Origin of the sequence: Brevundimonas sp., assembly GCF_036732845.1 — a bacterium.
GTDB lineage: Bacteria > Pseudomonadota > Alphaproteobacteria > Caulobacterales > Caulobacteraceae > Brevundimonas.
Genome location: NZ_DAINBO010000015.1, coordinates 1 through 54,485, shown reverse-complemented (window position 1 = coordinate 54,485; position 54,485 = coordinate 1). Strand labels below are relative to the sequence as shown.

The following is a 54,485-nucleotide window of genomic DNA, read 5'->3' as shown; positions in this document are numbered from 1 at the left end:
CGATGAGCCGACCACCAGCCTCAGCGGCCTGATCAGCAATCTGTTGGGCACCTTGAGCAGCACCTTGCGCATTCAGGCCTGGGATCGGCTGACCAAGGACGCCTCCAAATACACGCGCACGCGTCTGCGCAGCGGCATCGGCGTGAACCTGGGTCCCAACCAGGGCTGCGGGCTGGAGCCGGTCATGCGCCTGACCGACGACTTCACCGGCCTGAAGGCCGCCATCGGCCGCATGAAGGCCACCGGCAACACCAACATTCCCATGGGTCTGATGTGGGGCTGGCACGCCCTGTCGCCGAACGCGCCGTTCCGTGACGGCCAGCCCTATGGGACCGAGCGTCTCCAGAAGATCGTCATCCTGATGACCGACGGCGAGAATGTGAACTCGACCGCCAGCAATCCCGACAACTCGGTCTATTCCGGCGCCGGCCTGATCTGGCAGGAGCGGCTGGGCCTGGGCGTCAGCTCCAGCAGCTCTCAACGCCGCGCCGTCATGGACGACCGGCTGGAGGAGCTGTGCGGCAATCTGCGGACGCGCGAGATCATCGTCTATACGGTCGGCGTCCAGGTCGACAGCCGCACGCAAGAGCTGCTCAGCGGCTGCGCCAGCCAGCCGGCCAACTATTTCAATGTCACAAACGCCGCCGACATCGGCGCGGCCTTCGACCGCATCGCCGGGGCCATCGAAAACCTGCGCATCGCCAAATAAGACCGATCGGCCACCCTCCCGGTCGGGGGAGGGTGGCCGGGCACGGACGCCGTCAGGCCGGGATCAGTTGTCCCAGCCGCAGCGCTTGCCGCGGTTCTGTTGGGTCAGCCAGACGTTCAGCGGCGCGAAATAGTCGGCCACGGCCGAGGCGTCGTTGCCGTTCTCGCCGGTGAAGGCGGCCATGGCCTCTTGCCACGGACGCGACTGGCCCATCTCCATCATGGCGTTGAAGCGGCGGCCGACCTCGGTGTTGCCGTAGATCGAGCAGCGGTGCAGCGGCCCGGTCCAGCCCGACATCTTGCAAGCCGCGCGGTGGAACTGGAACTGGTAGATGTGGGCCAGGAAATAGCGCGTGTACGGCGTGTTTCCGGGGATGTGGTATTTGGCGCCCGGATCGAAGGCGTTGGCCGGGCGCGGTCCCGGCGGCGTCAACCCCTGGTACTTCAGCATATTGGCCGTCCAGGCGTCGTTATAGTGATCCGGCGTGGTCTTGCCGCTGAACACGTCCCAGCGCCAGCGATCGACCATCAGGCCGAACGGCAGGAAGGCGATCTTGTCCAGCGCCATCTTCAGCAGGAAGGGGATGTCCTCCTCGGCGCCCGGCACGGTGTCCAACAGACCGATCTGGTTCAGATAGGTCGGGGTCGTGGCCGACAGGCCGATGAAGTCGCCGATGGCTTCATGGAAGCCGTCGTTGGCGCCGTTGCGGAACAGGAAGGGCTGCTGGTTGTAGGCGCGCTGATAGACGTTGTGACCCAGCTCGTGGTGGACGGTGTAGAAGTCGTCGGCGTTGATCTGGGTGCACATCTTGATGCGCACGTCATTGACGTTGTCCAGGTCCCAGGCCGAGGCGTGGCAGACCACTTCCCGATCACGCGGGCGGGTGATCTGGCTGCGTTCCCAGAAGGTGTCGGGCAAGGGGGCCAGGCCCAGGGAGGTGTAGAAGCCCTCGCCGGTCTTCACCATGCGCGTGGCGTCATAGTTGGCGCGGGTCAGCAACTGGGTCAGGTCATAGCCCTGGCCGGCGGGCACGTTGGCGGGGGCGACGACGTCATAGATGTTGCCCCACTGCTGCGACCACATATTGCCCAAGAGGTCGGCGCGGATCGGGCCGTGATCGGGCTGGACCGCATCGCCGTATTTGGCGTTCAGCCGCCCGCGCACATAGCAGTGCAGGTTTTCGTAGAAGGGTTTGACCTGGTTCCACAGCCGGTCGGTCTCGGCGGCGAAGGCGTCGGGCGCCATGTCGTAACCGGCGCGCCACATGGCCCCGGTGTCGGCATAGCCCAGTTCGCGGCTGCCCTCATTGGCGATGGCGACCATGCGGGCGTAGTCGTCGCGCATGACCGGTGAAATGGTGCGCCAGCCCTCGTACAGGGCCTTGGTCTCGGCTGGATCGCGGCTCTCGGCGATCTTGACGTTGGCGTCATCGAGCGTGATCTGCTCGCCCTTGAACTGGAATTTGCCGGTGGCGTAGGTCGAGTCCAGACGGGTGGTGATGTCGGCCAGTTCGGCGGCGGCGCCCGGACGGTTCGGGGCGGGCAGGACGATGCCCAGACGCATCAGGTTCAGCTTGCGGCGGACGTCGGCGGGAACCCGAACATCATTGAAGCGGGCCGCCTCATTGGCCAGTTGCACCGACATTTCGGTGGCCTGGGCGTTGGCTCGGCTTTCCAGCCACATGGTGTCGAAGGTGATGTTGGTGGCGCGCACCCACTGCACGCGAGCGACATATTCGCCCATCTCCATCAGTCGCTTCTCGGCGTCGGCGACGAAGGCCGTGGCGCCCTCGGTCGTGGCGGGGAAGGCGGTTTCCGAGGCCGAGGCCGGGGCGGCGGGCGCTGGGGCCGCCGCGTCGGGGGGCGTCGAGCCCGAGGTCCAGGACTTGACCGTGACGCAGCCCGTCAGGCCCAGGGCGCAGACGGCGACCGCCGCCATCAGTTGACGCTTCATGGTGTCTCTCTCCCGCATATGCCGTCTCGCGTGGGCGGCCTTTTCGGCGCGCATGGGAGGCAAGCGGAGCCGCCGCGTCAAGCTCGGCTTTTCACCGAAGAACGCAGGCGGCCAGACCTTCGCCGCGCACCGTGCCCATGGCGGCCTGGACGCGGCCGGCGCGCCTGCGGACATAGGGACCGGGGCTGGCCGCCTTATAGCGGCGCGGGCTGGGCAGGATGGCGGCCAGACGGGCGGCCTCGCGCGTGGTCAGGTCGGCGGCGCTCTTGCCGTACCAGCGACGGGCGGCGGCCTCGGCGCCATAGACGCCGGGCGCCCATTCGGCGACGTTCAGATAGACCTCCATGATCCGCCGCTTGCCCCACAGGGTCTCGATCAGGACGGTGTAGCCGGCTTCCAGCCCCTTCCTGATCCAGTCGCGGCCCGGCCATAGAAAGACGTTCTTGGCGGTCTGCTGGCTGATGGTCGATCCGCCGCGCACCTTGCGGCCGCGGGCGTTGGAATCCAGCGCCTTCTCTATGGCCTCGAAATCGAAGCCGCGATGTTCGCAAAAGCGCGCGTCCTCGGCGGCGATGACGGCCTCGACCAGACGTGGCGAGATGTCGTCCAGCCCGCGCCATTGGTAATCCAGCCCGTTCCCCGCCACGGCCTGCTTGATCATCAGCAGGGTGGTCGGCGGCGGCACGAAGCGGTGGATGACCACCGCCCCGACCGGCAGCATGGCCAGGATCAGCAGGGCCGTCAGGATCGGCCGCCCGCGTGTCTTGATTTCGGTCGCCGCGCTCATCGGACCAAGGGTTCCGTCATCACGGTCAAGGTTGCAAGCCTCAGAGGTCAACGATCCCGGCTTGACCGTCCTCGTCGGCCCAGGCCAGACGCGTGGTCTCGGCGTCGAAGGCCAGGGCGACGATGGGCGCGCCCTTGTCGGCCTTGACCCGCTCCAGGCCCTGGGCCGACGGATCGGCGACCCAGACGCGGCCGTCGTTCAGCCCGGCGGCGACACGCCCGTGTTTCGCCTGGGCGGCGACCAGATTGACCAGGCTGGTCTCGTCGAAGCCGATCTCGGTCGCCTCACGCCCCATCGGGCCATTCGACCCCTCGAAAGGCCACAGCACCACGCCCTGCGCGCCCGGCGTGGCCAGAAGGCGCCCCCTGGACAGGAAGGCCATGTTGCGGATCTTGGCCGGATAGCCGCCCATGCGCATGTTGCGCTGATCCTTCAGCCGCCAGCCGTGAAGTTGGTTGTCCTGCATGGTGGTGATCAGAAAGGCGCCGTCGGGCGACCAGCCGACGCCCGTATGCGATCCGGCCCATTTCAGCACCGTCGGCTGCTGCTGGGCGATCCGCGCGTACCACAGGGCCGCGCCGCCATAGGTAGAGGCGGCCACGCGGCGTCCCTTCGGCTCGAAGGCCACGCCCGAGACGGTGCGCTCATGCACGAAATCGCGACGGAAGGCGGCGTCGGCGACATCGATCACCGACAGGGTCTTGCCGAAGGCGAAGGCGATCAGGCCGGTCTCGGACGCGGCGTCGACGGCGTCGATCCATTGACCCTTGGCCGTGGCCAGAAGCACGGATTCGCCCCGGCGGCTCCAGACCAGCTTGCCGTCATCGCCGCCGGTGACAACGCCGTCGCCCGACGGATGGACGCAGGCGCACAGGACCGCGCCGTCATGGGCCTCGGCCCGTTCGCCGCTCTCGAACACCACCGCGCCGTCGCCCAGGGCGAAGACGGCGCCGATCCGGTCGAACAGGGCGGCGGTGACCTGGGCGTCGAAGGTGAAGGTCTTCACGCGGCGCAGCTCTCGAAACCGGCCTTCAGCGCGGCCTCGTCCAGATCGCGGCCGATGAAGACGGCGCGGCTCCAGCGGCGTTCCTTGTCGCCCCACGGCCGTTGCAGGTCGCCCTCCAGGATCATGTGAACGGCCTGGAAGACCAGGCGGCGGTCCTCGCCGGCGACGTCGATGATGCCCTTGGCGCGCAGGATGTCCTGACCCTTCTCGGCCAGCAGCCGGTCCAGCCAGGCGGTGAATTTGGTCCCGTCCAGCGGCCGGTCCAGCGACAGGGAGACGCCCTTGATGTCGTCCTGGTGGGCGTGGCCGCGCGGGCCGTGGCCGTGGCCGTGGTCGTGATGGTGGTCATGCCCGTGATCATGCCCATGGTCATGATCGTGGCCGCAGTCTTCGTCGTGGACATGGCCTTCGGCGCCGTGTGGCGGGTTCACGAAGTCCGGGCGGACCTCCAGGATGCGCTCAAGATCGAAACCGTGACGGCCCAGCACCTTGTCCAGGTCCACACCGGCGCGCTCGGCGCGAAGGATGGGGGCCAGCGGGTTCAGCGCGCGCAGCCGCGCCTCGACGGCGACCAGTTCCTCGGCCGTCGCGAGATCGACCTTGTTCAGGATGATCTGGTCGGCGAAGGCCACCTGTTCGCGGGCCTCCTTGGAATCGTCCAGCCGGGCCATGACGTGTTTGGCGTCGACCAGGGCGGTGACGCTGTCGAGCTGGGTCTTGGCCTTCACGTCCTCATCGACGAAGAAGGTCTGGGCCACCGGGCCGGGGTCGGCCAGGCCGGTGGTCTCCACGATGATGGCGTCAAAGGCGGGCTTGCCCGGCCGCTGGCGCTTCATCAGGCCGCCGACGACGCGGATCAGGTCGCCGCGCACGGTGCAGCAGACGCAGCCGTTGTTCATCTCGAACACATCCTCGTCGGCGCCGACCACCAGGTCGTTGTCGATGCCGATCTCGCCGAACTCATTGACGATGACGGCGTAGCGTTTGCCGTGGTCCTCGGTGAGGATGCGGTTCAGCAGCGTGGTCTTGCCGGCGCCGAGGTAGCCGGTGAGGACGGTGACGGGGGTCTTGTCGGTCATGGGCGTGCAGATGGCGCGTCGAGGGGCAAAAGGGAAGGGAAGGGGAGGGCTTAGGTCTTAGGGCTTAGGAATTAGAAGGGCGCTGATCATTCGCCTAAGCCCTAAGCCCTAAGCCCTAAGCCCTAAGCCCTAAGCCCTAAGCCCTAAGCCCTATCTCCCTCAGCAATCCGGGCAATCCGGCAACGCCCCCGTCTCCAATTGCAAGGTCGTGTGGCCGATGCGGAAGCGCTCGCGCACCAGGCCCTGGGCCTCGGCCAGCAGGGCGGCGGGATCGTCGCGGCCATGGACCAGGTGGGCGGTCAGGGCCGTCTCGGTGGTCGACAGGCCCCAGACGTGCAGGTCGTGCACGGCGCTGACGCCGGGCAGGGCCAGAAGCGCGTCGCGGATGGCGGCCACATCCATGCCGGAGGGCGCGGCGTCCAGCGCCAGGTTCACCGAATCCTTCAACAGGCCCCAGGTCCCGATCAGGATGACGGCGACGATGATCAGGCTGACCAGGGGATCGATGATCGACCAGCCGGTCAACAGAATCAGCCCACCCGCCAACACCACGCCGATCGACACGGCCGCGTCGGCCATCATGTGCAGATAGGCGCCCTTGGCGTTCAGGTCCGAATGCTGGTCGCGCATGAACAACAGCGCCGTGCCCAGGTTGATGACGAAGCCGATCCCGGCCACGGCCATGATGACGCCCGAGGCCACGGGCGCCGGTTCCGCCAGGCGTCGCACGGCCTCCACCGCGATGGCGCCGCAGGCGAAGATCAGCAGCAGGGCGTTGCCCAGCGCCGCCAGCACCGTCGCCTTGCCATAGCCATAGGTGCGTCGCGCTCCGGCGTTGCGCCGCGCCAGCCAGGCCGCGCCCCCGGCCATGGCGAGGCCCAGCACGTCGGACAGATTGTGGCCCGCGTCGGCCATCAGGGCGGTCGAGCTGCTCCACATCCCGGCGCCGAACTCCACGCCGACGAAGGCCAGATTGACGATCAGGCCGACGACATAGCGCCAGTCGCCGGTGTCGACCGGGCCGTGATGATGGCCGTGGCCGTGCGCATGGTCATGACCATGATGGTCGTGCGCGTGGTCGTGCGAATGACTGTGATGGGCGCCCATGGTCTTTGTCTTAGGCGCCTATCGCGCATCGCGCTACGTGGTTGCGGCTAGTGCTGATGCGTCATCACCAGCAGGCCCAGGCCGATCAGGGCCACGCCCAGCACCATGCCCTCATACCGCGCCCAGCGTTCAAGCCGCAGGATCGAGGCGCCCGCGCGGGCCAGGGTCGTCAGCACCGTCATGCCCGCCACCGTCCCCGCCGCGAAGGCCAGGGTCAGCAGGCCCAGCACGACCAGGCCCTCTTCGGCCGTCGACAGATAGATCGGCAACAGCACCTCGCCCGGTGAAACGGCCATCATCGCCACCAGGCCCCAGAAGGCGGCGCTGTCGGTGACGGCGGGTTCGGGCGTCTCCAGCGGCGGCCCGCCGGCCGGAACCGGCCGCTTCAGCGTGGCGCGGGCCAGGTAGAAGGCGCCGAAGATCATCAGCAGGGCCGCCGACAGATGGGGCAACAGGCCCGAGATCCACTGGTTCAACGCCAGGCCCGCCAGAACGATCAGGCCGCCGACGACGGCCGTCGTGGCGATATGGGCCAAGCCCGCCGCCACGACCGCGCCCAGGGTGCGCCTTAGCGTCCACCTTTGCGCCCGCCCGACCAGGACGAAGGGCAGCCAGTGGGTCGGCAGGGCCGCGTGCAGAAAGGCCGCCGCGAATCCCGCGCCCAGAAGAGAGGCGAGAACCGGTTGCTGAAGATCGGGCGGCGACATGACGGCCGCTATAGCGTGTTACTTTGTAACGGTCGAGGGGGTGGACCATCCTTCTCACACAAGGGGAGAAGGAAAGTTCACGCGTACAGACTCTTGCGATCCAGCGGCAGGCCGCTGGGACCGGGGCGGCGCTTCTGCGCCACCGTCTGATAGACCAGCACCGAGCCGCGCTCGAAACCCTTGGCGAACAGGGCGAAATAGATCAACCACAGACGGGTGCGGGCCTCGCCGGCCAGGGCGTAGGCGTCTTCGCGGCGGGCATAGAGACGCCGTGTCCATTCGCGCAGCGTCAGCTCGAAATGCTCGCGCATGTCCTCCACGTCCAGGGTCTCGAACCCCAAGCGGCCCAGGTTGGTCACCGTCATGCCGATGGTGTCCAGCTCGCCGCCGGGAAAGATGAAACGGGTGATGACCTTGGTCGTCGGGGTCGGGCGAATGGCGTCGCGGCCGCCGCGCCGCACCGAGGCCTGATGGAAATACAGACCGCCCGGCTTCAGCAGCCGCTTCATCTCCAGGAAGTGGGTCTCGTGGTTGGCGAAACCGACGTGCTCGAACATCTCGACCTGACTGATGGCGTCATACTGGCCCTCGACCTGGCGATAGTCCTTGAGTTCGAGGGTGACCTTGTCCTGAAGACCCAGCCGCTCGACCTTGGCCCGGCCATAGTCGAGCTGGGCCTGCGACAGGGTCACGCCGTGCACGGTGACGCCGTAATTTCGGGCCGCCCAGCATGACAGGCCGGCCCAGCCGCAGCCGACGTCCAGCAGTTTCTGGCCGGGCTTGAGGCGCAGTTTCTTGCAGATGCGGTCCAACTTCTCGGCCTGCGCCGCTTCCAGCGTCGCCTCGTGCGAGGGGAAGTAGGCGCTGGAATAGACCATCTCCGGGTCCAGGAAGAGGGCGTAGAAGTCGTTGCCGACGTCATAGTGGAACTGGATGAAGTCCTGATCCCGCCGCCCTGCGCGGGCTGCGCCGACGCCGTCGTCGCCGGTGGCGTCCCAGGCCGGGATCTGGGTCGCGCCCTCGTCGCCGCCGTTCAGCAGGAAGGGGACGGCCTCGCGCGCGATCAGCCATTTGTCGACGTTGCGCGCCAGGTGGACGGCGCGGCCGTGGTCCCAGCGGTCGGCGGCCTCCAGCGGATCGCCGCCCTCTATGCGCAGATCACCGGTGGCGAACAGCTCGAACACCGTCATCAGGCCGGGCTTCAGCAACAGGCGGCGCACGGCCGAGGGGCGGGCCACCACGATCTGGATGTCGTCGCGCGCGCCGGGACCCAAGGGCAGGACCTCGCCGGTCCATAGGCGCAAGGACAGGTCGGCGCGCAGGTGTTCGGCGACATGGGCGACGATTCGGCGGGCGGCCTCGACGCGGCGATCAGTCATCAGGCGGTCTCATATGGCTTCGGCGGATTTCGCTTCGCACGGCCGGGACGGCGGGACCAGACATGGAGCCTTTGGGGCGGGGAATTCGCGTCTCGGACGGCGTTTTCAGCCCCGTTCGCGTTGACTCTGACCCCCGGCCCGTCTATGTCGCCCCCTCTTCGCCCGCGGGGTTCCTGCGGGCGCACTCTTTTTTGCGTTATGCCGAGGCTCAATATGTACGCGGTGATCAAGACCGGCGGCAAGCAGTACCGGGTTCAACCGGGCGATGTGATCGTGGTCGAGAAGCTCGACGGCGAGGCGGGCGCGAATGTCAGCTTCGGCGACGTCCTGATGCTGGGCGGCGACAAGGGCGTGACCCTGGGCGCGCCGCTGATCGCGGGCGCTTCGGTCGCCGCGACCCTGGTCGAAACCCGCAAGGGCGAGAAGGTGAAGATCTTCAAGAAGATCCGTCGCCAGGGCTATCGCCGCACCCGCGGTCACCGCCAGATGGAATCGGTCCTGCGCATCACCGGCATCGAAGGCGCCGGCGAAAAGGCCAAGTGGGACGGCGAGACCTCGCTGCTGACCAAGGCCGAGATCAACGCTCGCGCCCGCGGCCTGGCCCCGCGCACGACCGAGACCGAAGCCAAGCCCGCCAAGAAGGCCGCCGCGCCCAAGGCTGAAGCCAAGGCCGCCCCGGCCAAGAAGGCTCCGGCCAAGAAGGCCGCCGCCAAGACGGCCGAAGACTAAAGAATTCACGGGCGCCCAAGCAGGGCGTTTGTCGCTACAATAGGCGCTGACTGAGACCTTCGGGTCCGGCGCAAGAGGACGGAGCAGACTCATGGCTCACAAGAAATCCGGCGGTTCGTCGCGCAACGGTCGCGACTCCGAGTCGAAGCGCCTCGGCGTGAAGAAGTTCGGCGGCGAGCAGGTGCTGGCCGGCAACATCATTATTCGTCAGCGCGGCACCCAGTGGCATCCGGGTGACAACATGGGCATGGGCCGCGACCATACCCTGTTCGCGCTGGTGAACGGCGCCGTGAAATTCACCACCAAGCGTGGCGGCCGTTGTTACGTGTCGATTCTACCGGCCAACGACCAGCAGGCCGTAGCCGCCGAGTAAGCGATCCGAAGAAGCCTTCCCGGATCGCGTTGCTGGAATAAAGCAGCCGATCTGGACCAAGGAATTTTTCCGCGGGGAGTCTGGATCACCAGGCTCCCCGTTTTCGTTTCCCCGCCTCGACGCCGCCCGAGCCTTGAACAAGGAGGCGGCACAGAACGAGACGAGGCGACGCCATGTGCATCATCGAAACCTCACCCGTCATCGAGACGCGGCGCCTGACCCTGCGCGCCCCGGGCCTGCAAGATGTGACCCGTCTGGCCCGCCTGGCCAATGAATCCGAGATCGCCCGCATGACCCTGCGCATGCCGCACCCGTTCGGGGTCGGCGACGCCGAAGCCTTCGTGCTTCAGGTGGCGGCGCAGGACCCGGCGCGGTCGGCGACCTTCGTCATCGAGCACGAGGACCACGGCCTGGTCGGGGTGCTGGGCCTGTTCGAGGACAGCGATCCGGCGCCGGAGACCGGCTATTGGATCGGCCGCGACTACTGGGGCCGGGGCTTCGCCACCGAGGCGCTGGAGGCCGGCATGGTCTGGGCGTCGCGCAAATGGCGGCGGCGCGCCCTGATGGCGGGCCATTTCGCCGACAACCCGGCGTCCGGCCGGGTGCTGGAGAAGGCGGGCTTCCTCTACACCGGCGAGGTGCGCAAGGGATTCTCGAAAGCGCGTGGGGAAGACGTGGCGACGCGGCGGATGGTCTGGCTGGCCTGACGGTTCAGCCGCCCGACAGCAAGGGTCCGAAGGCGGCCACGGCCGCCGCCGCGCCGCCGACCGCAGCCACGGCGATGCCGGCCATGAAGGCCAGAGCCAGGCGCGCCTTGCGCCGTCGCCAGCCGCCCGACTTCAGCGAGCGGATATAGACGTGCGGCCGCTTCTCGAACGCTTCGGAGCCGACGATGTTGTGCTGGGACATGGACGCGCTCCCCCGACTGCCGCCCACGCGCGGGCGAAGTCCGAGAGGCGGGTCAGTCAGGGCCGAAAGATGGCGAACGGCGATAGGGCACGATCTCGTGAGCGGAAGACGGCGTTCGCGCCAGGGCGTGGTCTAGCCGCACCACACCAGATGGCCGGAATAGGCGCGGTAATAGCCGCTGGCCGGGTCGTAGGAGCGGTAGTTCCAGCGGCACCAGTCGATGCGGGCCTGGCTGCGCCCGCCCGAGGCGTGGCCGCCGCGCCCGGCCGGATAGACCAGATCGGGCCGCCCATAGGCGCCGGGATAGACCGAGCCGCCGCCCCCATAGGATGAGCCATAGCCGCGTCCGTGGCCGTACCGTCCCTGGCCGTAACGGTCTGACCCGCGCCGCTGGTCGCGCCAGCGTTCGCCGCAGTCGGTGCGCTCGGCGTCCCAGAAGGCGTCGCAGCGATAGTCGCCGGGCCGGTCGGCCTGGCCGTTGAAGGATCCGTCACGCGAATAGGTCCGACGGCCGCCGTCATAGGGGTTGCTGTAATGGCGGCCGGTTTCATAGCCGTAGGGGCGTTCGCCGCGCTCGCCATGGGAGGTCCAGCTCTGGGCCGAGGCGCTTCCGGCGATGGCCGAGGCGGCGGCGACGGCGGCGATCAGGATCAGGCGCATGGCGGTCTCCTTGTGCTTACATCACGACATTGGTGACGCGCCCGCCGCGTGTCTGGATGGCGCGCATCAGGACGATGCGGTCGCTGTCGGCGCTGACGGGAACGATGACGAACCAGCCGCCGTCGGGCAGACCGGCGAAGCGGAAGCGGCCGTTCTCGCACCGCTCGGAACGGACATAGGCGCGGTAGTCGGCGTTGGGATCGGGCACGTTGCGGGCGCGGACCACGGCCTCGGGCACGGCGGCGCGGTCGGTCGAGCCGTAGAGGGCGGCGAACCGCTGGCGCGTATAGGGTGTGTCGGGCGTCAGGCCCGCCGACCCGGTGCAGGCGTAGGTCTTGCCGTCACGGCGATAGTCGACCCGACCCTCGATCGCGGCCTGGCCGCCGTGCTGGGACCAGGCGAAATCGGCGGCGTTGAAGACGGCCGACGTGGCCGGGCCGTAGCCGCCGGTCGGCATCGGCGCACAGGCGGCCAGGGCGGCGGCCAGGGCCGTCAAGGCGAGAAGGGGACGGACGGACATCGGCGCGCTCCTGGGGTCGGCCAGCGGTCAAGACTTGGAGGTCAAGCCTAAGACAGGGATATGACGCCTAACGCAACGGCCAAGGTCAAGGTTGCGACGATCACGACACGGCGCCACAAGCGGACCCTGACCGGGCGAAAAGACCCGGCCGTTTGGGAGTCGTGATGACCGTCACCTTCGCCGACATCGAGGCCGCCCGCGTCCGCATCGCGGGCCAGGTGGACCGCACGCCGACCCGTTATTCGCGCCGTCTGTCGCAACTGACCGGCGCCGAGGTCTGGGTGAAGTTCGACAATCTGCACTTCACCGGCAGTTTCAAGGAACGCGGCGCTCTGAACCGGCTGCTGCAACTGACCGCGGATGAGCGCAAGCGCGGCGTGGTCGCGGCCTCGGCAGGCAACCACGCCCAGGCCCTGGCCTATCACGGCGGACGGCTGGGCGTGCCCGTGACCATCGTCATGCCCGAGGGCACCCCCTTCGTGAAGATCGACGGCACCCGCGCGCACGGGGCCAATGTGGTGATCCACGGCCTGGACTTCTCCGGCTCGACCGAAGAGGCGCACCGGCTGCGGGACGAAGAGGGTTTCGTCTTCGTCTCGGCCTTCGATGATGCGGGCATCGTGGCGGGCCAGGGGGTCTGCGGCATTGAATTTCTGGAGGACGCGCCGGACCTGGACGCCCTGATCATCCCGATCGGCGGCGGCGGGCTGATCGCCGGATGCGCCATCGCGGCCAAGGCGATGAAGCCTTCGATCCGCATCTTCGGCGTCGAGGCGGCCATGTATCCGTCGTTCAGCGCGCGCCGTGCGGGCCAGCCGCCCAAATGCGGCGGCCAGACCATCGCCGAGGGCATCGCCATCAAGGCGGCGGGCGACGTGCCTTATGCGCTGGGCAATCCTCTGATCGAAGAAGTCCTGGTCTGCCAGGAGGCCGATTTTGAAAAGGGCGTGGCCTTCCTGGCCACCCTGGAGAAGACGGTGGCCGAGGGCGCGGGGGCCGGGGGCCTGGCGGCCCTTTTGGCCTATCCCGACAAATTCAAGGGCATGAAGGTCGGCATCGAGCTGACCGGCGGCAATATCGACGCCCGCATGTTGGCCGTGGTGTTGAACCGCGAACTGGTGCGCGAGCGGCGGTTGACCGTCTATCGCATCCTGTCGGACGACCGGCCGGGAATCCTGTCGGCCATGGCGGCGGTGATCGGCGGGGTCGGCGGCAACATCATCGACGTGGTGCACAACCGCCTGGCGCTGGACGTGCCGGCCAAGGGCGCCGAGTTCGACATCATGGTGGAAACGCGCGACAGCGCACACGCCGACGAGATCGGCCAGGCTTTGAAGGACAAGGGTTATGCGCTTCGCATGGGTTAGCGCCGTCACGGCCGCGCTGCTGCTGTCGGCCTGCGGGCGGGGCGAGGACCCGGCCAAGACGCTGGAGACCTCGGCCAAGGCGGCCGAGTTCTTCATGACCTCGAACGCCCGAAAGGCGGGCGTGCACACCCTGCCGTCGGGGCTGCAGTATGAAGTGGTGCAGTCGGGACCGACCGGCGGCGAAACCCCGGACAGCAACGACTGGGTCAAGGTCGACTATGAGGGCAAGCTGACCGACGGGACCATCTTCGACAGCTCCTTCGGCCGCGGCGCGCCCGTGATCTTCAGCCCCGAGGGCGTCGTGCCCGGCTGGACCGAGGCGTTGCAACGCATGAAGGTCGGCGACGAATGGATCCTTTATGTGCCGCCGGCCCTGGGCTATGGCGCGCAAGGCGGCCCGCCCGTCATTCCGCCGAACGCGGTGCTGGTGTTCCGCCTGCGCCTGTTGGACGTGGCCCCGACGCCGGGCGGCCGTCGCGGCGGCCCGACGGCGATGGGCTGACGATTTCCTTCTCTCCCCGCGGGAGAAGGGAGTTAGATGCGCCATTCCTTCCGCACATCCGCATCCGTCTCATCCCCTTCCCGCGCCATCCGCTCGGTGGCGAAGCCTTCGGGGAACAGGCGTGACAAGGCCCATGCCGCCGCGCCGCGCACCACGGGGGCGGGGTCGTCCAGCAGGGCGACGACCGGCGCGATCAGGGCCGGGTCGTCGCTGTTGCCCGCCGCGTACAGAACGTTGCGGATGAAGCGGTCGCGGCCGATGCGCTTGACCGGGCTTTTGGTGAACAGGGCGCGGAAGGCGGGGTCGTCCAGCGCCAAGAGATCGGCCAGGCGCGGCGAGACCAGGGCGTCGCGGGCCTGAAGCCGGCCCTCATGCGAGGCCTGGGCGAACTTGTTCCAGGGACAGACGGCCAGACAGTCGTCGCAGCCGTAGATGCGCGCACCGGTCGCCGTGCGGAACGCGACCGGCCAAGGCCCGGCGAACTCGATGGTCAGGTAGGACAGGCAGCGCCGGGCGTCGAGCTGGAACGGCGCGGGAAAGGCGTTCGTCGGGCAGGCGTCCAGACAGGCGCGGCATGAACCGCAGTGTTCGGTCTCCGGCTCGTCGGGCGTCAGGTCGGCGGCGCTCAGGATGACGCCCAGGAACAGCCAATTGCCGTGCTCGCGGCTGAGCAGATTGGTGTGCTTGCCCTGCCAGCCCAGGCCCGACCGCTGGGCCAGCGGCTTTTCCATCAGGGGGGCGGTGTCGACGAAGACCTTGACGTCCTGACCCGTGCGAGCGGCGATCTGGCCGGCCAGGGTCTTCAGCCGCCCCTTGATCAGTTCGTGATAGTCGTCGCCGCGCGCATAGACCGACAGATACCCGGCCGATCGGTCGGCCAGTTGCGGCAGGGGGTCCTCGCCCGGCCCGTAGTTCAGGCCCAGCACCACGGCCGAACGGGCGCCGTCCCACATGGCGGTGGGGTGGACGCGGCGCTCGCGGGTCGTCTCCATCCAGCCCATGTCGCCATGACGGCCCGCCTCGACGAAGGCGTGCAGGCGGTCGCCCGCCGCCCACGGCGCGGCCGCCGAGGCGAAGCGGCAGGCGTCGAAGCCCAGGGCCTGGGCCGCCTTGCGGATGTGGTCGCGCACATCCGTCATCCTCGGGCTTGTCCCGAGGACCCATGGTGGGTGTGGCTGGGGGGCGGACGATGGAGCACGAAAGAGGGCCGATGGCTGGGGTCGAGTCCGCACTTACCATGGGTCCTCGGGACAAGCCCGAGGATGACGAGGGAAATGGAACTCAGAAATCCAGTTCGGCGTACCACGCCGCCGGGGCGACGCCGGGGAAGCGATCGGCCAGCAGCGGGCGGAAACAGGGCCGGGACTTCAGCTTCATGTACCAGGTCTTGAGCGCCGGATAGGACCCCCAGGACACCTCGCCGAAATAGTCGAGCACCGACAGATGACCGGCCGCGACCAGATCGGCCTGGGACAGGCGGCGGCCCGCCAGCCAGTCGCGGGCGCCGGCCAGGGTCTCCAGCACGATCAGGTGGCCCTTCAAGGCCTCGCGGCCTTCGCGCAGCATCCGGGCCTCGGGCGGGCCGAGGCGCAGCAGCGGCTTCTCCATCCGTTCATGCAGCAGAACGGCGCCGACGTCGTCGGTGAAGCGGCGGTCGAACCAGGCGTTCAATCGGCGCGCCTCGGCCCGTTCGGCCGGATCGGCGGCCAGCAGCAGAGGCTCCTTGGACTGATCCTCTAGCCACCCCAGGACGGCGGCGGGTTCGCACAGGGTGACCGACTTGCCCTGGATCGAGGTCTGAACCACAGGCGGCATGCCCGACGGGTTCAGGGCGTGCAGCGGACAGTCCGGCTCCCACGGGCGGCAGGGGGTCTCGTCGAACGCGACCTTGGCCTCGCCCAGCGCCAGGCGCACGGCGCGCGAGCCGGGATCGAAGGCGAAATGATACAGGATGGTCGACGCCATTGCGACGTCATGGCCCATAGGGCCTTAAGCGGTCGTTTACTGCGTTGACGCGGGAACCGCCGTCTCCGGCCCGTGCGGGTCGGGATGGATCAGGATGTCCGCGCCGGGGCGGACGGCCAGGATGCGGTGCTCGGCCTCGACGACGATGTCGTGGGCGGCCATCAGGCTGAGCGTCGGGTCGAGATCGACGTGCATCTGGATCATCAGCGTCGTCCCGGCCATGCGCGTGCGCAACTGGTGCACGCCGGTGATGCGCGGATCGGCCATGACGGCGGTGGTGACGGCGATGCGATCCGCGTCTGGCACCTCTTTATCCAGCAGGTGGTCGGCGGATTCGCGCAACAGGCCGACAGCGCCCCAGAACAGCCAGACGGCCACCACCAGGCCGGCGGCGGCGTCCAGCCCCGGCGCGTTCAACCAGGCGCCCGAGACCACGCCGATCAGGACCACGGCGTTGGCGGCCATGTCGGCGGCGTAATGGGTGCGGTCGGCGGCCACGGCCATGGAGCCGGTCGCGGCCACGGCCCGGCTCTGACGCCAGATCAACCAGGCGGTCAGCAGGCTGGAGATCACGATGACGGCGACGCTCCAGCCGCCGCCCGTGACCGGCCGGGGTTCGACCATGCGGGCCACCGCCTCCCAGGCGATGAAGACGGCCGAGGCGAAGATCAGGCCCGACTGGACCAGGGCGGCCATGGCCTCGCCCTTGCCGTGGCCGTGGCGATGGTCGTCGTCGGCGGGCTGGGCGGCCCAGCGCACGGCGTAGAAGGTGGCCAGGGACGCGGCCAGGTCCAGCGCGGAGTCCGCCAGCGAGGCCAGGATGGACACCGAACCCGAGGCCCCCAGGGCGAAGGCCTTCAGCGCGATCAGGATCACGGCCACGATGACGGACAGCCGCGTGACCTCGCGATTGACCGCGTGGGGATCGGCGGATGGCGGGGCGGCGTCGGCGGTCATCGCCGTCCTTCTCGCCGAAAGCCGAAGCCTTGCCAATGGCGCGCTCGGAGATCGGTTAATCCTCGCGTCATGAAACCGCCGCATGGTCGGGCGCTCATGGATCGTCGATCTCGGGGGATCGACGTCACGGCGACGGATGGCGATGGAACGCTGGATCGCACGCGAGGAGGCGTTGACGCGTCTGGGGGTCAAGACCCAGACCCTGTACGCCTATGTCAGCCGCGGCCGCATCGCCGCCCGCCCCGACCCCGTCGATCCCCGTCGCAGCCAATACGACGCCCAGGACGTGGCCCGTCTGACCGGCGGCGAGGCGCCCCGGCCCATGCCCTTCGCCCGTGCGGCCGGGCGAGGCGAGGCCGAGATGCGCTCGGCCGTCAGCGTGGCGGCCGACGGGCGTCTGTTCTATCGCGGGCTGGACGCGGTCCAACTGTCGGACCAGGCGACGCTTGAGACGACGGCCCGGCTGTTGTGGGACGCGCGCGACAACCCCTTCGCCCTGGTCAAGCCGCGCGTGGACGCCGTGGGCGGCGCCCAGCCGCGTCAAAGACTGTTCGCCGTTCTGGCGCGGCGGGCGGTCGAGGGCGGGTCGAGCCGAGGTCTGGACCCGGCGGCCATGCGCGCCGAGGCGGCCTCGGTGCTGAACGAGGCGGTGGACGTCGTGGCCGGACCCGGTCCACGCCTGCATTTCCATCAACGGCTGGCGCGCGGCTGGAAGGTCGCGGAACGGGATCAGGACCTGTTGCGTCGCGCCCTGGTGCTGGCCGCCGATGCGCCGGTCGGCGACGCCGTGGTGGCCGCGCGCGCCGCCGCCGCCGGGGGCGCGCCCCTGGCCGGGGCGGCCCTGGCCGGCCTGACGACCCTGGCCGGATGCCCGACCGCCTCGGCGGTCGAGGCGGCGACCGCCGTGATCGTCGATGCGCGACGCGATTCGGGGCGACGGCTGGAGGCGGAGCGGATCGCGGGGCTGGACTTCACCGACCCGGCCTGGTCCCAAGGCGATCCGCGCGCCGCGGCCCTGTTGGCGCACGCGGCCCTGCCGCCCGATCTGGCGGCGGTGCGCGAGCGGGCCGAGGCCCTGGCGGATCGGCCCTCGGGCCTGGCCTTCGCCCTGGCCCTGGTCGGCCGCAAGCTGGAGCTGCCGCGCGAAGGGGCGCTGGACCTGCTGCTGATCGCGCGGTTGGCGGGCATGCTGGCCCACGCGCTGGATCAGGCGGCGGACGGCTCGCCTATTCGGGCGCGACTGCGCTATGTGGGACCCGAACCCGGCGCCAACTGAGCCGGACCTTTCCACGATAGCGGGGCGTCATGTCGGACTGGTTGGCGGCGATCATCCTGGGCCTGGTCGAGGGCCTGACCGAGTTCATTCCGGTCTCCTCCACGGGCCATCTGTTGCTGACCAAGGCGATTCTCGGCCTGCCCGACGAGCCGTGGAACACCTTCATCGTCATGATCCAGCTCGGCGCCATCCTGGCGGTGGTGGCGCTGTATTTCGGCCGACTGTGGAAGGTTCTGATCGGCCTGCCGGGCAAGGACCCGTCAGCACGGCGGTTCACGGTCTCGGTGCTGCTGGCCTTCCTGCCGTCGGCCATCGTCGGCCTGTTGTTCCATGATTTCATCAAGACGGTGCTGTTCAACCCGACCATCGTCTGCATCAGCCTGATCGTCGGCGGCTTCGCCCTGATCGCGCTGGAGCGCTGGGCGCCGAAACCCAGAAGCCATGACGCCATGGCTTTCGACTGGAAGACCTCGCTGGGCATCGGCCTGTGGCAATGCCTGTCGATCATTCCCGGCGTGTCGCGTTCGGGGGCCACCATCGTCGGCGGCCTGCTTCAGGGCGTGGACAAGAAGGCGGCGGCCGAGTTCAGCTTCTTTCTGGCCATACCCACCATGGTCGGCGCCTTCGCCCTGGACTTCTGGGAGAGCCGCGACCTGATGACGGCCGACTTCCTGCCGGTGCTGGGGATTGGTTTCGTGGTGTCGTTCCTGAGCGGCCTGGTGATCGTGAAGACGCTGATCGACTTCGTCGGCAAGCACGGCTTCGCGCCCTTCGCCTGGTGGCGCATCGTGGTCGGCGTGATCGGCCTGGCCCTGATCTGGACCGGAACGCTCTAGGCTTTTAGAGCGCCGGGCGTTCGGCGAACTGGCCGCCGACACGGTAGCGCCAGAGATAGGACGGGGCGATGGCCTCCAGCCCCGTGCCCTGGACGCCCAGCGCGTCCAGGCCCTGGGCGTCGGGGGCCACGACATTGTCGGTTTCGAGCATCAGCACCTGGTCCCGGGTCAGCAGCGGCGCAAAGCCGACCAGGGCGCTCATTTGCGCGGCCGAGCCGATGATGCGGGCCGCGAAGAAGGGCAGGGGGAACAACAGCCGATCGCGGCTGGTTTCGCGCAGGATCAGCCGCATCAGATCCTTGAAGCTGTAGACGGCCGGGCCGCCCAGTTCATAGGTCTGGCCCGCGACGTCGGGGCGGATCACGGCCTGGGCCACGGCCTCGGCCACGTCGCCGACATAGACGGGCTGGAACCGGGTCTCGCCGCCGCCGATCAGAGGCAGGACGGGCGACCAGGTCGCCATGGAGGCAAAGCGGTTCAGGAAGCCGTCGCCCATGCCGAAGACGATCGACGGACGCAGGATCACCGCGTCGGGGCGAATGCGCCGCGTCAGGACCTCGGCCTCGGCCTTGGAACGGGCATAGGCGGCGGGGCTGTGGCTGTCGGCGCCGATGGAGGAGACCTGGACCAGACGGTCGATCTTGGCCGTCCGGGCGGCCGTGGCGATGGTTTCGGCGGCGTCGACGTGCAGTTTGCGGAAGCTGCGGCCGGGGGCTTCATACAGCGTGCCGACCAGATTGACCGCGGCGTCGGCGCCCTTGAGCGCCAGGGCCACGTCCTCGGGCCGGGTCACGTCGCAGCGCATCAGTTGGATCTGGCCCACGTCGCCCAGAGGCTGAAGCTCATTGGCGGTGACCGGATTGCGCACGGCGACGCGGATGCGCCAGCCCTTCTTGGCCAGGGCGCGCACGGCCTGGGCGCCGATGAAGCCGGAGCCGCCGAACACGGTCACCAGACCCGAACCGAAAACAGCCATCATGCGCTCCAGAATTGCGTGACCGGGGTTTAGGCGATGTGCCGGTGAGCCGCAACGCACCACGATCACCCCCTCCGCCGAGGGGGTGAGGGGTCATTGTTTCCGATACACCACCACGCCGTCGACCACCGTCAGCACCGCGTGGCCTTTCGGAATGTCGGCGAAGGGGGCGGTCATCAGATCGACCGAGAAGGCGGTCAGATCGGCGCGCTTGCCGACCTCTATGGTGCCCAGTTCGGCTTCGCGGAAGCTGGCGTAGGCGGGCCACAGGGTGAACATCTTCAGCGCCGTGGCGCGGTCCACCGCCTCGTTCGGACGCCAGTCGGGACCCTGGAAGCCGTTCAGGTCGCGGCGGGCGACGGCGGCGTAGAATTCGATCAGGGGATCGCCCCGTTCGACCGGCGCGTCCGACCCGCCGACGACCGGCAGACCCAGCGCCGCCAGACTGTGCCAGGCATAGGCGCCGTCCAGCCGCGCGTCACCCAGACGGGCCGGGGCGAAATGCAGATCGCCGATGGCGTGGCTAGGCTGCATCGAGGGGATCACCCCCAGGCCGGTGAACATCACCTCGTCGCGCGGCCGCAGGATCTGAGCGTGCTCGATGCGCCAGCGCGGATCACGGACGCGGCGCTGGTCCGGCGGAACCTCGCCCATGGCCTGGAGGTACCAGTTCAGCACCTCCGAATTGCCCCGGTCGCCGATGGCGTGGGTGGCGACCTGGATGCCCGCGCGCAGAGCCTCGCGATACAGGGGGGCCATTTCCTCGGCCGTCGTCTGCATCAGGCCCGAGGTGTGAAGGGCGTCGGCATAGGGGGCGAACAGGGCCGCGCCCCGCGAACCCAGGGCGCCGTCGGCGTAGAATTTGATCGCGCGGGTGACGACCCGGCCGTCGGCGACGCTGCGCGGACCCTGGGCGATCAGCTCGCGGGCGCCGTCGGGGGTGATGCTGTTGTACAGGCGCAAGGGCGCCTCGCCCGCCTCGGCCATCTGCTCCAACATGGGGATGTCGCCCCAGGGCGCGCTCATGAAATGCAGGCCGGTCCAGCCATAGGCGGTCTCGACCCGGAAACCGGCGCGATAGGCGTTCCGTTTCGCCGCAGCATCCTGCTGCGGCGTCAGGTGGGCGACCAATTGCTCGGCCGCGTCGATCAGCAGGCCGGTGGGCGCGCCGTCGGTCTCGCGGTGGATCTCGCCGCCGAAGGGGGCCTGGGTCTGGGTGGTGATCCCGGCGGCCTGAAGCGCCGGGGTGGAGACGGCCACGGCGTGACCATCGGCCCGGCTCAACAGAACGATCCGGCCGGGCGCCGCGGCGTCCAGGTCGTGGCGGTTCAGGAAGCGGCCTTCGGGCCAGTGGGTCTCGATCCAGCCGCGCCCGACGATGGGACCGTCCGGGTGCGTCTCGGCCCAGGTCTTCAGCCGCTGCATGGCCTCGGCGATCGAGGCGGCGCCTTCCAGGTTCAGCGTCAGCTCGCGCCAGCCGATCCCGTCCAGATGGGCGTGGCCGTCGGTGAAGCCGGGGAACAGCGCCGCCCCCTTCAGATCGACGGTCGGGACGTCGGCCGGAACGGCGGGCTGATCGGCCAGGGCGCCGACCCAGGCGATGCGGCCGTCACGCACCAACACGGCCTCGGCGGGCGCGGCGCCATCGACGCCCGTATAGATCGGCCCGCCCCGGATCAGCAGATCCTGCGCCGCCGCCGGAGCGGCGATCAGCAGGGCGAGGGCGGCCAGGGCGGCGGCGGACCTCACTGCGGCTTGCCCACCACCGCATCGACCGAACCGGTGGTCACCGGGTGATACAGCGGCCGGGCCTCGGCGTAGATCCGGGTGGCGATCGGCCGACCCCAGTCGCCCTCGTTCCACAGGGTGGTGAACAGAGGCAGGACGAATTTGCGCCGCCCCATGGTGGTCAGGAAGCGTTCGGCCGTGGCGACCGAGGGCTGATAGCGGTGGGCCAGGGCGATCTGCAGCCAGGCGAAGGTCAGTTCGCTGTTGCCCTCATTGGCCAGGTTCAGGGTGCGCTCCAGATCGGCCAGTTGACCCTCGGTCAGCCAGTCGGTCCCGGCCGCCAGACCTTGCGGACGCCAGTTCAGGAAACGCTGGCGCTGCTGGGTGTTCCATCCGGCCCAGGGCACGGCCGAGGCCGGACCCTTGTCGGCGTAGAAGGCGCGGGCGGCGGCGTCGACGGCCACGAAGGCGTCGGACACTGGCGGGACCCAGTTGGACGGCATGCCCGGCTGATAGATCCAGGCGTCCATCATCAGTTGCGACTCCAGCGTCGCATCGCCCTTGATCAGGTTCTCGCGGATGTCCTTCAGGAAGCCCTCGGTGGTCATGGGCTGGAAGGCGTGACGGTCGAAATAGCCGCGCAGCCAGGCGTCGAACCGCTGGCGGCCCGCGATGCGTTCGATGGTGCGCAGGAAAGCGGCGCCCTTCTCATAGGCGATGTCGGTCAGGCCGTCGTCGGGATCGCGCCCGGTCAGGTCGATCTTCAGCCGGGTGTCGGCGGCGGGCAGGCTGGCCAGGGTGCGTTGCAGATCGCCCCAGCCCAGCACCTGCTCCTGCATGGCGCGGTCGCGGCCATAGACCGACTCCATGATCCGGTTCTCGAAATAGACGGTGAAGCCCTCGTTCAGCCAGAAGTCTGACCAGGTGGCGTTGGTCACCAGATTGCCCGACCAGCTATGCGCCAGTTCGTGCGCCACCAGGCTGACCAGCGACCGATCCCCGGCGATGATGGTCGGGGTGGCGAAGGTCATGCGGGGATTCTCCATCCCCCCGAACGGGAAGCTGGGCGGCAGGACCAGAAGATCGTAGCGGCCCCAGCGATAGGGTCCGTACAGGGCCTCGGCCTTGTCGACCATGTCGGCGGTGGGAACCAGTTCGTCATGGGCGGCGCGCAGACGCGACGGCTCGGTCCAGACGCCGGTGCGTTCGTCGATGCCCTCGAAGGCGATGTCGCCGACGCCGACCGCGATCAGATAGGGCGGCACCGGATTCGGTTCGCGGAAACGCCAGGCGGTGCGGCCCGCGCCCGCCGCCTCGCCGCGCGGGGTCAGGGCCTCGGCCGACATGACCACCTTCAGGTCCGACGGCGCCGTGATGCGGGCGCTCCAGGTCTGACGGATGCCGGGGCTGTCCTGGGTCGGCACCCAGGTGCGGGTCAGGATGGCCTGGCCCTGGCTGAACAGATAGGGCTTTTGGCCGCCCGCCGTCTGGCTGGGGTTGAGCCATTGCAGGGCGGCGGCATCGGGACGGGTGGCGTAGTCGACAATGAAACGGCGACGCTCACCGGCCGCGAAGGCGGGGAAGTGGACCCGCACCGCCTGGCCCAGGATGGGGTCGTTCTCGCCCATCATGAAATGCAGGGCGCGGCCCTGGCCGTCCTTGATCGAGCGGATGTCCAGGTTGCGGGCGTCCAGGATCAGCTCGGTCGCCCCCGGCTCGGCCGTGACGTCCAGGGTCGCCGCGCCCGACAGCACCTTGGCGTCGAAGTCGGCGCTCAGGTCCAGGTCGACATGGACCACGCGGGCGATCTCGGGCCGGGCGTGGGAGTGGATGTCGCGGACGTATTCAAACGGCGTCGCAGCCGCGGCGACGGGCGGCGGCGGGGTCGCGTCCGCTTGGCCGGGCATCAGACCGCTCAACTGGGCGCAGGCCCCGAGGCTGGTGGACAGCATGAGGGCGGAGGCCAGACCGGCCGTCTTGCGGAACATGGGCGTTTCCTCGTCTTGGTTCGGTGCGGACAACGCCCCGAACCGGACGAAAGATCAAGTCGCGGGCGCGTGAGGCCGCGCGTTGCGCGCCGTGAACAACCGCCCGCCCTCTGCCCAGAACGAAAAGCCGATGGCGACCAGGCCGCACACGGCGACACCCGTCGCCATGGGGGTGGCGCTGTTCGAGAACTGCTGGCCGATGGCGAAGCCCAGCAACGAGCCGAAGGTGGTCGAAATGAAGCCCTGGGCCGAACTGGCCGTGCCGGCGATATGGCCCATCGGCTCCATGGCCATGGATCCCATGTTCCCGGCGATGAAGCCGAAGCAGAACATGGTCAGCCCCTGCAACAGGGCGAAGGTCCAGAGGGTCTCGAAGCCGAGCGCCGAGACCGTCGCATGGATCGCGGCGACCCCGGTGAAGGCGATCAGGGCCGTGTGGGCGATCAGCCGACTGCCCAGACGCTCGACGAAGGTCGCGTTCAGCAGCGTGCCCCCGGCGATGCCTCCGGCGATCCCGGCGAAGACCAGGGGAAAGACGTCGGCCGCGTCGAACACGTGCTCGAAGATCTGCTGCGACGAGTTGATGAAGCCGAACAGCGCCCCGGTGATCGCCGTCATGGCCAGGGTATAGCCGATGGACTGGCGGTTGGTCAGGGCCTGGCGGAAGGCCCCGGCGATGCGCGCGGGCTGGATCGGCAGACGGTCCTCGGGGTGCAGGGTTTCGAGCAGACGCAGCGCCGCCCAGACCATCACCGCCGATCCCGCCAACGCCAGGACGCCGAAGATCCATGGCCAGGGCGCCACGGTCAGCACCGCCGCCCCGATGCTGGGCGCCAGGATCGGCACGCCCAGGAAGACCAGGAAGCTCAGCGACATGACCCGCGCCATGGTGCGTCCCTGATACCGGTCGCGCACGATGGAGACGGCCAGAACCCGCAGCGACGCGGCCCCGACGCCCGTGCCGATGCGCGCCAGGATCAGGGTCTCGAAAGTCGGGGCGAAGGCGGCCAGAGCGCTGAACAGCACATAGAGGCCGACGCCGATCATCAATATCGGCTTGCGGCCATAGCGGTCGGCTAGCGGTCCATAGATCACCTGGCTGACGCCGAAGCCCAGCAGATAGGCGGTGATGATCCATTGCCGGTCGTTCTCGCGCACGACGCCCAGGGCCTCGCCGATCATCGGCAGGGCGGGCAGCATGGCGTCGATCGCCAGGGCGTTCAGCGCCATCAGACAGGCGATCAGACAGACGAATTCGGGAAAGCCCGGCCCCTTGGGCGCAGTGTCGGCGATGGGCGGGGTCATCGAGACCAGATGGGCGCCCCGCCACGGGCCGCAAGACACGGCGCGGCCAAAATTCGGGACGACCGAATGGTGCGGGTGGTCGGACTCGAACCGACACTCCTTGCGGAACCGGATTTTGAGTCCGGCGCGTCTACCAGTTTCACCACACCCGCACAGGTCCGGTTCAAGGCGGCGCAATCTAGCGATGGCGCGCCGTGGCGCAAGCGGTCAATGACCGGCGCGCTGACGTTGATCGCTGAGGCGGGTGGCGCCGGCGCCGGAGCGGCTTGTGTCACGGTTGACTGTGAGATCATGTCGCCTGTTCGACCTACCCGGCGTCTTCGGTAGAGCCGTTGCAGGCTTGAATTTCAATTTTACGGGGCCTCCCTCCGACTGCCGCTCAAAGGCTCAGCCTGTAGGTATAGGGAGAAGCTGATCATGGGGTCCGTTCCGCTCGGTTCGGCCGCTCGGGGCGTCAGTCTGGCGTCGCGCGCGCTACGCAAGACTTCGGCGCCGAAATTGAAGCCGACAGGGTATTCGGTGTCCACGATGCAGTCGCGTAGGGTGCCGTCAGGCATGACGTAGCAACTCAGGGCGACCTGGCCACTTTCGACGCCGCGCTGAAGAGCGGTCTCGGGATACTGGGGGACCGGACGGTGCACCCAGGTGGGCGGTGCGGAGCTAGGTGGAGGACTTTCGGCTTGGTCCGCCATCAGGCGTTGCGCGCGCACGGCGACGTCACGATCACTGGATAAAGCTGCGCCGCAGGCGCTCAACACACGGCCGACAGTCGGCGACATGACCGGGGCGTGCAGCCGATATCGGCGAGACGGCTGACTGTCCCGAACCGTCAAAACGAGTTCGCCGCCTGCCATCAGGGTGCGCATGGTCATGGCGTTCAAGTCCGCGACAGCGCCGTCGCTCACCGCGCGCCACCGCGAAAGCTTGACGTCGCCGTACTCGAGCGACAGCGCCCGCGTTTCGGTTGTGGCTGGGGGCAAGTCGCCGATGACCACCTGTAGGAACCCGGAGGCGCAACGCGCGGTTAAGGTGGGCGCGCCTTCATAGGCGAGCACGGCCTGAGTCAACCCGAGTTGCGAAGCTTGATGCAGGTCCCAGTCATCCCCCGCGTCCTGAGCCAGGGCGGGAAGGGCCAGGGCCGAGACGGCAAGCAGGGTGATGACCGCCCTCATGCCGTCGTCTCCACATGGGCGTCGGTTCCGCCGGACTGGATGCGGCGCGCGCGGATGTACATCTCGACCCGCTGCATCACGATCATCGCCGCCACGAACAGCAGGAAGGCGTCGGCGACCGCCATGGCGCTGAGACCCAGGGAGGCGGCGTGCGGCTCCAGCCAGGCGCTGAGCGCGCGGCGGCCCAGCAACAGGCCGATGATCAGGATCAGGCCGACCGGCGAGGCCTGGGCCTTCAGCACGCCGTCGGCGTGTTTTTCGATGGTCGTCATCTTGCCCCGCCACCAGCCGGCCACGCCGCCCAGCAGCACCCCGGCCGCCAGCACGGTCCAGTCCAGCGGCGTGAAGGGCGCGTGCGAAAGACCCGGCTGCATCCAGGTTCCCCAGATGGCGAGGGCCATCAGGGCGCACATCAGGACCGGCATGATCCACATCCGCTGAGGATGCAGGACGCGCGGCCGCCGGTTGCGCAACAACATCAGCGGCAGCATGACCGCGATCACGATCAGCGGGATGTAGTGCTGCGGGTCCATCAGGCCCTCCCAGAGCTTAGGGAGCCGAGCCTATGCGGTTCCGGCGGCGCGGAAAAGCGGGACCGGTCAGCCGACCGGCCGCACCGTCTGGTCGATGGCGCCGAAGATGGAGTGATGGCGGTCGTCCAGCATTTCGATGCGCACGGTGTCGCCGTGTTTCAGGAACGGGGTCTCGGGCTTGCCGCGCAGGATGGTCTCGACCATCCGCACCTCGGCGATGCAGCTATAGCCCAGGCCGCCCTCGGCCACCGGACGGCCGGGACCGCCGTCGGCGTCGCGGTTGGACACGGTGCCCGAACCGATCACCGAACCGGCGCCCAGCGACCGCGTCTTGGCCAGGTGGGCGATCAGGGTTCCGAAATCGAAGGTCATGTCGACCCCGGCGTCGGCGCGGCCGAAATCCTGGCCGTTGACCTGGACCGACAAGGCGCCGCTGAGCTTGCCGTCCTTCCAGCGGTCTCCGAGCGCGTCTGGCGTCACGAAGACAGGCGAGAGGGCGCTGGCCGGCTTGGACTGGACGAAGCCGAAACCCTTGGCCAGTTCGCCGGGGATCAGGTTGCGCAAGCTGACGTCGTTGACCAGGCCGACCAGGCGGATGTGATCCAGCGCCTGTTCGCGGGTCACGCCCTGGGGCGTGTCGCCGACGACGACGACGATTTCGGCCTCCAGGTCGCAGCCCCAGGCTTCGTCGACCAGGGGAATGTCGTCGCGCGGACCCAGCATGGAATCCGAGCCGCCCTGATACATCAAGGGGTCGGTCCAGAAGCTGTCGGGCATTTCGGCGCCGCGCGCTTTGCGCACCAGTTCGACGTGATTCACATAGGCCGAGCCGTCGGCCCACTGATAGGCGCGCGGCAGGGGGGCGGCGGCCTCACGTTCATGGAAGCGGCCGCGCGGCACGGCCTCGTGCTCCAGGCTCGCGGCCAGAGCGCGCAGGCGGGGTTCGCAGCGGTCCCAGTCATCCAGCGCCGCCTGCAAGGTCGGGGCGATCAGGAAGGCGTCGGTGAACCAGTTCAGGTCGTCCGAAACGACCACCAGGCGACCGTCGCGGCCATGCTTCAGAGAGGCGAGCTTCATGAGACCGGCTTAGGCGGTTTCCGCGCGGAGGGGAACCAGGGTCCGTGCATGATGAGAAAAACAGGGTCTATCGAGTCTATGGCGTCTATCGCGCCTACCGCGTGCGGACCCTAGTCCGCCGACAGTTCGTCATGGGCGGCGCGCAGTTCGCCGATGCGGTCGGCCTTGTGCCGCCAATGCTCGTTCAGGTCGGCGACGGCCAGCCGCAGGGCGTGGTCGCGCTCACGCGGGGTCAGGGGCGAAGGCTTGTGCGGCTTGTGGTCGTCGCCATGACCCTTGTCGCCGTGGGTCGGCGCGCCGTTGATGATGGTGACCTGGGTCACCGGTCCCGCCTCATGCCGGGTTTCGGCGACGTGGTCGTCGTGATGGGCGTCGTCGTGGCCGTGGCCGTGATCGTCATGGCCGCCGTGGTGATCGTCGTGGCCGTGCGAATCGTGCGCTTCCCCCTGAAGCGCCGCCTTCAAGGCCGCAACGGGACCGGCCAGGCCGCCCGCCAGTTTCAAGGTCGCGCCCAGCCGTTTGTCGATGACCTTCTTCAGATCTTCGGCCTTGCCGATCAGGGCGGCGCCGTCGGCCTTCATGGCCGCTTTCAAGGCGTCGTCGACGGCTTTCCAGATCGTGTCGGCGTCGTCGCGGCGGCGCGGCGACTGGGCCTCCTTCAGGAACCAGCCCAGGGCGAACAGGGCCAGGCCCAGCAACACCAGCAGGGCCAACATCATCGGCGGCAGGCTGAACAGGACGTGGGCGTTCACCGGCTCGAAGGCCCGATCCGCGCCGAAATCCGCTCCGTTCACTGGCACGCCCATGCGGATGCTCCCTCTACTGGAGCCATCTTGCCTGCCGAATGGCGACCCGCAAGGAAAAGGTTAACGGGCCAGGGTGCGGCGGGCTTCGGCGCCGGTGCGGCCGGCCAGGTCGCGCACCTCGACCTCGACCACGACGGGACCCTGAGGGGTTTCGGCCCAGAGGTAGCGCCGCTCCACCTCGACCTCGCGGCCGGAGGGGGCGAAGCCGACGAAACTGTCGCCCCACGGCGTGATCTTCAGGATTTCGGCGAAAGGCAGGGCGCAGGCGGCGGCCAGTTCCTCTTCAGCCATGATGGACAGTTCGTCGGCGGACGCCGTCATGATCCGCTCTCGAAGGTCGTGAGGGCGCGCTGGGTGGCGGCCTGCAAGGCGGCCTCGGCCCGCCGATCCAGGCTTCCGTCGTCACTGATGCGCATGGCCGTCAGCTTGCGTTGCGCCTCGATGTCATAGGCCGCGATCAGGCCGGCCAGCTCGGCGCGGCTGAACGTCTGGGCGTATCTGACCGCCGACAGTTGCAATATGCGATCGGTCAGCGTCGCCAGTTCAGCGTTGATGATGGTCGTCAGGCGGGCGCGATCTTCCGCGGGCAGGGTGTTGACCTCGATGTGCTTGTTGATCTCCCGGGCGATCAGGATGCGGTGGTTCTTGCGCACGAAGCTGATGGCCGTCTCGGCCGTGCCGTCGGCCTCCAACAGGCTGCGGGCAAGGGCGATGCGCTGGATCAGGGCCGTGTCCGCATCGGACGGATTGGCGGCGGCGGGGGTCGGCGCCGCCCCCGCGTTATAGGTGTTGATGGAGGCGACCACGGCGTCGACCATATAGTTTTGGATCTCGGCCCCTTCCGTGTCGGCGCCCTCGAATCTGGCGGCGTTGTAGCGCACGGCCGCCGGGCTTTGGTTGACGGTGATCAGTTCCGATATCTCGGCTTCGGTGAAGCCTGTGGACTGGGTGCGGGCGATGTCGTTCAGCACATTTTCCAGCTCGGCGCTGAACACCGAGGCCGTGACGGCGTCCAGCCGGGTTTGTTCGGCCGAGGTCAGGGGCGACCCCTTACGTTCGACGGCGCTCTGGGCGACGGCCGCGCGCATGGCGGCGACGGCTTGTCTGGCGTTGTGCGCGACGCCGTTGGCCTCCATCAGGTCGCGATAGAGCGCCACCTGGCGATCGGACGGCGCTTGGGCCGCGGCGGTCGCGGGCAGGGCCGCGGCTATGGTCAGGGCGAAGCAGCCTATGGCGGCGGCGGCGAACAGGGCGCGGATCGATTTCATCATGGCCTCCCCCCAGTGTCGCCGGATCATCACCGGAAACGGTTCAAGAGATCAATGTTCGTCAGAGCGGGCGACGGCCGAACCGCCGTTCACAGCCATCGACGGACGCGGGCCTTATAGTCGCGATACGGCTGGCCGAAGCGCGATTCCAGATACCGCTCCTCGCGCAGGATGACCCAGCGGTCGATCACCACCAGACAGGGGATCAGCAGGGCCAGCGCCCACAGGCTGTCCATCGCCACGGCCAGGCCCGCATAGGTCACGGCGAAGCCGACGTAGATGGGGTTGCGGCTGAACCGATAGGGACCGCTTTCGACCAGGGCCGTCGACGGCTTCCACGGCTCGGGCGCCGTGCCGAAGCGCCGGAAGGTCCCGGCCGCCATGCCGTCCAGCATCAGGCCGCCGATGATCAGGACCACGGCTACGCCGCGCCGCCACTCCAGCGCCAGGCCTAGCGTGTGGTCGCCGACCCACTGCCCCAGGCCCCAGCCCAGGAACAGGAAACCGAAATAGATCAGCGGCGGCGGCGCGATGACGCCGGGATGGTTCTGATTGCTCACCGCGGGGCCTCGTCGCCGTAGATGGCGACCGTCGCCGGGCGGTCCTGGCCGACAGCGCCGCGATACATGCCCGAGGTGTTCATGGCGAAGCCGAAGGTCCCGTCGCGGCCCATGACGATGACCCCGCCGTCGCCGCCGATCGAGCCGACGTCGGCGATCTCGGCTTCGGCCGCCTGCTGCGGCGTCGCGCCTTCCCGGGTGCGGACGCAGATGTCGCGGGCGACGGTGGAGCGGATGAAATATTCGCCCGCGCCGGTGGCCGAGACGGCGCAGCCGTCGGTGTTTGAAGCATAGGTGCCCGCGCCGATCACCGGGGCGTCGCCGATGCGGCCCCAGCGCTTGCCGGTGGTGCCGCCGGTCGAGGTGGCGGCGGCCAGTCGACCTTGGACGTCCAAGGCCACGGCGCCGACCGTGCCGTATTTGCGCTCGTTCAACGGCGGCTGGGCGGCTTCGGCCATGGCGCCGCCGGGCGCGGGCGCTCCGGCCGGACGCGGCGGGATCGGATCGCCGCGCTGGCGCAGGATTTGCGCCAGGCTCTGCCAGCGGCGCTCGGTGAAGAACCAGGCCGGGTCGACCTGTTCCAGCCCGACCGAGGCGGCGAAGGCGTCAGCGCCCTCTCCGGCCAGCATGACGTGGGGCGAGCGCTCCATCACGGCCCTGGCGGCGGCGATCGGATGCCGGGTGCGGGTCAGGCCCGCGACCGAACCGGCGCGCAGGTCGGTTCCGTCCATGACGGCGGCGTCCAACTCATTGCGCCCGGCGGCGGTGAAGACCGCGCCGCGCCCGGCGTTGAACAGGGGATCGTCCTCCATCACCTCGACGGCGGCCTGGACGGCGTCCATGGCCGCGCCCCCGTCACGCAGCACGGCGGCCCCGGCCTCCAGCGCGCGGTTCAGGGCGACGCGATAGGCGGCGTCCTGTTCCGGGGTCATGCCGGCGCGCTCGATCACGCCCGCACCGCCGTGGATGGCCAGCGACCAGCGGGGCGGCTCCTGGGCGATCGCGGGCAGGGCGGACAGCAGAAGCACGGCGGCGGCGATAGCGGCGTTCATTGTATGTTCGCGCATTTTCGACTATCCTTCGCCTATGTCCGAGGTCACTGACATCGTCGTGCCCATGCTTCAGAAAATCCAGGCTCAGTTGACGCGCCTGGAAACCGAGATGGGCAACCTCAAGGAAGACACGCACCACATCAAGGTGCGTCTGACTTCGCTCGAAGCGAATGTGAACAGCCTGAACCGTCGGATGGATAATTTCGACCAGCGCCTCGAACGGGTCGAACGCCGGATGGAATTGGTCGAGGCCTGATCCCGCCTATCGCCTGTGGTGCAGGCGCTTCCAGATTCGATAGGCGATGATCGGCGTGAAGCCGCAGACCAGGCCGGCGCCCAGCACCGTCCAGAAGCCGCCGCCCAGCCAGACTTCGCCAGCCAGGGCGCCGGCCGCGGCGGCCGCGACCGGTCCCAGCCAGGGCAGCCACATCGGCGGCCGCAGCTTCATTCAGGCGTCGACCTTGATGACGCCGCGGCGGATCTGGTCCAGCTCGATGGAATCGAACAGGGCCTGGAAATTGCCCTCGCCGAACGCCTGATTGCCCTTGCGCTGGATGATCTCGAAGAAGATCGGGCCGAAGGTGTCCTGGGTGAAGATCTGCAACAGCAGGCCGTCTTCATCCGAACCGTCGATCAGGATGCGGTTCTCGCGCATCCGCGCCACGTCCTCGCCATGGCCCGGCAGGCGTTTGTCGATCAGGTCGAAATAGGTCTCGATCGTGTCCTGGAAGGCGATGCCGCGCCGCTTCATCTCCTCGACGGTCTCGAAGATGTCGTCGGTGTGCAGGGCGATGTGCTGGATGCCCTCGCCGTTGTAGCGACGCAGGAATTCCTCGATCTGGCTCTGCTCGTCCTGGCTCTCGTTCAGGGGGATGCGGATCATGCCGTCCGGCGCGACCATGGCCTGGGAGAACAGGCCCGTGGCCTTGCCCTTGATGTCGAAATACTTCTGCTCGGAGAAGCCGAAGACATCGCCGTAGAAGCCCGACCAGGTCCGCATCTGGCCCTTGCGGACGTTGTGGGTCAGGTGGTCCAGCAGGGTCAGGCCGACGTTGTTGCCGGTCTCAGCCTCGCGCCAGCCCGGGGTCTCGGTCCAGCCGTCATACAGGGTTTCGGCGCCCCATTGATCGACCAGATACAGCAGCGACCCGCCGATGCCTTGCAGCACATAGGGATAGTCGCCCAGCGCATTCTTCGGCGCCTCGGCCGGCTTGGCTCCGTTCTGGATGGCGCGGTCGTAGGCTTCGGCGGCGTTCTTGACGCGGAAGGCCATGCCGGCCGCCGACGGCCCGTGGGCGTCGCGGAAAGCCACGGCGCTGGCGCCGTCCGACGTGTTGATCAGAAAGTTGATGTCGCCCTGTTTCATCCGCACCACGCCGCCGTCGGGGCGGGTGTGCGAGGCGACGAAGCCCATTTTCTCGAAATGGGCGCGCATGGCGGCGGGGTCGGGGCTGACGAATTCGACGAACTCGAAGCCGTCCAGGCCCATCGGATCGGTCGGGTTGGCGGTCATGTCGGCCTCCTGAGTTTTTCGGTCGGCGGGAACCTAGGGATTTGAGATCGGAAAGCCAAGACGAGGCGTCTCACAACCTATCCGGCGGCCGTCGAGCCTGACGCCCGCCTGGGTTATCTCATGATCGCCGCCCCTGTGCGACGCCCCCAGGCCCGCCCCGTCGGGATCGCCGCCGCAGTTCGGCGTGCGCGGGGATGCAAGCGACGCCGGGGCCTGCTAGAGCCGCCGTGCAAACGGGATCGACGGATGCTTCGCAAACTCTACGACTGGGTCATGAGCCTGGCCCGCCACAAACACGCGACCAAGGCCCTGGCCGCCGTGTCGTTCGCCGAGAGCAGCTTCTTTCCCATTCCGCCGGACGTGATGCTGGCCCCCATGGTCGTGACACGGCCCGACCGGGCCTATTTCTACGCCATGGTGTGCACCATCGCCTCGGTTCTGGGGGGGCTGTTGGGCTACGCCATCGGCCATTTCCTGGAGCCGGCGGGCATGTGGCTGCTGGCCGTCATGGGCAAGGCGGACACCTTCGAGGCGTCCAAGGCCCTGTTCCAGCAGCACGGCGCCTGGGTGATCCTGATCAAGGGGCTGACGCCCATCCCCTATAAGCTCATCACCATCGCGGCGGGGATATTCGCCTTCAACCTGCCGCTGTTCATCCTGTTGTCGGTGATCACGCGGGCGGCGCGTTTCTTCCTGGTGGCCTTCGTGGTCAAGACCTTCGGCCCGGCCATGCTGGAGGTGGTCGAGAAGCGGTTGGCGCTGTGGACCTTCATCTTCGTGGCGGTCCTGGTCGGGACCATCGTCGCGGTGCGCTTCATCTGATCGACGTGAGGCCAAGCGTCGGCTAGGAAGGCGTCATGATCGGCCTGTACCGCCTTGTGACCCGCTGGTGGACCGCCTTCGCCCTGGCGGCGTCGTTGGCCATGCTGGGCGCCGCCCATGCGTTTGAACGGTTCGCGGGCCTGGCGCCCTGCAACCTGTGCCTCAAGCAGCGCGAGGTCTTCTGGGGGGCGGCGGCCATTTCGTTGATCGCCACCCTGTGGGCCTTGGTCAGCCGCGCCAGCCGGGGCACGCCGCGAATCGCCGCCTTCCTGTTGGCCGCCGTCTTCGCCACGGGCGCGATCACGGCGGGCTTCCACGCCGGGGGCGAGTTGAAGTGGTGGGACCTGCCGGCCGCCTGCGCCGCAGGTGGCGACATCAGCCTGGAAGGCTTGACCTCTCTGGCGCTGGGCGTCGGGACCGCGCCCAAGGTCGCCATGTGCGACGCCGTGTCCTGGAGTTGGCTGGGCGTTTCGATGGCAGGATGGAATTTCCTGATCTCAGTGGCCCTGGCCGTGTTCAGCCTGTTGGCCGCCAAACGGCCCAAGGACGCCAGGGCGCCGCGCAATGTCGACTGAAACCACACGCCGCATCCCGTTGGCCCGTCCCGGCCGGGGCGAGAGCCGTCGCCGCATGGCCGAGATCCTGCGCGTCGATCATGCGGGGGAATACGCCGCCGTCCAGATCTATCGCGCCCAGCGCGCCGTCTTCCAGGGCCGATCCGGCCGCGAAACGATCAGCGCCGACATGGCCGAGATGGAGGCCCAGGAGCAGGTCCATCTGGATCGTTTCAACGCCCTGTTGAATGAGCGCGGCGTGCGGCCCACGGCGATGACGCCGATCTGGCGGCTGGCGGCCGCGGGTCTGGGCGCGGGCACGGCCCTGATGGGCGAGAAGGCCGCCCACGCCTGCACCGAGGCGGTCGAGGCCGTGATCGAGGAACACTATGCCGACCAGGTCGCCGAACTGGCTGAGCGCGACCCGGACCTGGCCGCCGAACTGGCGCGGTTCCGCGAGGAAGAGCTGGCCCACCACGATCACGCCGTCGAACACGGAAGCCGTGACGCGCCGGGCCATCGACTGTTGAGCGCGGTCATCAAGGTCGGATGCCGCGCGGCGATCAAGATCAGCGAGAAGGTCTAAATCCTCCCCCTGCCGGGGGAGGATTTAGCGACTGTGGTCGAACGCCAGCAGCAGGGTCCGTTGCGGCGGATTGCCGTTGTCGTCGCTGAGCAGATACAGGCGCACGCCGTCGCCGCGCCGTTCGGCCGCGATCCCCTCGAAATTGTCGGTCGTGCCCGGCAGCTTCAGCTCGATCAGCACCGGACCCAGTTCGCCGTTCGCCCGCATCCAGCGCACCCGGGCGCGGGCGTCGATGGGCGGGGTGAAGGACCGCTGGACTACGTACCAGCCGTCGCCGAACGGATTCTCGTCCATGCCGGTGATGCGGAAGTCGCGGTCGGTCAGGGGCGTAGCGGGCGGCGCGGTTAGGGCGATGCAGCCGGAGCCGTCGCAGGTCCAGACCCCGCCGTTCTCTCCGGCGGCGACCCAGCCCCTGTCCGAGGCGGCGATCCCTTCCATGCCGTCGTTCAGGGGGAAGGCGAAGTCGGGGATGGCGACGGGCGTCGGCCGCGCGGCGGGCGCCTCGGCCCGGCCGTAGTTCCAGATGCGATGGTCGCGCTCGAAGCTGATCAGCAGGTCGCCCGCATGGGTGAAGGCCAGGCCCTCGGCGTCGCCGTCGGCCTTTTCGACGATGGGGGCGCCGTCGCGCAGGGTCAGGCGGCGATAACGCAGGGCGTCGACCCCGGTCAGCCGTCCGGCCGCGTCCAGCCGCAGGGACCCGCGCACCAGATCGCCCGCGTCGGTGACGCTGATGAAGCCGCGCTCGCCGGTCAATTTCAGGTCCGACAGGCTGTGCAGCGGCGAATCCGGCGCCAGAGCGATCTCGACCCCGCCCGCGAAGACGACGCCGTCGGCCAGAACCGCGCCCCCGGCCAGGCCCAGGCCGACCGGTCGGCTCTCGGCGGCGGCGGCGGTCCAACCGGGCTGGGCGCCGGTCCACGGCAGGATGCCGGTGGTCGGCCCGCCCGCGCAGGCGGCCAGCGACAGAGCCAGGGCGACCCCGGCCAGGCGGCGAAGCGACATCATGCGGCGCGTTTCCTCTGCGGGCGGCGACGGGTCGGGGCGGCGGCCTCGGCGTCGAACAGTTCGGCCAGTTTCTCGATCATGGCCCCGGCCAGTTGCTCGACATCGACCAGGGTGACGGCCCGGCGGTACCAGCGGGTCACGTCATGGCCGATGCCGATGGCCAGAAGCTCGACCGGCGACCGGTCCTCGATCTCGGCGATGACCTGGCGCAGGTGTTTGTCCAGATACAGGGCGGCGTTGGCCGACTGGGTCGAATCGTCAACGGGAGAGCCGTCGGAGATGACCATCAGGATGCGCCGCGCCTCGGGCCGGGCCATCAGCCGGTCGTGCGCCCACAACAGGGCCTCGCCGTCGATGTTCTCCTTCAGCAGCCCCTCGCGCATCATCAGGCCCAGGTTCTTCTTGGCGCGGCGCCAGGGGGCGTCGGCGGCCTTGTAGATGATGTGGCGCAGGTCGTTCAGGCGGCCGGGACCGGCGGGCTTGCCGGCGGTGATCCAGGCCTCGCGGCTCTGGCCGCCCTTCCAGGCGCGGGTGGTGAAGCCCAGGATCTCGACCTTGACCCCGCACCGCTCCAGCGTCCGCGCCAGGATGTCGGCGCAGACCGCCGCCACCATGATCGGCCGTCCGCGCATCGAGCCGGAGTTGTCCAGCAACAGGGTCACCACCGTGTCGCGGAACGGGCTTTCGCTCTCGGCCTTGAAACTGAGCGGACTGGTCGGGTCGGTGATGATCCGGGTCAGGCGCGCGGTGTCCAGAACGCCCTCTTCCAGGTCGAACATCCAACTGCGGTTCTGCTGGGCCATCAGGCGGCGTTGCAGCTTGTTGGCCAGGCGCGCCACGACCGAGGACAGCACGGCCAACTGCTGGTCCAACAGGGCGCGCAGGCGGTCCAGCTCCATCGGGTCGCACAGGTCGGCGGCCTCGATCACCTCGTCATAGGCGGTGGTGAAGACGCGATAGGCGTCGACCGTGCGGCCGTCGTCGGCCGTCTGGGTGCGGTTGGGCAGGGCGCCCTCGTTCAGGTCCGGGCCGTCGTCGGTCGCGTCGCCGTCGGGTTCCGCCGGTGCGCCGTCGGGGCGGCTGTCGCGTTCCTGTTCGGCGCTCTGATCGTCGGCCGAGCCGTCCATGGACTGGCCGCCTTCGCCGCCGTCTTCCTCTTCGTCCTGATCGTCGGCCGCGTCCGGCTCTTGCGGATCGGGCTGGTCGTCGCCCTGATCGTCGGAGGCGTCCTCGCCGCGCCCGTCGCCGGGGTCCAGCTCCAGATCGCGCAGCACGTCCTTCAGGCGGTGGGCGAACTCGCCCTGGTCGGCGGCGGCCTGAGCCAGGGCGTCCAGGGCCTTGCCGGCCTTGCGTTCGATCTCGGGCCGAACCAGATCGACCATGGCGCCCGCGCCGCCGGGAGCCTTCCTGCCCGTCACCCGCTCGCGCAGCATCAGGGCCACCGCCTCGGACAGGGGCACCCGCTCGGCGTCAGCGCGCAGGGCGCCGGTCTTCTCCAACCGGGTCAGCAGTGCGGCGTCCATATTGGCCCGCACCCCGGCCAAGGATTGCGAGCCGACCGCCTCGATCCGCGCCTGTTCGACCGCCTCGAACACCTCGGCCGCGCGGGTGTCGACGGGCCGCAGGCGGGCGTGCAGGGTCTCGTCGTGATTGGCCAGCCGCAGGGCCAGCCGGTCGGCCTGGCCGCGCAAGGCCGCGCTCTCGGGACCCGAGGGATCGCGCGGCGGATGCGGCAGGGTCAGGACGCCGTTGGCCAGGCGCGGCCCGTCCGAACCGAAGGCCACCTCCAGCTCCGACTGCTCGGCCAGCGCGCGCGCGGCATGGGCCAGGGCGCGCTTGAAGGTCTCTGCGGGCGTGTCGGCGGACATGGAGGCAGGCATAGCGGCATCCCTCTCCCATTGGGAGAGGGAGAGCTTACGCCGCTTCGCCGCGCAGCTTGGCTTCGGCGGCGCGCATGCCGGCGGCGATCAGTTCGGCGGCTTCGCCGGCGTCGGCCCAGCGGTTGACGTCGACGCGCTTGCCCTTCTCCAGATCCTTGTAGCGGGTGAAGAAATGCTCGATCTGCTCGATCAGGATGGCCGGAAGCTGGCGATAGCTGGCGACGCCCGAATAGAAGGGGTTCAGCTTGTCGACCGGCACGGCCAGGATCTTCTCGTCGCGGCCCGCCTCGTCTTCCATCAGCAGGGCGCCGATCGGCCGGGCGCGGATGACGCAGCCGGGCACCACCGGGGTCGGGTTGATCACCAGCACGTCGCAGGGGTCGCCGTCGTCCGACAGGGTGTGCGGCACGAAGCCGTAGTTGCCCGGATAGTACATGGCCGTGTGCAGGAAACGGTCGACGAACAGGGCGCCGGAGGCCTTGTCCATCTCGTACTTCACCGGCAGGCCGCCGGCCGGGATCTCGATGACGACGTTGACGTCCCACGGGGCGTTCGGGCCGACCGGAATGGCGTCGAGGTTCATGGCGGACTCTATTGTGCAACTGCGAAAAGGGGAGGCGGCCGTGATAAGCTTCCCCGTCGAGACAGGCAAGCGTGGCGCTTGCCCTGGGCCGTGATCTGACGGCAGGAGAAGGACATGACCACGCTGGACTGGACCGCCCTGATCCTCTTTTTCTTCTGCTGGCTCGGCTATGGGCCGGTGCTGGCCCTGGTCGCGCGCTGGGCCGGGTCGTTGAACGCCGACATGGTGCATGTGCGGCGGGCCTGGATGACGGCCATGACCCACCGCGAAATCCGGCTGCTGGACAGCCAGTTGATGGGCCACACCATCAATTCGGCCTCCTTCTTCGCCTCGACCAACCTGCTGCTGATCGCGGCGGTGGCGGGCATATTGTTCGGCGGCGAGAGCGCTCTGCGCGGCCTGGCGGCGGTCGGGGCCGAGGGGGTGCCGGTCAAGCTGCTGGAAGGCAAGCTGGCCCTGGTCATGGCCTGTCTGGCGCGGGGGTTGCTGGATTTCATCTGGTCGATCCGCCAGATGAACTACACCATCGCCCTGATCGGCTCGGCGCCCGAGGTGGCCGAGGGGGCGGATCGCACGGCCTATGGCGAGGCGGTCAGCCGGGTCCTGAACCCCGCCCTGTCGGCCTTCAGCCAGGGGGTGCGGGCCTATTATTTCTCGCTGGCGGCGGCGGCCTGGCTGTTCGGGCCGATCTGGCTGGCGGTCGGGGTCGTGGCGGCCTTTTCCCTGATGCTGTGGCGCCAGGAGGGATCGCCCGCCGCCCGTGCCATCCGCGACGCCCGCCGCCTGCTGAGCCATCCATAGATTTCGCAACTGCGATATCGACAGTTCGCGCCAAATTCGACCGATGAAATCGGTTACATGACGGCTTCATGGCCGAGTTTGGTTACATTAGGTGACTTGGGCGGCGGAAATCGCGCTTGACGGATTGTGCGCTGCAACCTAGCCTGAGGGTGACGCTTTTGAGCGTCATGCCCTTCCTGGGCGTTTCCTCCCTATAGACTTTTCAAAGCCGCGCCCTCGGGCGCGGCTCTTTTTTCATCCAGGACCGACCGGCAAGGCCGCGATGACCTGGTTCAGGGCCGCCGCGCACCGTCCCCAACCCGCCGACGGCCCGCCCGTGCGCGGGTCCAGATACAGGGCGCGGCTGATCTCGATCTGAATCGCCTCATAGCCTTCGTCGGGGCGACCCCACGCCTGGGTCGACCAGCCGCCGGCATAGGGGTGGTTCAGCGCCACGCTGAACCCCTGTTTCTCGAACAGCGTCTTCAGCCGCCGGGTCAGCAAGGCGCGGCAACTGGTCCCGTGCCGGTCGCCCAGCACCACCTCGATCCCGCCCGTCTTGCCCGGCATCGAATGCCAGTCCACCAGCACCGCCCGCCCATGCGCCGCCTTGGCCGCCCGCATCAGATCGGCCAGGGCCGCGTGATAGGGCGCATGCGCGCGGACCAGTCGTCCATCCGCCTCCGCCGCCGTCAGCCGCCGCGCATAGAGCGGCGCGCCCGTGCCCGCCAGGCGCGGAATGACGCCGTAACCGGCCGCCGTCTTGGGACCGCCCGCCGCGTCCACGCCGTCGATCAGCAGGGGGTCCAGATCCTCGGGTGCGCGGTTCAGATCGACATAGGCCCGAGCGATCCGCGCCGCGATCACGGGCGCGCCGTGCGTCGGCCCAGCGGCGATCAATCGGTCCATCAGGGCGTCGCCGGCGCTGTTGATCTCGACACTGGTCAGGGCCGGATCGGCGCCCATGTCGTCGGGGATGACCACGCCCGAATGCGGAGAGGCGAAGACGAACGGGCCGGGCGCGCCGTCGGGGCGCGTCACGGTGAAGACCGGCTGATCCGAAGCTGCGGCCGCGCCGTCCCCCTGGCTCATGGTCTCTCATACCCGCTTTCCACAGACCGGTAAGTCGCCGAGGCGTTGTTTTTCATGGCTGGTTTACCGTTCCGGCCTTAGCTTCGGTTCAGACTTTCGGGGGACCATCGCATGGCGCGCATTCTGTTGGCCGAGGACGACGCCTCGCTGCGCGGCTTTCTGACCCGGGCGCTGGAGCGCGCGGGCCATGAGGTCGTCGACTGCGAGAACGGCGACGACGCCATCGACGCCCTGGACGCCGGTCCCTACGACCTCTTGCTGACCGACATCGTCATGCCCGGCGCCGACGGCATAGAGGTGGCGCGCGTGGCCGCCGCGCGCCAGCCGGGCTTGCGCATCATGTTCATCACCGGTTTCGCCGCCGTGGCCCTGTCGGCGGCCCAGGCCAGCCCCCAGGCCAAGGTCTTGTCCAAGCCCGTCCATCTGCGCGACCTGGTCACCGAGGTCGAGAAGATGGTGGCGGCGGCCTGAATAAGGACCCTTCGTCCATGACGATTTGTCCTTATTGATGCTTGCGGTCGGCGAAGCCGCTGGGTTATAGACCGCGCCTTCCCGCCCTGGGGGCATCCTCAGGGCCGTTTCGGCGGACGCGTAGCTCAGCGGGAGAGCACTACGTTGACATCGTAGGGGTCACAGGTTCAATCCCTGTCGCGTCCACCATCTCTCCGACATCGCCAGCCGACCGCCGCCGTCTGTTTCAGCGACGACACATGCGCGTGCGACGGGCGCCGTCCTGCCTCATCCTCGCCCTATGACGAACCCTGATGCGGCTCAACTCTTCGACATCCGTCGGGCGGCGTCGGTTGGCGTGCGCCGCGGGCGGTCTATATGAACAAGAGCGGCGGCCCGCCCGGCCCGCCAGATCAGGGATCGAAGGACGAGTATGCTGAAGCGCAAGGAGTTCATCCTGGGGGCGGCCGTGGGCCTGACCTTCGCCGCCGCCGCCACGGCCGGGGGCGTCATCACCTGGCCCGGCGCCCATGCCGAGAGCGTTCAGGCGGGGCGGATCGTGCCTTCGGCCGGAGCCGCCGGACTGGCCTTCGCGCCGCCGCAGGGCGCACCTCTGTCCTTCGCCCAGATCTTCGATCAGGTCGCCCCAGCCGTGGTCCAGATCAACACCGAGACCCGCATCGAGCGCCCGCGCGGCCAGGGCGGCGCGATGCAGATCCCCGGCCTTCCCTTCGCCGTGCCGATCCCGCGCGGCGCCGAGCCGCAATCAGGCGGCCAGGACGGTGAAGAAGAGGACAATTCGATCGAAGGCCGCGGCGCCGGATCGGGCTTCTTCATCAGCCGCGACGGCTATATCGTCACCAACAACCACGTGATCGAGAACGCCGAGAAGATCACCGTCGTCCTGTCGGACCAGCGAGAGCTGCAGGCCCGCGTCGTCGGCCGTGACGAGGCGACCGACCTGGCCGTCCTGAAAGTGGACGGGAACGACTTCGCCTTCGTCGGTTTCGAGGAAGAGAACGACCCGCGCGTCGGCGACTGGGTCATCGCCGTGGGCAATCCCTTCGGCCTGGGCGGCACGGCCACGGCGGGCATCGTCTCGGCCAAGGGCCGCAATGTGCCCGAAGCCAGTCAGAGCAACTACGTCGACTACATCCAGATCGACGCGGCCATCAACACCGGCAATTCGGGCGGGCCGACCTTCGACATCTATGGTCGGGTGATCGGGGTGAACACGGCCATCTATTCACCGACCGGCAACTCGGTCGGCATCGGCTTCGCCATCCCGGTCTCGGTCGCCAAGCCCATCGTCAACCGGCTGATGCGCGGCGAGCAGATCGAGCGCGGCTATATCGGCGTCACGGTGGCCGACTTCGGTCGTGAGGAGGCGTTGGGCGCCGGTTTGACGGCTGAGGATCGCGGCGCACTGGTCATGGACGTCAATGCGGACGGCCCGGCGGCGCGGGGCGGCCTGCGCGACGGCGATATCGTCATGTCGGTCAACGGGCGGCGCGTGCGCAGCAATACCGAGCTGACCCGCGAGGTCGCGCAGATCGCTCCCGGCCAGACGGTGCGTCTGGACGTTCTGCGTGAAGGGCGGCGTCAGAGCGTCGACATCCGCGCCGCCGCCCGTCCGCCGGAAAGCGTGCTGAACAACCGCGCGGCGGGAGCAGACGAAGGATCGGCCGAGCCGACCAAGCCGTCGGCGCCTTCTGGCGAGGTCGTGGCCGGACTGAACCTGGCCAATCTGACCCCGGCCCTACGCCAACGATACAATCTGTCGGCCGATGTGAGCGGCGTGGTGGTGACCGGCGTGGCGCGCGGCGGCGACCGCCGCTTCACCGCTGGCATCGTCATCTTCCAAGCGGGGCAGGCACGAGTGAACTCGGTCGAGGACATGAAGGCGCAGGTCGCCGCCGCGCGCCGCGCCGGACGCGGCACTCTGTTCCTTCTGGTGCGCACCGACCAGGGCAACCGCTCGGTGGTTCTGGAGCTGCCCGCCGCCGCCGATTGAGGCGCGATAAGGGCTGACAAAGCCGTAACTGACGGGATCGTCGCCGATGCGCTAACATCGGCGGCGATTCTGCAATTGGGGCTGCAAACCATGCGTATTCTGGTGGTCGAGGACGACTCCGAGGCGGCCGCCGCCATGATGCGCGGTCTCAGCGAGGCGGGGCACGAGGCCGTGCACGCCGTCGACGGTGCCTTCGGCCTGCTGGAGGCCCAGAAGGGCGGCTATGACGTCTATGTCGTCGACCGGATGATGCCGCGACTGGACGGGGTGGGCATGGTTGAGACCCTGCGCCGCGACGGCGACCAGACGCCGGTGCTGTTCCTGTCGGCCCTGGGCGAGGTCGAGGACCGGGTCACGGGCCTGAAGGCCGGGGCCGACGACTATCTGGTCAAGCCCTACGCCTTTGCCGAGCTGATCGCCCGGGTCGAGGCCCTGTCGCGTCGGCGCGAGACCGGATCGGTCGCCACCATGCTGAAGGTCGGCGATCTGGAGATGAACCTGATCGCCCGCACGGTCCACCGCGAGGGCAGGGAGATCGACCTGCAGCCGCGCGAGTTCCAACTGCTGGAGTTCCTGATGCGCCACGCGGGCCAGTCGGTGACCCGCACCATGCTGTTGGAGAAGGTGTGGGAGTATCATTTCGACCCCCAGACCAACGTCATCGACGTCCACATCAGCCGCCTGCGGTCCAAGATCGACAAGGGCTTCGACAAGGCCATGCTGCAGACCGTGCGCGGCGCGGGGTACCGGCTGGAGGCCTAAGCCTCCCGATGAAATTCCCCTCCCTCTTTCGCCGCACGCCCTTCCGGCTGACGTTGCTGTTCCTGGCGCTGTTCGTGGCGGCGGCGGGTTCGGTGCTGGCCTGGGTCTATGTGGCCTCGGCCACCGAGGCGCGGGCGCGAGCCGAGGCGGACGTGCGCAGCGAGGTGGGGGTGCTGGCGTCGCTGTATCGCGCGCGCGGCGTCGACGCCCTGAACCAGGCGCTGGTGGAGCGGTCGATCCGGGGCGGGCCGAACCTCTATCTGCTGATGGACGCCCAGCGGAAGGTCATCACCGGCAATGTCTCGGAATCGCCCTTCGAGGGCACCGACAGTGCGGGGGCGGGGCGCTGGAGCACCTTCCGCCTGACCGCCACCGACGATGAAGGCCGCGTCGAGAACCGTCAGTCGATCGGCGTCGAGATGCAGATGTCGGGCGGCGAGGTCCTGTTCGTGGGTCAGGACATCGGCGACACCGAGGCCTACCTCGGTCGGCTGACCCAGGCGCTGTGGGCGGCCATGCTGTTGGTGCTGTTGCTGGGCGCGGGCGGCGGGCTGATCGTCAGCCGCAACGTCGAACGGTCGATGGGGCGGCTCAATCGCGTCGTTCAGGCGGTTCAGAACGGCGATCTGAAGGCACGCGCGGACGTGCGGCGCTCGGGCGACGAACTGGACGAACTGGGCGCCGGGCTGAACACCATGCTGGATCGGCTGGAGGTGTCCATGGCCTCGATCCGCCATGCCGGGGACGCCATCGCCCACGACCTGCGCTCGCCCCTGACGCGGATGCGGGCCAAGATGGAGGTGGCGCTGATCGACGCCGAATCCGGCAAGACCGACGGGGTCGAGGCCCTGCATATCGCACTGGACGAGGCGGATGCGCTGCTGAAGACCTTCAACACCGTCCTGGCCATCGCCCGGTTGCAGGCGGCGGCGGGCCGGACGCCGGACCCGGCGGTGTTCGACGCCGCCGATCTGGCCGCCGACATGGCCGAACTGTACGAACCGGCCGCCGAGGAGAAGCAGATGGAGTTCTCGGCCGAGATCGAGCGCGGCCTGTTGATCGAGGCCAACCAGCCCTTCCTGGCCCAGGCCCTGGCCAATCTGATCGACAACGCCGTCAAATACACCCCGGCCGGCGGGGCGGTGAAGCTGAGGGCGCGGCGGCGCTCGTCGGGCGAGGTCGAGTTCTCGGTCACCGACACCGGGCCGGGCGTCCCGGCCGAGGACCGCGAGCGCGTGACCCAGCGATTCGTGCGTCTGGACAACAGCCGCACCGAGGCGGGTTCTGGGCTGGGCCTGTCGCTGGTCACGGCGGTGATCGAGGCGCATGGCGGGCGGCTGATGCTGGACGAGGGACCGGGCGTCCATGACGGCTTCGGGCCGGGTCTGCGCGTGGCCATGGTGCTGCCGCCAGCTCCGGCGCCGACGGCGGCGTCGTGACGATCCTCGCGATTCGACTTCAGCCGTGCGGGCCGGTCGTCGATGCGGCGGCGGCGGAACGGGTGCGCGAACGTCTGGCCGAGGCGGCGAACGAGGGCGGCTGGACGCCCGTGCTGGAGCGGTCTTGGGCGGCCCTGGCGCCGGTGTTTTCGGCCTCACCCTATCTGGCCGGGCTGGCGCGTCGCTGGCCCGCCATGCTGCGCGAGGTGCTGGAGACCGAGCCGGACGCTCGTCTGGACGATCTGCTGGAGCGCACCCGCGCCCTGATCGGACGCCCCGACGACATCCGCGCCCCATTGCGGCGGCTGAAGGCGGAGCTGCATCTGATGACGGCGCTGGCCGACCTGGGCGGGGTCTGGGATCTGGACGCCGTCACCGGGGCGCTCAGCCGGTTCGCGGACGCCGCGGTGCGGGTGGCCCTGGTCTCGGTTGCGGGCGAGCAGCGCGAGCGGGGCAAGCTGATCTCTTCGCCCGACGATCCGGCCGGACCCGCGCCCGGCCTGTTCGGCCTGGCCATGGGCAAGCACGGGGCGAACGAACTGAACTACTCCAGCGATATCGACCTGTCGCTGTTCTACGACCCCGACCGCCTGATCCCGGCTCTGGCCGAGGGGGTCGAGCCGCAGCGGTTCCTGGATCGTCTGGCCCAGGCCTGGGCCGGGCTGCTCAGCGAACGGACGGCCGACGGCTATGTCTTCCGCGTCGATCTGCGGCTGCGGCCCGACCCGTCCTCGACCCCGCCGGTTGTCGCGGCGCCCATGGCCCTGGCCTATTACGAATCCGTCGGTCAGAACTGGGAGCGGGCGGCCTTCATCAAGGCCCGGCCCGTGGCGGGCGACATGGCCGCCGCCGAAGACTTTCTGAAGGCCCTGGTCCCCTACGTCTGGCGGCGCACCCTGGACTACAAGGCCGTGCTGGACGTCCAGTCGATCAAGCGCCAGATCCATGTGCACAAGACCGGCGAGGGGCTGGCGGCGGCGGGCGCCAATCTGAAGCTGGGGCGCGGCGGCATCCGCGAGATCGAATTCTTCGCCCAGACCCAGCAACTGATCTTGGGCGGGCGCGATCCGTCCCTGCGTTCAAACCGCACGCTCCAGGCCCTGGCGGGCCTGGTGGTCGCCGGTCATGTGTCGTCCGAGACGGCCTCGGCGCTGACGGACGCCTATCGACGCCTGCGCGCCCTGGAGCATCGGGTGCAGATGCTAGACGACGAACAGACCCACACCCTGCCGGTCGACCCCGTGCGCCGCACAGCCGTCGCCGCCTTGGCGGGCGAGGGCGACCTGGCCGCCTTCGACGCCGGGATCGAGACGTTGCTGACGGCGGTCAACGCCCGTTACGGCGAGCTGTTCGAGGATGAGGAGGATCTGTCCTCGCCCTATGGCAGCCTGGTCTTCACCGGGGTGGAGAATGATCCAGAGACCTTGCTGACGCTGGGCCGCATGGGCTTCGCCGAGCCGGCCACGGTGGCCGACACGATCCGAAGCTGGCACCACGGCCGCATCCCCGCGACGCGCACGGCCCAGGGGCGCGAACTGTTCACCCGGCTGGCGCCCAAGCTGCTGACCGCCGTGGCCGACACCGGCGCGGCCGACGCCGCCTTCCGACGGTTCGCCGTCTTCTTCTCGGGCCTGTCGGCGGGGGTGCAGGTGCAGGCCCTGTTCCTGAACCAGCCCAATCTGTTCGAGCTGGTGGTGCGGGTCATGGCCTTCGCGCCGAGACTGGCGCGGATGCTGGGGCGGCGTCCGGCGGCCTTGGACGGGATGTTGGACGCCCGCTTCATCCGCGACCTGGATCAGGATTCGGGCGTGATCGCCGAACTGACCGCCGACGCCGCCTCGGCCGGGGATTTCGAGGGCGCCATGGACGCCGTGCGCCGCATCCATCGCGAGCAGGTGTTCCGCATCGGCATGCAGACCATCACCGGCCTGGCCGAACCCGAGGCCGTGGGCCGCGCCTATGCCGATCTGGCCGACGCCGTGATCTGCGCCCTGGCCCCGGCCGCCCTGGGCGATGTCGAGCGGCAGGGCGGCGCCATCGCCGGTTCGGTCGCCGTGGTCGCCCTGGGCAAGACCGGCTCGCGCGAGATGACGGCGGGTTCGGACCTGGATCTGATCACCCTGTACGACGCGCCGCCCGAGGCGATGTCGGCGGGCAAGGGCTGGAGTCCCGAGGTCTTCTACGTCCGCTTCACCCAGCGGCTGATCGCGGCCCTGTCGGCGCACACGGCCGAGGGTGGGCTGTATGAGGTGGACATGCGCCTGCGGCCGACGGGATCGAAGGGACCGGTGGCGGTGCGGTTGTCGTCGTTCGACCACTATTACGCCGTCGAGGCCGATACGTGGGAGTTCATGGCCCTGACGCGGGCGCGGCTGGTCTGGACCTCGGACGCGGCCTTCGGCGCGGCGGTCGAGACCTCCATCGAACAGGCCCTGCGGCGGCCGCGTCCCGAGGCCGACCTGGCCGGGGATATCCGGCGGATGCGCGAGCTGATGGCGCGCGAGCGGGGACCGTGGGGTTTCTGGGATCTGAAACTGTCGCGCGGGGGCCAGATCGACGCGGAGTTCCTGGCCCAGTTCCGTCAGCTTCAGGCGGCCGTCTCGGGCGGGGCGCTGACGGTTTCGACCCTGGAGGCTCTGACGGGCGATCCCGAACCGGCCGAGGCCTGGCGGCTGCAACAGGGTCTTCGGCAACTGCTGGCCTGCGCCTCGGACGAGGACATCGATCCCGAAGGCGAACCGGGAGAGTTCCGCCAGAGGCTGGCGGCCGCCGTCGACTGCATGGATTTCGAGACCCTGAAGGTTCGGCTGATCGCGGCCCGTCAGGCGGCTCTGGACGCCTTCGACGCCGCCCTGCCGCGTTCCGCGACGGAGATCTGATCGGGCGACGTTCAATCTGATGCAAAGCCCTCGGGGGGCGTTTCCTTGAAAGGAAGCCTGTCCATGAAGACCGTTCTGATCACCGCCTGCGCCGCCGCCCTGCTGCTGACCGCCGGCGCCGCCTCCGCCCAGTCGCCGCAACGCGCGCCGCGCATCGACGCCGACGCCGACGGCCGCGTCAGTCGGGCCGAATTCCTGTCGCGTCTGGACCGCATGGCCGCGGCGGACGCCGACCGCGACGGCTCCATCACGCCGGACGAGCGCCGCGCCGCGATGCAGGCCCGCGTCGCCCAGCGCCGCGACGCCGCCTTCACCCGGCTGGACGCCGACCATAATGGTGCGATCAGCCGCGCCGAGTTCGACGCGCGACCCGACCGTGCGCCCCGCGCCCGCATGGGCCAGGGCGTGCGCCGCATGCACCGCGGCCCGGCCGGCGAGGCGTCTCCGCGCGGCGACCGGACGATCGACGTCGCCCAGGCCCGCGAGCGGATGACCCAGGCCTTCGCCCGTCTGGACAAGGACGGCGACGGCTATCTGACGGCCGAGGAGCGCCGTGACGGCCGGATGCAGCGTCGCGAGCATCGTCGCGACATGCGCCGCCCGTCGCCGACGGCGCCCGCTTCGGAGTAGGATGATGCGCCGGTCGGCCGGCAAGGGCGGGCCGACCCTTTCGGTTCTGGAAGAGGTCAGCCTGCTTGGCGGTAGAGGATCCAGACGAGGATCTGGTGCGTCGGGTCGGACGCGGCGATCCCGCCGCCGTCCAGGCCTTGGTCGCGCGCAAACTGCCGCGCATGCTGGCCCTGGCGCAGCGCATGCTGAACGATCCGGCCGAGGCCGAGGACGTGGCCCAGGAAGCCATGCTGCGCGCCTGGCGACAGGCGCCGGCCTGGCGGCCGGGTGCGGCGCGGTTCGACACCTGGCTGCACCGGGTCGGATTGAACCTCTGCTACGACCGGCTGCGGCGGCGGCGCGAGATTCCGACCGAGGCGCCTCCCGAACGGCCCGACGAGGGTCCGGCGCCCGACCGGGGCCTGATGGCCGCCGACACCGGTCGTCGGGTCCAGGCCGCCCTGGCCGCCCTGCCGGATCGTCAGCGGGAGGCCCTGGTTCTGTGCCATTATCAAGAACTGACCAACATCGAGGCCGCGCGTCTGATGACGGTCAGCGTCGAGGCGTTGGAAAGCCTGTTGTCACGTGGACGCAGAGCGTTGCGAACGGCCCTGGCGGACATCGCGCCGGGCGCTGGAGGAGGTTGAGATGAACGCCGAGCGGCTGGAACGGCTGATCGAAGCCTATGGCGCGTCGCCGCGCCGTTGGCCCCAGGACGAACGGACGGCGGCCGAGCGGCTGTTGGCCGAGCGTCCCGATCTGCGCGCCGGGCTTCAAGCCGCGGCCGATCTCGATCACTGGCTGGACGCCTCGCCGAATCCGCGCCCGTCCATGGCCCTGCATGATCGCGTGCTGGCCTCGGCCATCCAGGCCGGGCGAGGAGGACGTTCGTCGGTGTTCGGCCTGTCGCGGCCGCTGGCTTGGCTGGCGGGCGCCGGACTGGCGGCGGCGACGTGCGCCGGGGCGTTGTCGGGCATGGCCCTGACCACGCACATGACCGCCGATGCGCGGGCCGAGGCGGTGTACGCCCAGGCCTCGTTCGGCGTCATCGACGATGCGGAGGTGTTGGGGTGAGCGGACGGATGTTGAAGATCCTGCTGGGGATTTCGGTGGCGCTGAACCTGTTCGCCGTGGCGGGCGGGGTGGCGCTCTACGCCAGCCGCGCCAAGGTCGAACGGCAGGTGGAGGCCGAGGCCCGGCCCGGTCGCGGCCAGTCGGTCATGGTCATGGCTGAACGCCTGCCCCAGGCGGAACGCGAGCGCGTGCGCGAGGCCCTGCGCGCCTCGGCCCATGCCGCCAAACCGGATTTCGAGGCCGCCCGCGCCGCCCGCCGCGAGGCCGTGGCCCGTGCGAGCGCCGCCGAATTCGACGCCGTCGCCGTGCAGTCGCTGCTGGAGCAGTCGCGTCTGGCCGAGATGCGCGGCCGCGCCCGGCTGGAGGGCGACGCCCTGGCGGTGCTCGGCTCGCTGTCGCCCGCCGACCGCGCCGCCATGGCGCCGATGCTGGCGCGTCGAGGCTCGCGCGGCCAGCCGCCGCGCCATCGGCCCGAAACGCCGCCCGCAAGCTGACCCGCATTACACGCTCGTAACTGTCGCCTCGGGGCGGCCCTGATAGGGTGCGGCCCGCATCATCAAGAAACGGACCCGTCGTCATGAAACGCCTTGCTCTGATCGGCGCCTCGATCCTGGCCCTGACCACCGCCGCCCCGGCCCTGGCGCAAGACGCCGCCATCACGCCGCCGCCGCTGCAATTCACCCACCGCGAACTGTCGAACGGTCTGGACGTCTACGCCATGCCCGACCCGTCGGCGGGCACGGTGACCATCCAGATGTGGTACAACGTCGGCGGCAAGGACGACCCTCAGGGCCGCTCGGGTTTCGCCCACCTGTTCGAGCACATCCTGTCGCGCAAGACGACCAACCTGCCCTATGGCCAGATCTCGACCATGGTCGAGAACGCCGGCGGCAGCCGCAACGCCTCGACCGGCCAGGATTTCACCAACTACTACGAGACCGTGCCGCCCCAGTATCTGGAGCGGATGCTGTGGGCGCACGCCGAACGCATGGCCGAGCCGGTGGTCGATGAGGCCGTGTTCCAGGCCGAGCGCTCGATCGTGAAGGAAGAACTGCGCCAGCGCGTGCTGGCTCCGCCCTATGGCCGTTTCCAGCGGTTCGTCATCGGCGACAACAGTTTCGACAACTCCATCTATCGGCGCAGCGTGATCGGTTCGATCGAAGAGCTGGATTCGGCCGTCATCGACGACGCCCGCGCCTTCCATGAAGCCTATTACCGCCCGGCCCAGGCGACGCTGATCGTGTCGGGCAATTTCGATCCGGCCGAGCTGGATCGGCTGGTCGATCGGTATTTCGGCGCCATCCGCAACCCGGATCGGCCGGTGCCGGTGTTCGAGCGCCCGGTCGAGGCGCCACGCACGGGACCGCGCCACGTCACGGCCTATGCGCCGAACGTGCCCTTGCCGGCCGTCGGCGCCCTTTACCCCGGCGCGGCGGCCAGTGATCCCGACAACGCCGCTCTGGACGTGCTGTCGGCCATCATGAGCCGGGGGCAAAGCTCGCGCCTGTATCAGTCGCTGGTCTATCGCCAGCAACTGGCCGTCAACGCCGGTTTCAGCGTCGACGCCATGGAGGAGGACGGCTCTATCGATGTCACGGCCACCGCCGCCGCCGGCAAGGAGCCGGCCGCCGTACAGGCCGCCCTGGACGCCGAACTGGCCCGTGTCCGCGACGAGCCGGTGACCCTGGCCGAACTGGCCGAGGCCAAGACCGAACTGTTGGCCCAGGACCTGCGCCAGCGCGAGACGCCCGACGGCCGCGCCTTCCTGCTGGGCCAGGCCCTGGTGTCGGAGAACAACCCCAACGCCCCGGATGAACGGGTCGCCGCCATCCAGCGGGTCACCGCCGCCGACGTCCAGCGCGTGGCCCGTCGCTTCCTGAACGACAACGTCCGCGTCACCGTGGAATACCGCGACGAAAGCCAGCGCCCGGCCGATGTGGCTGAGGATAGCTGGCGCAATCCGGTTCCGGTTCCGACCTATCTGACCGTGCCGCCGGCCATCCTGCCGCCCAATGAACTGCTGCCGGAAGGCCAGCGCATGGCGCCGCCGCCGCTGGGCCAGGCGCGGGCCGTCGCCGCCCCGGCCATCAATGAGCGCACCCTGCCGAACGGCCTGCGCGTCATCGTCGCCAAATCGACCGACCTGCCGATCATGAGCGCCCAGTTGGTGATCAACGGCGGGGCCTCGGCCGATCCGGCCGACCGTCCCGGCCTGGCCGACTTCACCACCGGCCTGGCGCGTCGCGGCGCGGCCGGTCAGACGGCGCCCCAGATCGCCGCGCGGCTGGAAGCCATGGGCGCCCAGGTGTTCGGTGGGGCCGGTCCCGATGCGGTCACCGTGTCGGCCTCGGCGCCGATCGCCTCGGCCGAGGCTCTGGGCGGCCTGTTGGCCGACATGATCGAGCGGCCCGACTTCGCCCCGGCCGAGCTGGAGCGGTCGCGCAGCCAGGCGGCCAACGGCCTGCGGGTCGCCATGCGCGATCCGGCCTATCTGGCCGATGCGGTTCTCCAGCGCGTGGCCTTCGGCGCGGCCCCCTATGGCGCGCCGTCCAACGGAACCCAGGCCTCGCTGGCGGCCATCACCCGTGACGAGGTCCAGGCCTATCACGACCAGTGGTGGCGGCCGGACAACGCCACCCTGATCATCACCGGCGGCATGGACGCCGAGGCGGCCTTCGTCTTCGCCCAGAGCGCTTTCGGCGCCTGGGACAAGCCCGCCCAGGCCCTGCCGACCGTCACCGGCCGCGCCGGTGCGGGCGAGGCGCCGCGCATCGTGGTCGTCGACCTGCCGGGCGCCGGTCAGGCCGCCATCGCCGCCGGGGTGCGCGCGCCGCGCCGAACCGAGGCGGACTTCTATCCGCTGTCGGTGGCCAACGCCGTGATCGGCGGCGGCCAGGGCGGCTTCCTGTTCCATGAGATCCGCAATCTGCGCGGTCTCAGCTACGGCGCCCGTTCGTCCCTGGGGTCGCGCGCGGACCACGCCCTGCTGGCCGCCGCCACCCAGACCAAGAACGAAAGCGCGGCCGAGGTGGTGGATCTGGTCCTGACCCAGTTCGACCGGCTGAAGACCGAGGCCGTGACCGAGGCCCGCGTCGGCGAGCGCGAGACCTTCGTCACCGGCAACTATCTGCGGGCGCTGGAGACGACGGGCGGCCTGGGCGGGGTCTTGGCGTCCACGGTCCAGCAGGGCCTGCCCCTGTCCGACGTCGCCGCCTACCCGGAACGGATCGCCGCCACCGATGCGGCCAGCCTGCGTCAGGCGGTGATCGATCACGTCGGCTCGGACAAGGCCTATGTGGTGGTCGTCGGCGACGCCTCGCAGTTCCTGGACGCCCTGCGCGCCAAACACCCGCAATTGCAGGTGATCCGCGCCGCGGACCTCAATCTGGGCAGCCCGACGCTGGGCCTTCAGTAGGAACAGGGGCGGGGGCGGTTCGCCGTCCCCGTCAGCCCTGTCGGGCGCGGAAGGCCGCCACGGCCTGAACGGCGGTTCGCACCTGATCCTCGATTCCGGCCCAGTCGCCGGCCTTGACCGCCGCGTCGGTGATCAGCTTGGACCCCATGCCGGCGGCGACGATGCCGCTGCCGAACCATTTGGCGATCGAGGCCTCGTCGGGATCGACGCCGCCGGTGGGCATGATCTTGGTCCAGGGCATGGGACCCATGACCGCCTTGACGAAGTCCGGCCCGCCGACGCTGGCGCCGGGGAACAGTTTCACGATCTCGCAGCCCAGTTCATGCGCCCGGCCGATCTCGGTCACCGAGCCGCAGCCGGGGAAATAGGCGGTCATGCGCCGGTTGCAGACCCGCGCCACGTCCTCGACCAGACACGGGCTGACCACGAACCGCGCGCCCCGGTTCAGGAACAGGGCGGCCGTGCCCGCATCGATCACCGAACCGATGCCCAGGATGATGTCCGGGTCGGTCTTTTGCAGCTCGCGCGCGATCTCGCCGAACAGGTCGCAGGCGAAGTCGCCGCGATTGGTGAACTCCACCACCGGCGCCCCGCTACGCGCACAGGCGCGGATGACGTTCAGACAGACCTCGACGTCCGGGTGATAGAAGACCGGCGCGATCCCCTGCGTTTCCAGGGCGGTCAGGACGGTCAGGCGGTCGTGGGGCATTGGTCTCTAATCCCGCTCATCCCCGCGAAAGCGGGGACCCAGATCTTTGAGCGACCGGTCGAACCATGATCGCTCCGTAGCCTATCCCAGGCAGCGTGCTCCACGAAAGCACTGGGTCCCCGCTTTCGCGGGGATGAGCGGAACTTATTGTTTCGCCAACGCCGCGATCCGCTTCACCATGGCGCTGTCCGCGTCGAACAGCGGGTCCAGCACGGTGAAATGGTTCAGCCCCGGCAGGGCCTGAAACCGCGTCTCCACGCCCTGCGCGCCCCAGGTCTCGACCATGTCGCGGCTCTGGCGGATGAATTCGGCGCTTTCGTCGCCGCCGACCAGGCAGTCCAGCACCGTGCCGCCGGGCGTCGCCCCGTTCGGCGCCGGCCAGCGCAGGATGTTCAGGGCGCGCGCCTCCAGCACATCCAGCCCGAGCGCGGCGTTCAACGAGGTCTCGATCAACGGCTCCGGGTCGAACACGCCCGAGATCGCCACGACGGCGCAGGCCCGGCCTTCGCTCAGCATGGCCGCCGCCATATGACCCCCGGCGGAATGGCCGAAGATCAGGGGACGACGGCCGGTGCGGGTGCGGATCGTCTCCACCGCCCGGCGCATCTGGCCGACGATCTGGCCGACACGGACGGCGGGGGCCAGGTCATAGCTGGGGATCGCCACGCTGATCCCGTGGGCCAGCAGGGCCGGGGCGACGCCGCCGAACCAGTCCTTGTCCAGCGACTGCCAATACCCGCCGTGCAGGAAGACCGCGACCGGCGCGTCCGGTCCCGCCGCGAACAGGTCCATGACTTCGCGCGCGCCGTCGCCATAGGCGATTTCCACGGGCGGATGGGCCGCGCGCGCCGCCTCGGCCCGGTCGCGCCACATCGCCATGACGGCCGGATGGTCGGGCACAAGGGCGCGGTTGTTGTACTGGGTCTCCAGATCGACCTTACCCGCCACGCATCCATCCGCTAGACAGCCTTCACGACCGCCGGAAGGACCCGCCGCCATGATGACCGCCATCTTCGTCTTCATCAAATGCGAG

Annotated in this window: 56 protein-coding genes and 2 tRNA genes (1 of these 58 running past the window's edge); 24 read left to right on the top strand and 34 right to left on the bottom strand. The window is 69.1% G+C overall.

Annotation, left to right across the window (positions count from 1 at the left end):
- Positions 1-709, top strand: partial view of a VWA domain-containing protein gene (locus tag V7D63_RS07605; protein WP_333591666.1) — the end only. 980 nt of this gene lie to the left of the window's left edge; only the last 709 of its 1,689 coding nucleotides appear in the window; its start codon lies off the left edge, out of view; its stop codon occupies positions 707-709.
- A gap of 63 nt (positions 710-772) precedes the next feature.
- Here the strand turns inward: V7D63_RS07605 and V7D63_RS07600 are convergent, their stop codons facing one another.
- The 7 genes from V7D63_RS07600 to V7D63_RS07570 all read right to left on the bottom strand — a co-directional run bounded on the left by V7D63_RS07600 (position 773) and on the right by V7D63_RS07570 (position 8,727).
- On the bottom strand, positions 773-2,662 hold the full coding sequence (locus tag V7D63_RS07600) for a M2 family metallopeptidase (protein WP_333591665.1): 1,890 nt from the start codon (positions 2,660-2,662) through the stop codon (positions 773-775).
- Between the two features lie 91 nt (positions 2,663-2,753).
- On the bottom strand, positions 2,754-3,449 hold the full coding sequence (gene mtgA, locus V7D63_RS07595) for a monofunctional biosynthetic peptidoglycan transglycosylase (protein WP_333591664.1): 696 nt from the start codon (positions 3,447-3,449) through the stop codon (positions 2,754-2,756).
- A 40-nt stretch (positions 3,450-3,489) separates the two neighbouring features.
- Positions 3,490-4,455, bottom strand: a complete 966-nt coding sequence (locus tag V7D63_RS07590) for a WD40 repeat domain-containing protein (RefSeq protein ID WP_333591663.1) — start codon at positions 4,453-4,455, stop codon at positions 3,490-3,492.
- Complete coding sequence (locus V7D63_RS07585) at positions 4,452-5,534, bottom strand: CobW family GTP-binding protein (protein ID WP_333591662.1); 1,083 nt, start codon at positions 5,532-5,534, stop codon at positions 4,452-4,454. The genes V7D63_RS07590 and V7D63_RS07585 overlap by 4 nt, the downstream gene beginning before the upstream one ends.
- Positions 5,535-5,693: 159 nt before the next feature.
- Positions 5,694-6,641: a cation diffusion facilitator family transporter gene (locus V7D63_RS07580; RefSeq protein ID WP_333591661.1), complete on the bottom strand. Its 948-nt coding sequence runs from the start codon at positions 6,639-6,641 to the stop codon at positions 5,694-5,696.
- 47 nt (positions 6,642-6,688) lie between these two features.
- On the bottom strand, positions 6,689-7,348 hold the full coding sequence (locus V7D63_RS07575) for a hypothetical protein (protein ID WP_333591660.1): 660 nt from the start codon (positions 7,346-7,348) through the stop codon (positions 6,689-6,691).
- 77 nt (positions 7,349-7,425) lie between these two features.
- Positions 7,426-8,727, bottom strand: coding sequence for a cyclopropane-fatty-acyl-phospholipid synthase family protein (locus V7D63_RS07570; RefSeq protein ID WP_333591659.1), 1,302 nt, complete (start codon positions 8,725-8,727; stop codon positions 7,426-7,428).
- A gap of 213 nt (positions 8,728-8,940) precedes the next feature.
- On the opposite strand from V7D63_RS07570, the gene rplU reads away from it, so the two are divergent.
- From rplU to V7D63_RS07555, 3 genes are all read left to right on the top strand, one after another.
- Positions 8,941-9,456: a 50S ribosomal protein L21 gene (gene rplU, locus V7D63_RS07565; protein ID WP_333591658.1), complete on the top strand. Its 516-nt coding sequence runs from the start codon at positions 8,941-8,943 to the stop codon at positions 9,454-9,456.
- Between the two features lie 91 nt (positions 9,457-9,547).
- Positions 9,548-9,829, top strand: a complete 282-nt coding sequence (gene rpmA / locus V7D63_RS07560; protein WP_333591657.1) for a 50S ribosomal protein L27 — start codon at positions 9,548-9,550, stop codon at positions 9,827-9,829.
- Positions 9,830-10,002: 173 nt separating this feature from the next.
- On the top strand, positions 10,003-10,536 hold the full coding sequence (locus V7D63_RS07555; RefSeq protein WP_333591656.1) for a GNAT family N-acetyltransferase: 534 nt from the start codon (positions 10,003-10,005) through the stop codon (positions 10,534-10,536).
- A 4-nt stretch (positions 10,537-10,540) separates the two neighbouring features.
- Here V7D63_RS07555 and V7D63_RS07550 read toward each other — a convergent pair whose 3' ends face one another.
- The 3 genes from V7D63_RS07550 to V7D63_RS07540 all read right to left on the bottom strand — a co-directional run bounded on the left by V7D63_RS07550 (position 10,541) and on the right by V7D63_RS07540 (position 11,918).
- A complete protein-coding gene (locus V7D63_RS07550; RefSeq protein ID WP_333591655.1) occupies positions 10,541-10,738 on the bottom strand; it encodes a hypothetical protein in 198 nt (65 codons plus the stop codon).
- 132 nt (positions 10,739-10,870) lie between these two features.
- Positions 10,871-11,398 carry a hypothetical protein gene (locus V7D63_RS07545; RefSeq protein ID WP_333591654.1) on the bottom strand — a complete coding sequence of 176 codons (528 nt, stop codon included), beginning with the start codon at positions 11,396-11,398 and terminating at the stop codon, positions 10,871-10,873.
- Between the two features lie 16 nt (positions 11,399-11,414).
- Complete coding sequence (locus V7D63_RS07540) at positions 11,415-11,918, bottom strand: hypothetical protein (RefSeq protein ID WP_333591653.1); 504 nt, start codon at positions 11,916-11,918, stop codon at positions 11,415-11,417.
- A gap of 164 nt (positions 11,919-12,082) precedes the next feature.
- On the opposite strand from V7D63_RS07540, the gene V7D63_RS07535 reads away from it, so the two are divergent.
- A complete protein-coding gene (locus V7D63_RS07535) occupies positions 12,083-13,285 on the top strand; it encodes a threonine ammonia-lyase (RefSeq protein ID WP_333591652.1) in 1,203 nt (400 codons plus the stop codon).
- A complete protein-coding gene (locus V7D63_RS07530; protein ID WP_333591651.1) occupies positions 13,266-13,787 on the top strand; it encodes an FKBP-type peptidyl-prolyl cis-trans isomerase in 522 nt (173 codons plus the stop codon). The genes V7D63_RS07535 and V7D63_RS07530 overlap by 20 nt, the downstream gene beginning before the upstream one ends.
- A gap of 32 nt (positions 13,788-13,819) precedes the next feature.
- On the opposite strand, the gene queG is transcribed toward V7D63_RS07530, so the two are convergent.
- From queG to V7D63_RS07515, 3 genes are all read right to left on the bottom strand, one after another.
- Complete coding sequence (gene queG / locus V7D63_RS07525; protein WP_333591650.1) at positions 13,820-14,926, bottom strand: tRNA epoxyqueuosine(34) reductase QueG; 1,107 nt, start codon at positions 14,924-14,926, stop codon at positions 13,820-13,822.
- Between the two features lie 142 nt (positions 14,927-15,068).
- The gene (fzlA, locus tag V7D63_RS07520) at positions 15,069-15,752 is read right to left on the bottom strand and encodes an FtsZ-binding protein FzlA (RefSeq protein WP_333591649.1); all 684 of its coding nucleotides are present in this window, start codon (positions 15,750-15,752) and stop codon (positions 15,069-15,071) included.
- Between the two features lie 36 nt (positions 15,753-15,788).
- On the bottom strand, positions 15,789-16,709 hold the full coding sequence (locus tag V7D63_RS07515; protein ID WP_333591648.1) for a cation diffusion facilitator family transporter: 921 nt from the start codon (positions 16,707-16,709) through the stop codon (positions 15,789-15,791).
- Between the two features lie 142 nt (positions 16,710-16,851).
- On the opposite strand from V7D63_RS07515, the gene V7D63_RS07510 reads away from it, so the two are divergent.
- Both V7D63_RS07510 and V7D63_RS07505 read left to right on the top strand, forming a co-directional pair.
- The gene (locus V7D63_RS07510; RefSeq protein WP_333591647.1) at positions 16,852-17,985 is read left to right on the top strand and encodes a citrate/2-methylcitrate synthase; all 1,134 of its coding nucleotides are present in this window, start codon (positions 16,852-16,854) and stop codon (positions 17,983-17,985) included.
- 29 nt (positions 17,986-18,014) lie between these two features.
- Positions 18,015-18,821 (top strand): undecaprenyl-diphosphate phosphatase, encoded by an 807-nt coding sequence (locus V7D63_RS07505; RefSeq protein WP_333591646.1) that lies wholly within the window; start codon positions 18,015-18,017, stop codon positions 18,819-18,821.
- Between the two features lie 4 nt (positions 18,822-18,825).
- Here V7D63_RS07505 and V7D63_RS07500 read toward each other — a convergent pair whose 3' ends face one another.
- From V7D63_RS07500 to V7D63_RS07440, 13 genes are all read right to left on the bottom strand, one after another.
- Positions 18,826-19,797 carry a complex I NDUFA9 subunit family protein gene (locus tag V7D63_RS07500; protein ID WP_333591645.1) on the bottom strand — a complete coding sequence of 324 codons (972 nt, stop codon included), beginning with the start codon at positions 19,795-19,797 and terminating at the stop codon, positions 18,826-18,828.
- A gap of 93 nt (positions 19,798-19,890) precedes the next feature.
- Positions 19,891-21,546, bottom strand: a complete 1,656-nt coding sequence (locus V7D63_RS07495; protein ID WP_333591644.1) for an amidohydrolase — start codon at positions 21,544-21,546, stop codon at positions 19,891-19,893.
- Complete coding sequence (locus V7D63_RS07490) at positions 21,543-23,513, bottom strand: M1 family metallopeptidase (RefSeq protein WP_333591643.1); 1,971 nt, start codon at positions 23,511-23,513, stop codon at positions 21,543-21,545. Before V7D63_RS07490 ends, V7D63_RS07495 begins: the two co-directional genes overlap by 4 nt.
- Before the next feature lie 54 nt (positions 23,514-23,567).
- Positions 23,568-24,818 (bottom strand): multidrug effflux MFS transporter, encoded by a 1,251-nt coding sequence (locus V7D63_RS07485; RefSeq protein ID WP_333591642.1) that lies wholly within the window; start codon positions 24,816-24,818, stop codon positions 23,568-23,570.
- Between the two features lie 67 nt (positions 24,819-24,885).
- Positions 24,886-24,970, bottom strand: a tRNA-Leu gene (locus V7D63_RS07480).
- A 201-nt stretch (positions 24,971-25,171) separates the two neighbouring features.
- Positions 25,172-25,990, bottom strand: a complete 819-nt coding sequence (locus tag V7D63_RS07475) for an energy transducer TonB (protein WP_333591641.1) — start codon at positions 25,988-25,990, stop codon at positions 25,172-25,174.
- Positions 25,987-26,523 carry a DUF1453 domain-containing protein gene (locus tag V7D63_RS07470; RefSeq protein WP_333591640.1) on the bottom strand — a complete coding sequence of 179 codons (537 nt, stop codon included), beginning with the start codon at positions 26,521-26,523 and terminating at the stop codon, positions 25,987-25,989. The genes V7D63_RS07475 and V7D63_RS07470 overlap by 4 nt, the downstream gene beginning before the upstream one ends.
- A gap of 66 nt (positions 26,524-26,589) precedes the next feature.
- The gene (locus tag V7D63_RS07465; protein WP_333591639.1) at positions 26,590-27,600 is read right to left on the bottom strand and encodes a fumarylacetoacetate hydrolase family protein; all 1,011 of its coding nucleotides are present in this window, start codon (positions 27,598-27,600) and stop codon (positions 26,590-26,592) included.
- A 110-nt stretch (positions 27,601-27,710) separates the two neighbouring features.
- Entirely contained in the window at positions 27,711-28,406 is a 696-nt protein-coding gene (locus V7D63_RS07460; RefSeq protein ID WP_333591638.1) for a hypothetical protein, read from the bottom strand.
- Between the two features lie 60 nt (positions 28,407-28,466).
- Positions 28,467-28,727 carry a hypothetical protein gene (locus tag V7D63_RS07455; RefSeq protein WP_333591637.1) on the bottom strand — a complete coding sequence of 87 codons (261 nt, stop codon included), beginning with the start codon at positions 28,725-28,727 and terminating at the stop codon, positions 28,467-28,469.
- Entirely contained in the window at positions 28,724-29,674 is a 951-nt protein-coding gene (locus tag V7D63_RS07450) for a hypothetical protein (RefSeq protein ID WP_333591636.1), read from the bottom strand. The genes V7D63_RS07455 and V7D63_RS07450 overlap by 4 nt, the downstream gene beginning before the upstream one ends.
- Positions 29,675-29,763: 89 nt before the next feature.
- The gene (locus V7D63_RS07445) at positions 29,764-30,234 is read right to left on the bottom strand and encodes a methyltransferase family protein (RefSeq protein ID WP_333591635.1); all 471 of its coding nucleotides are present in this window, start codon (positions 30,232-30,234) and stop codon (positions 29,764-29,766) included.
- The gene (locus tag V7D63_RS07440; RefSeq protein ID WP_333591634.1) at positions 30,231-31,301 is read right to left on the bottom strand and encodes an isoaspartyl peptidase/L-asparaginase family protein; all 1,071 of its coding nucleotides are present in this window, start codon (positions 31,299-31,301) and stop codon (positions 30,231-30,233) included. Before V7D63_RS07440 ends, V7D63_RS07445 begins: the two co-directional genes overlap by 4 nt.
- Before the next feature lie 19 nt (positions 31,302-31,320).
- On the opposite strand from V7D63_RS07440, the gene V7D63_RS07435 reads away from it, so the two are divergent.
- Positions 31,321-31,542, top strand: a complete 222-nt coding sequence (locus V7D63_RS07435) for a hypothetical protein (protein WP_333591633.1) — start codon at positions 31,321-31,323, stop codon at positions 31,540-31,542.
- Positions 31,543-31,548: 6 nt separating this feature from the next.
- Here V7D63_RS07435 and V7D63_RS07430 read toward each other — a convergent pair whose 3' ends face one another.
- Both V7D63_RS07430 and hppD read right to left on the bottom strand, forming a co-directional pair.
- Positions 31,549-31,734, bottom strand: a complete 186-nt coding sequence (locus V7D63_RS07430) for a hypothetical protein (protein ID WP_333591632.1) — start codon at positions 31,732-31,734, stop codon at positions 31,549-31,551.
- Positions 31,735-32,799, bottom strand: a complete 1,065-nt coding sequence (gene hppD, locus V7D63_RS07425; RefSeq protein ID WP_333591631.1) for a 4-hydroxyphenylpyruvate dioxygenase — start codon at positions 32,797-32,799, stop codon at positions 31,735-31,737. It abuts the gene before it with no gap.
- A 246-nt stretch (positions 32,800-33,045) separates the two neighbouring features.
- On the opposite strand from hppD, the gene V7D63_RS07420 reads away from it, so the two are divergent.
- The 3 genes from V7D63_RS07420 to V7D63_RS07410 are packed head-to-tail and all read left to right on the top strand — an operon-like array spanning position 33,046 to position 34,761.
- The gene (locus tag V7D63_RS07420; protein ID WP_333591630.1) at positions 33,046-33,621 is read left to right on the top strand and encodes a YqaA family protein; all 576 of its coding nucleotides are present in this window, start codon (positions 33,046-33,048) and stop codon (positions 33,619-33,621) included.
- Between the two features lie 35 nt (positions 33,622-33,656).
- Positions 33,657-34,196, top strand: a complete 540-nt coding sequence (locus V7D63_RS07415; protein ID WP_333591629.1) for a disulfide bond formation protein B — start codon at positions 33,657-33,659, stop codon at positions 34,194-34,196.
- Positions 34,186-34,761 carry a demethoxyubiquinone hydroxylase family protein gene (locus V7D63_RS07410; protein ID WP_333591628.1) on the top strand — a complete coding sequence of 192 codons (576 nt, stop codon included), beginning with the start codon at positions 34,186-34,188 and terminating at the stop codon, positions 34,759-34,761. Before V7D63_RS07415 ends, V7D63_RS07410 begins: the two co-directional genes overlap by 11 nt.
- 24 nt (positions 34,762-34,785) lie before the next feature.
- Here V7D63_RS07410 and V7D63_RS07405 read toward each other — a convergent pair whose 3' ends face one another.
- Genes V7D63_RS07405 through ppa form a run of 3 tightly spaced genes read right to left on the bottom strand, consistent with a single transcriptional unit; the run spans position 34,786 to position 38,229 of the window.
- Entirely contained in the window at positions 34,786-35,766 is a 981-nt protein-coding gene (locus V7D63_RS07405; protein WP_333591627.1) for an esterase-like activity of phytase family protein, read from the bottom strand.
- Positions 35,763-37,646 carry a cobaltochelatase subunit CobT gene (gene cobT / locus V7D63_RS07400; RefSeq protein ID WP_333591626.1) on the bottom strand — a complete coding sequence of 628 codons (1,884 nt, stop codon included), beginning with the start codon at positions 37,644-37,646 and terminating at the stop codon, positions 35,763-35,765. The genes V7D63_RS07405 and cobT overlap by 4 nt, the downstream gene beginning before the upstream one ends.
- Before the next feature lie 34 nt (positions 37,647-37,680).
- Positions 37,681-38,229 (bottom strand): inorganic diphosphatase, encoded by a 549-nt coding sequence (gene ppa / locus V7D63_RS07395; RefSeq protein ID WP_333591625.1) that lies wholly within the window; start codon positions 38,227-38,229, stop codon positions 37,681-37,683.
- A 114-nt stretch (positions 38,230-38,343) separates the two neighbouring features.
- Between ppa and V7D63_RS07390 the strand changes: the two genes are divergently transcribed.
- Positions 38,344-39,030, top strand: coding sequence for a DUF599 domain-containing protein (locus V7D63_RS07390; RefSeq protein ID WP_333591624.1), 687 nt, complete (start codon positions 38,344-38,346; stop codon positions 39,028-39,030).
- A 234-nt stretch (positions 39,031-39,264) separates the two neighbouring features.
- Here V7D63_RS07390 and V7D63_RS07385 read toward each other — a convergent pair whose 3' ends face one another.
- The gene (locus V7D63_RS07385) at positions 39,265-40,101 is read right to left on the bottom strand and encodes an N-formylglutamate amidohydrolase (protein WP_333591623.1); all 837 of its coding nucleotides are present in this window, start codon (positions 40,099-40,101) and stop codon (positions 39,265-39,267) included.
- A gap of 111 nt (positions 40,102-40,212) precedes the next feature.
- Between V7D63_RS07385 and cpdR the strand changes: the two genes are divergently transcribed.
- The 11 genes from cpdR (at position 40,213) to V7D63_RS07330 (ending at position 52,743) form a co-directional block, all read left to right on the top strand.
- Positions 40,213-40,572: a cell cycle two-component system response regulator CpdR gene (gene cpdR, locus V7D63_RS07380; RefSeq protein ID WP_333591622.1), complete on the top strand. Its 360-nt coding sequence runs from the start codon at positions 40,213-40,215 to the stop codon at positions 40,570-40,572.
- A 114-nt stretch (positions 40,573-40,686) separates the two neighbouring features.
- Positions 40,687-40,761: transfer RNA gene (locus V7D63_RS07375), tRNA-Val, on the top strand.
- Positions 40,762-40,984: 223 nt separating this feature from the next.
- Positions 40,985-42,565 (top strand): trypsin-like peptidase domain-containing protein, encoded by a 1,581-nt coding sequence (locus V7D63_RS07370; RefSeq protein ID WP_333591621.1) that lies wholly within the window; start codon positions 40,985-40,987, stop codon positions 42,563-42,565.
- 90 nt (positions 42,566-42,655) lie between these two features.
- Entirely contained in the window at positions 42,656-43,327 is a 672-nt protein-coding gene (locus tag V7D63_RS07365) for a response regulator transcription factor (RefSeq protein WP_333591620.1), read from the top strand.
- 8 nt (positions 43,328-43,335) lie between these two features.
- The gene (locus tag V7D63_RS07360) at positions 43,336-44,766 is read left to right on the top strand and encodes a sensor histidine kinase (protein ID WP_333591619.1); all 1,431 of its coding nucleotides are present in this window, start codon (positions 43,336-43,338) and stop codon (positions 44,764-44,766) included.
- Positions 44,763-47,645, top strand: coding sequence for a bifunctional [glutamine synthetase] adenylyltransferase/[glutamine synthetase]-adenylyl-L-tyrosine phosphorylase (locus V7D63_RS07355; RefSeq protein WP_333591618.1), 2,883 nt, complete (start codon positions 44,763-44,765; stop codon positions 47,643-47,645). The genes V7D63_RS07360 and V7D63_RS07355 overlap by 4 nt, the downstream gene beginning before the upstream one ends.
- A gap of 63 nt (positions 47,646-47,708) precedes the next feature.
- Positions 47,709-48,275 carry an EF-hand domain-containing protein gene (locus tag V7D63_RS07350; protein WP_333591617.1) on the top strand — a complete coding sequence of 189 codons (567 nt, stop codon included), beginning with the start codon at positions 47,709-47,711 and terminating at the stop codon, positions 48,273-48,275.
- 65 nt (positions 48,276-48,340) lie between these two features.
- Complete coding sequence (locus V7D63_RS07345) at positions 48,341-48,901, top strand: RNA polymerase sigma factor (RefSeq protein ID WP_333591616.1); 561 nt, start codon at positions 48,341-48,343, stop codon at positions 48,899-48,901.
- Position 48,902: 1 nt separating this feature from the next.
- A complete protein-coding gene (locus tag V7D63_RS07340) occupies positions 48,903-49,328 on the top strand; it encodes a hypothetical protein (protein ID WP_333591615.1) in 426 nt (141 codons plus the stop codon).
- Between the two features lie 8 nt (positions 49,329-49,336).
- Positions 49,337-49,822: a periplasmic heavy metal sensor gene (locus V7D63_RS07335; RefSeq protein WP_333591614.1), complete on the top strand. Its 486-nt coding sequence runs from the start codon at positions 49,337-49,339 to the stop codon at positions 49,820-49,822.
- Between the two features lie 83 nt (positions 49,823-49,905).
- Positions 49,906-52,743 (top strand): M16 family metallopeptidase, encoded by a 2,838-nt coding sequence (locus V7D63_RS07330; protein ID WP_333591613.1) that lies wholly within the window; start codon positions 49,906-49,908, stop codon positions 52,741-52,743.
- A gap of 31 nt (positions 52,744-52,774) precedes the next feature.
- Here the strand turns inward: V7D63_RS07330 and V7D63_RS07325 are convergent, their stop codons facing one another.
- Together V7D63_RS07325 and V7D63_RS07320 are read right to left on the bottom strand one after the other, a co-directional pair.
- Entirely contained in the window at positions 52,775-53,452 is a 678-nt protein-coding gene (locus V7D63_RS07325) for a bifunctional 4-hydroxy-2-oxoglutarate aldolase/2-dehydro-3-deoxy-phosphogluconate aldolase (RefSeq protein WP_333591612.1), read from the bottom strand.
- Between the two features lie 144 nt (positions 53,453-53,596).
- Positions 53,597-54,485: alpha/beta hydrolase (locus V7D63_RS07320; RefSeq protein ID WP_333591611.1), on the bottom strand; the 889-nt coding region annotated here is incomplete at its 5' end.

What these genes read in the sequence shown, in the direction of transcription:
- V7D63_RS07600 (WP_333591665.1), bottom strand. Translation starts at nt 2,662, where the DNA reads ATGAAGCGTCAACTGATGGCGGCGGTCGCCGTCTGCGCCCTGGGCCTG.
- mtgA (WP_333591664.1), bottom strand. Translation starts at nt 3,449, where the DNA reads ATGAGCGCGGCGACCGAAATCAAGACACGCGGGCGGCCGATCCTGACG.
- V7D63_RS07585 (WP_333591662.1), bottom strand. Translation starts at nt 5,534, where the DNA reads ATGACCGACAAGACCCCCGTCACCGTCCTCACCGGCTACCTCGGCGCC.
- V7D63_RS07580 (WP_333591661.1), bottom strand. Translation starts at nt 6,641, where the DNA reads ATGGGCGCCCATCACAGTCATTCGCACGACCACGCGCACGACCATCAT.
- V7D63_RS07575 (WP_333591660.1), bottom strand. Translation starts at nt 7,348, where the DNA reads ATGTCGCCGCCCGATCTTCAGCAACCGGTTCTCGCCTCTCTTCTGGGC.
- V7D63_RS07570 (WP_333591659.1), bottom strand. Translation starts at nt 8,727, where the DNA reads ATGACTGATCGCCGCGTCGAGGCCGCCCGCCGAATCGTCGCCCATGTC.
- rplU (WP_333591658.1), top strand. Translation starts at nt 8,941, where the DNA reads ATGTACGCGGTGATCAAGACCGGCGGCAAGCAGTACCGGGTTCAACCG.
- rpmA (WP_333591657.1), top strand. Translation starts at nt 9,548, where the DNA reads ATGGCTCACAAGAAATCCGGCGGTTCGTCGCGCAACGGTCGCGACTCC.
- V7D63_RS07555 (WP_333591656.1), top strand. Translation starts at nt 10,003, where the DNA reads ATGTGCATCATCGAAACCTCACCCGTCATCGAGACGCGGCGCCTGACC.
- V7D63_RS07550 (WP_333591655.1), bottom strand. Translation starts at nt 10,738, where the DNA reads ATGTCCCAGCACAACATCGTCGGCTCCGAAGCGTTCGAGAAGCGGCCG.
- V7D63_RS07545 (WP_333591654.1), bottom strand. Translation starts at nt 11,398, where the DNA reads ATGCGCCTGATCCTGATCGCCGCCGTCGCCGCCGCCTCGGCCATCGCC.
- V7D63_RS07540 (WP_333591653.1), bottom strand. Translation starts at nt 11,918, where the DNA reads ATGTCCGTCCGTCCCCTTCTCGCCTTGACGGCCCTGGCCGCCGCCCTG.
- V7D63_RS07535 (WP_333591652.1), top strand. Translation starts at nt 12,083, where the DNA reads ATGACCGTCACCTTCGCCGACATCGAGGCCGCCCGCGTCCGCATCGCG.
- V7D63_RS07530 (WP_333591651.1), top strand. Translation starts at nt 13,266, where the DNA reads ATGCGCTTCGCATGGGTTAGCGCCGTCACGGCCGCGCTGCTGCTGTCG.
- queG (WP_333591650.1), bottom strand. Translation starts at nt 14,926, where the DNA reads ATGACGGATGTGCGCGACCACATCCGCAAGGCGGCCCAGGCCCTGGGC.
- fzlA (WP_333591649.1), bottom strand. Translation starts at nt 15,752, where the DNA reads ATGGCGTCGACCATCCTGTATCATTTCGCCTTCGATCCCGGCTCGCGC.
- V7D63_RS07515 (WP_333591648.1), bottom strand. Translation starts at nt 16,709, where the DNA reads ATGACCGCCGACGCCGCCCCGCCATCCGCCGATCCCCACGCGGTCAAT.
- V7D63_RS07510 (WP_333591647.1), top strand. Translation starts at nt 16,852, where the DNA reads ATGGAACGCTGGATCGCACGCGAGGAGGCGTTGACGCGTCTGGGGGTC.
- V7D63_RS07505 (WP_333591646.1), top strand. Translation starts at nt 18,015, where the DNA reads ATGTCGGACTGGTTGGCGGCGATCATCCTGGGCCTGGTCGAGGGCCTG.
- V7D63_RS07500 (WP_333591645.1), bottom strand. Translation starts at nt 19,797, where the DNA reads ATGGCTGTTTTCGGTTCGGGTCTGGTGACCGTGTTCGGCGGCTCCGGC.
- V7D63_RS07490 (WP_333591643.1), bottom strand. Translation starts at nt 23,513, where the DNA reads ATGTTCCGCAAGACGGCCGGTCTGGCCTCCGCCCTCATGCTGTCCACC.
- V7D63_RS07485 (WP_333591642.1), bottom strand. Translation starts at nt 24,818, where the DNA reads ATGACCCCGCCCATCGCCGACACTGCGCCCAAGGGGCCGGGCTTTCCC.
- V7D63_RS07475 (WP_333591641.1), bottom strand. Translation starts at nt 25,990, where the DNA reads ATGAGGGCGGTCATCACCCTGCTTGCCGTCTCGGCCCTGGCCCTTCCC.
- V7D63_RS07470 (WP_333591640.1), bottom strand. Translation starts at nt 26,523, where the DNA reads ATGGACCCGCAGCACTACATCCCGCTGATCGTGATCGCGGTCATGCTG.
- V7D63_RS07465 (WP_333591639.1), bottom strand. Translation starts at nt 27,600, where the DNA reads ATGAAGCTCGCCTCTCTGAAGCATGGCCGCGACGGTCGCCTGGTGGTC.
- V7D63_RS07460 (WP_333591638.1), bottom strand. Translation starts at nt 28,406, where the DNA reads ATGGGCGTGCCAGTGAACGGAGCGGATTTCGGCGCGGATCGGGCCTTC.
- V7D63_RS07455 (WP_333591637.1), bottom strand. Translation starts at nt 28,727, where the DNA reads ATGACGGCGTCCGCCGACGAACTGTCCATCATGGCTGAAGAGGAACTG.
- V7D63_RS07450 (WP_333591636.1), bottom strand. Translation starts at nt 29,674, where the DNA reads ATGAAATCGATCCGCGCCCTGTTCGCCGCCGCCGCCATAGGCTGCTTC.
- V7D63_RS07440 (WP_333591634.1), bottom strand. Translation starts at nt 31,301, where the DNA reads ATGCGCGAACATACAATGAACGCCGCTATCGCCGCCGCCGTGCTTCTG.
- V7D63_RS07435 (WP_333591633.1), top strand. Translation starts at nt 31,321, where the DNA reads ATGTCCGAGGTCACTGACATCGTCGTGCCCATGCTTCAGAAAATCCAG.
- V7D63_RS07430 (WP_333591632.1), bottom strand. Translation starts at nt 31,734, where the DNA reads ATGAAGCTGCGGCCGCCGATGTGGCTGCCCTGGCTGGGACCGGTCGCG.
- hppD (WP_333591631.1), bottom strand. Translation starts at nt 32,799, where the DNA reads ATGACCGCCAACCCGACCGATCCGATGGGCCTGGACGGCTTCGAGTTC.
- V7D63_RS07420 (WP_333591630.1), top strand. Translation starts at nt 33,046, where the DNA reads ATGCTTCGCAAACTCTACGACTGGGTCATGAGCCTGGCCCGCCACAAA.
- V7D63_RS07415 (WP_333591629.1), top strand. Translation starts at nt 33,657, where the DNA reads ATGATCGGCCTGTACCGCCTTGTGACCCGCTGGTGGACCGCCTTCGCC.
- V7D63_RS07410 (WP_333591628.1), top strand. Translation starts at nt 34,186, where the DNA reads ATGTCGACTGAAACCACACGCCGCATCCCGTTGGCCCGTCCCGGCCGG.
- V7D63_RS07405 (WP_333591627.1), bottom strand. Translation starts at nt 35,766, where the DNA reads ATGATGTCGCTTCGCCGCCTGGCCGGGGTCGCCCTGGCTCTGTCGCTG.
- cobT (WP_333591626.1), bottom strand. Translation starts at nt 37,646, where the DNA reads ATGCCTGCCTCCATGTCCGCCGACACGCCCGCAGAGACCTTCAAGCGC.
- ppa (WP_333591625.1), bottom strand. Translation starts at nt 38,229, where the DNA reads ATGAACCTCGACGCCATTCCGGTCGGCCCGAACGCCCCGTGGGACGTC.
- V7D63_RS07390 (WP_333591624.1), top strand. Translation starts at nt 38,344, where the DNA reads ATGACCACGCTGGACTGGACCGCCCTGATCCTCTTTTTCTTCTGCTGG.
- V7D63_RS07385 (WP_333591623.1), bottom strand. Translation starts at nt 40,101, where the DNA reads ATGAGCCAGGGGGACGGCGCGGCCGCAGCTTCGGATCAGCCGGTCTTC.
- cpdR (WP_333591622.1), top strand. Translation starts at nt 40,213, where the DNA reads ATGGCGCGCATTCTGTTGGCCGAGGACGACGCCTCGCTGCGCGGCTTT.
- V7D63_RS07370 (WP_333591621.1), top strand. Translation starts at nt 40,985, where the DNA reads ATGCTGAAGCGCAAGGAGTTCATCCTGGGGGCGGCCGTGGGCCTGACC.
- V7D63_RS07365 (WP_333591620.1), top strand. Translation starts at nt 42,656, where the DNA reads ATGCGTATTCTGGTGGTCGAGGACGACTCCGAGGCGGCCGCCGCCATG.
- V7D63_RS07360 (WP_333591619.1), top strand. Translation starts at nt 43,336, where the DNA reads ATGAAATTCCCCTCCCTCTTTCGCCGCACGCCCTTCCGGCTGACGTTG.
- V7D63_RS07350 (WP_333591617.1), top strand. Translation starts at nt 47,709, where the DNA reads ATGAAGACCGTTCTGATCACCGCCTGCGCCGCCGCCCTGCTGCTGACC.
- V7D63_RS07340 (WP_333591615.1), top strand. Translation starts at nt 48,903, where the DNA reads ATGAACGCCGAGCGGCTGGAACGGCTGATCGAAGCCTATGGCGCGTCG.
- V7D63_RS07335 (WP_333591614.1), top strand. Translation starts at nt 49,337, where the DNA reads ATGTTGAAGATCCTGCTGGGGATTTCGGTGGCGCTGAACCTGTTCGCC.
- V7D63_RS07330 (WP_333591613.1), top strand. Translation starts at nt 49,906, where the DNA reads ATGAAACGCCTTGCTCTGATCGGCGCCTCGATCCTGGCCCTGACCACC.
- V7D63_RS07325 (WP_333591612.1), bottom strand. Translation starts at nt 53,452, where the DNA reads ATGCCCCACGACCGCCTGACCGTCCTGACCGCCCTGGAAACGCAGGGG.